50 protein-coding genes and 1 pseudogene (1 of these 51 running past the window's edge) are annotated in these 57671 nt (G+C 40.9%); 45 read left to right on the top strand and 6 right to left on the bottom strand.

The genetic code is table 11. The features are described 5' to 3' along the window. Together BMZ99_RS04420 and BMZ99_RS04415 are read right to left on the bottom strand one after the other, a co-directional pair. Positions 1–696, bottom strand: the start of a protein-coding gene (locus tag BMZ99_RS04420) for a sensor histidine kinase (protein WP_090933335.1). 834 nt of this gene lie to the left of the window's left edge; the window shows 696 of its 1530 coding nt (coding positions 1–696); it begins with the start codon at positions 694–696; its stop codon lies off the left edge, out of view. Next, the gene (locus BMZ99_RS04415) at positions 693–1358 is read right to left on the bottom strand and encodes a response regulator transcription factor (protein WP_090933333.1); all 666 of its coding nucleotides are present in this window, start codon (positions 1356–1358) and stop codon (positions 693–695) included. Before BMZ99_RS04415 ends, BMZ99_RS04420 begins: the two co-directional genes overlap by 4 nt. An 879-nt stretch (positions 1359–2237) precedes the next feature. On the opposite strand from BMZ99_RS04415, the gene BMZ99_RS04410 reads away from it, so the two are divergent. Genes BMZ99_RS04410 through BMZ99_RS04395 form a run of 4 tightly spaced genes read left to right on the top strand, consistent with a single transcriptional unit; the run spans position 2238 to position 6576 of the window. Beyond that, positions 2238–3500 carry a TolC family protein gene (locus BMZ99_RS04410; RefSeq protein ID WP_090933331.1) on the top strand — a complete coding sequence of 421 codons (1263 nt, stop codon included), beginning with the start codon at positions 2238–2240 and terminating at the stop codon, positions 3498–3500. A gap of 11 nt (positions 3501–3511) precedes the next feature. Continuing rightward, positions 3512–4654, top strand: a complete 1143-nt coding sequence (locus tag BMZ99_RS04405) for an efflux RND transporter periplasmic adaptor subunit (protein WP_090933329.1) — start codon at positions 3512–3514, stop codon at positions 4652–4654. Positions 4655–4676: 22 nt separating this feature from the next. Beyond that, positions 4677–5369: an ABC transporter ATP-binding protein gene (locus BMZ99_RS04400; RefSeq protein ID WP_090933327.1), complete on the top strand. Its 693-nt coding sequence runs from the start codon at positions 4677–4679 to the stop codon at positions 5367–5369. After that, entirely contained in the window at positions 5362–6576 is a 1215-nt protein-coding gene (locus tag BMZ99_RS04395; protein WP_090933325.1) for an ABC transporter permease, read from the top strand. Before BMZ99_RS04400 ends, BMZ99_RS04395 begins: the two co-directional genes overlap by 8 nt. A 215-nt stretch (positions 6577–6791) precedes the next feature. Here BMZ99_RS04395 and BMZ99_RS04390 read toward each other — a convergent pair whose 3' ends face one another. Together BMZ99_RS04390 and BMZ99_RS04385 are read right to left on the bottom strand one after the other, a co-directional pair. Further along, positions 6792–7235 (bottom strand): hypothetical protein, encoded by a 444-nt coding sequence (locus BMZ99_RS04390; protein ID WP_090933323.1) that lies wholly within the window; start codon positions 7233–7235, stop codon positions 6792–6794. Between the two features lie 177 nt (positions 7236–7412). Beyond that, a complete protein-coding gene (locus tag BMZ99_RS04385) occupies positions 7413–8360 on the bottom strand; it encodes a sugar-binding transcriptional regulator (protein WP_090933321.1) in 948 nt (315 codons plus the stop codon). Between the two features lie 514 nt (positions 8361–8874). Here BMZ99_RS04385 and BMZ99_RS04380 point away from each other — a divergent pair. The 13 genes from BMZ99_RS04380 (at position 8875) to BMZ99_RS04320 (ending at position 25882) form a co-directional block, all read left to right on the top strand. Beyond that, the gene (locus BMZ99_RS04380) at positions 8875–9834 is read left to right on the top strand and encodes a thiamine pyrophosphate-dependent dehydrogenase E1 component subunit alpha (RefSeq protein WP_090933319.1); all 960 of its coding nucleotides are present in this window, start codon (positions 8875–8877) and stop codon (positions 9832–9834) included. A gap of 19 nt (positions 9835–9853) precedes the next feature. After that, positions 9854–10834, top strand: a complete 981-nt coding sequence (locus BMZ99_RS04375; RefSeq protein ID WP_090933316.1) for an alpha-ketoacid dehydrogenase subunit beta — start codon at positions 9854–9856, stop codon at positions 10832–10834. Between the two features lie 16 nt (positions 10835–10850). Beyond that, the gene (locus tag BMZ99_RS04370) at positions 10851–12140 is read left to right on the top strand and encodes a dihydrolipoamide acetyltransferase family protein (RefSeq protein WP_090933315.1); all 1290 of its coding nucleotides are present in this window, start codon (positions 10851–10853) and stop codon (positions 12138–12140) included. 34 nt (positions 12141–12174) lie between these two features. Then, positions 12175–13557 carry a dihydrolipoyl dehydrogenase gene (lpdA, locus tag BMZ99_RS04365; protein WP_090933314.1) on the top strand — a complete coding sequence of 461 codons (1383 nt, stop codon included), beginning with the start codon at positions 12175–12177 and terminating at the stop codon, positions 13555–13557. A 169-nt stretch (positions 13558–13726) separates the two neighbouring features. Further along, positions 13727–15256: a lipoyl synthase gene (gene lipA / locus BMZ99_RS04360; protein ID WP_090933312.1), complete on the top strand. Its 1530-nt coding sequence runs from the start codon at positions 13727–13729 to the stop codon at positions 15254–15256. 448 nt (positions 15257–15704) lie between these two features. Beyond that, positions 15705–16178, top strand: a complete 474-nt coding sequence (locus BMZ99_RS04355; RefSeq protein ID WP_090933310.1) for a PTS sugar transporter subunit IIA — start codon at positions 15705–15707, stop codon at positions 16176–16178. A 101-nt stretch (positions 16179–16279) separates the two neighbouring features. Beyond that, the gene (locus tag BMZ99_RS04350; protein ID WP_090933309.1) at positions 16280–16573 is read left to right on the top strand and encodes a PTS sugar transporter subunit IIB; all 294 of its coding nucleotides are present in this window, start codon (positions 16280–16282) and stop codon (positions 16571–16573) included. A gap of 17 nt (positions 16574–16590) precedes the next feature. After that, entirely contained in the window at positions 16591–17940 is a 1350-nt protein-coding gene (locus BMZ99_RS04345; RefSeq protein WP_090933307.1) for a PTS galactitol transporter subunit IIC, read from the top strand. A gap of 75 nt (positions 17941–18015) precedes the next feature. After that, positions 18016–18666: a class II aldolase/adducin family protein gene (locus BMZ99_RS04340; RefSeq protein WP_245754813.1), complete on the top strand. Its 651-nt coding sequence runs from the start codon at positions 18016–18018 to the stop codon at positions 18664–18666. 101 nt (positions 18667–18767) lie between these two features. After that, positions 18768–21686, top strand: a complete 2919-nt coding sequence (locus tag BMZ99_RS04335) for a sigma 54-interacting transcriptional regulator (RefSeq protein ID WP_245754812.1) — start codon at positions 18768–18770, stop codon at positions 21684–21686. 269 nt (positions 21687–21955) lie between these two features. After that, positions 21956–23140, top strand: coding sequence for an acyl-CoA dehydrogenase family protein (locus BMZ99_RS04330; protein WP_090933304.1), 1185 nt, complete (start codon positions 21956–21958; stop codon positions 23138–23140). A gap of 139 nt (positions 23141–23279) precedes the next feature. Next, positions 23280–23816 carry a hypothetical protein gene (locus BMZ99_RS04325; RefSeq protein WP_090933302.1) on the top strand — a complete coding sequence of 179 codons (537 nt, stop codon included), beginning with the start codon at positions 23280–23282 and terminating at the stop codon, positions 23814–23816. Positions 23817–23866: 50 nt separating this feature from the next. Then, complete coding sequence (locus BMZ99_RS04320; RefSeq protein ID WP_090933300.1) at positions 23867–25882, top strand: (Fe-S)-binding protein; 2016 nt, start codon at positions 23867–23869, stop codon at positions 25880–25882. Positions 25883–25951: 69 nt separating this feature from the next. On the opposite strand, the gene BMZ99_RS04315 is transcribed toward BMZ99_RS04320, so the two are convergent. Beyond that, complete coding sequence (locus tag BMZ99_RS04315) at positions 25952–26965, bottom strand: LysR family transcriptional regulator (protein ID WP_175490476.1); 1014 nt, start codon at positions 26963–26965, stop codon at positions 25952–25954. A 141-nt stretch (positions 26966–27106) separates the two neighbouring features. Here BMZ99_RS04315 and BMZ99_RS04310 point away from each other — a divergent pair, with 141 nt between their 5' ends. The 12 genes from BMZ99_RS04310 to BMZ99_RS04250 all read left to right on the top strand — a co-directional run bounded on the left by BMZ99_RS04310 (position 27107) and on the right by BMZ99_RS04250 (position 41906). Then, positions 27107–27961 carry a sulfide/dihydroorotate dehydrogenase-like FAD/NAD-binding protein gene (locus BMZ99_RS04310; protein ID WP_090933296.1) on the top strand — a complete coding sequence of 285 codons (855 nt, stop codon included), beginning with the start codon at positions 27107–27109 and terminating at the stop codon, positions 27959–27961. Next, positions 27946–29358 (top strand): NADPH-dependent glutamate synthase, encoded by a 1413-nt coding sequence (gene gltA / locus BMZ99_RS04305; protein WP_090933294.1) that lies wholly within the window; start codon positions 27946–27948, stop codon positions 29356–29358. Before BMZ99_RS04310 ends, gltA begins: the two co-directional genes overlap by 16 nt. 121 nt (positions 29359–29479) lie before the next feature. After that, positions 29480–30781 (top strand): MFS transporter, encoded by a 1302-nt coding sequence (locus BMZ99_RS04300; protein WP_090933292.1) that lies wholly within the window; start codon positions 29480–29482, stop codon positions 30779–30781. 55 nt (positions 30782–30836) lie between these two features. After that, on the top strand, positions 30837–32216 hold the full coding sequence (locus tag BMZ99_RS04295; protein ID WP_217645047.1) for an MFS transporter: 1380 nt from the start codon (positions 30837–30839) through the stop codon (positions 32214–32216). Positions 32217–32664: 448 nt separating this feature from the next. Then, complete coding sequence (locus tag BMZ99_RS04285; protein ID WP_217645046.1) at positions 32665–33453, top strand: SDR family NAD(P)-dependent oxidoreductase; 789 nt, start codon at positions 32665–32667, stop codon at positions 33451–33453. A 28-nt stretch (positions 33454–33481) separates the two neighbouring features. Further along, positions 33482–34531: a zinc-dependent alcohol dehydrogenase gene (locus tag BMZ99_RS04280; protein ID WP_090933286.1), complete on the top strand. Its 1050-nt coding sequence runs from the start codon at positions 33482–33484 to the stop codon at positions 34529–34531. Between the two features lie 109 nt (positions 34532–34640). Beyond that, entirely contained in the window at positions 34641–35813 is a 1173-nt protein-coding gene (locus BMZ99_RS04275; RefSeq protein WP_090933284.1) for a CaiB/BaiF CoA transferase family protein, read from the top strand. A 152-nt stretch (positions 35814–35965) separates the two neighbouring features. Then, entirely contained in the window at positions 35966–37099 is a 1134-nt protein-coding gene (locus BMZ99_RS04270) for an acyl-CoA dehydrogenase family protein (protein WP_090933283.1), read from the top strand. 38 nt (positions 37100–37137) lie between these two features. After that, positions 37138–37938 carry an electron transfer flavoprotein subunit beta/FixA family protein gene (locus BMZ99_RS04265; RefSeq protein WP_090933281.1) on the top strand — a complete coding sequence of 267 codons (801 nt, stop codon included), beginning with the start codon at positions 37138–37140 and terminating at the stop codon, positions 37936–37938. A 2-nt stretch (positions 37939–37940) separates the two neighbouring features. Further along, positions 37941–38951, top strand: a complete 1011-nt coding sequence (locus BMZ99_RS04260) for an electron transfer flavoprotein subunit alpha/FixB family protein (protein WP_090933279.1) — start codon at positions 37941–37943, stop codon at positions 38949–38951. Between the two features lie 52 nt (positions 38952–39003). Continuing rightward, on the top strand, positions 39004–40653 hold the full coding sequence (fadK, locus tag BMZ99_RS04255; RefSeq protein WP_090933277.1) for a medium-chain fatty-acid--CoA ligase: 1650 nt from the start codon (positions 39004–39006) through the stop codon (positions 40651–40653). Between the two features lie 29 nt (positions 40654–40682). Continuing rightward, positions 40683–41906: a CaiB/BaiF CoA transferase family protein gene (locus BMZ99_RS04250; protein ID WP_090933275.1), complete on the top strand. Its 1224-nt coding sequence runs from the start codon at positions 40683–40685 to the stop codon at positions 41904–41906. A gap of 50 nt (positions 41907–41956) precedes the next feature. On the opposite strand, the gene BMZ99_RS04245 is transcribed toward BMZ99_RS04250, so the two are convergent. Beyond that, complete coding sequence (locus tag BMZ99_RS04245) at positions 41957–43018, bottom strand: NAD(P)H-dependent glycerol-3-phosphate dehydrogenase (RefSeq protein WP_090933273.1); 1062 nt, start codon at positions 43016–43018, stop codon at positions 41957–41959. A 149-nt stretch (positions 43019–43167) separates the two neighbouring features. Here BMZ99_RS04245 and BMZ99_RS27325 point away from each other — a divergent pair, with 149 nt between their 5' ends. From BMZ99_RS27325 to BMZ99_RS26695, 16 genes and pseudogenes are all read left to right on the top strand, one after another. Continuing rightward, entirely contained in the window at positions 43168–43299 is a 132-nt protein-coding gene (locus tag BMZ99_RS27325; RefSeq protein WP_281246744.1) for a hypothetical protein, read from the top strand. 33 nt (positions 43300–43332) lie between these two features. Further along, complete coding sequence (locus tag BMZ99_RS04240; protein ID WP_090933271.1) at positions 43333–46296, top strand: sigma 54-interacting transcriptional regulator; 2964 nt, start codon at positions 43333–43335, stop codon at positions 46294–46296. Continuing rightward, complete coding sequence (locus tag BMZ99_RS04235) at positions 46280–46747, top strand: PTS sugar transporter subunit IIA (RefSeq protein WP_090933269.1); 468 nt, start codon at positions 46280–46282, stop codon at positions 46745–46747. The genes BMZ99_RS04240 and BMZ99_RS04235 overlap by 17 nt, the downstream gene beginning before the upstream one ends. Positions 46748–46786: 39 nt before the next feature. Continuing rightward, positions 46787–47089, top strand: a complete 303-nt coding sequence (locus BMZ99_RS04230) for a PTS sugar transporter subunit IIB (protein ID WP_090933267.1) — start codon at positions 46787–46789, stop codon at positions 47087–47089. A gap of 83 nt (positions 47090–47172) precedes the next feature. Beyond that, the gene (locus tag BMZ99_RS04225; protein WP_090933265.1) at positions 47173–48423 is read left to right on the top strand and encodes a PTS galactitol transporter subunit IIC; all 1251 of its coding nucleotides are present in this window, start codon (positions 47173–47175) and stop codon (positions 48421–48423) included. An 81-nt stretch (positions 48424–48504) separates the two neighbouring features. Further along, on the top strand, positions 48505–48699 hold the full coding sequence (locus BMZ99_RS04220) for a hypothetical protein (RefSeq protein WP_090933263.1): 195 nt from the start codon (positions 48505–48507) through the stop codon (positions 48697–48699). A 293-nt stretch (positions 48700–48992) separates the two neighbouring features. After that, positions 48993–50285: an NAD(P)H-dependent oxidoreductase gene (locus tag BMZ99_RS04215; RefSeq protein WP_090933261.1), complete on the top strand. Its 1293-nt coding sequence runs from the start codon at positions 48993–48995 to the stop codon at positions 50283–50285. Positions 50286–50472: 187 nt separating this feature from the next. After that, on the top strand, positions 50473–51435 hold the full coding sequence (locus BMZ99_RS04210) for a sugar-binding transcriptional regulator (protein WP_090933259.1): 963 nt from the start codon (positions 50473–50475) through the stop codon (positions 51433–51435). A gap of 168 nt (positions 51436–51603) precedes the next feature. Then, positions 51604–51978, top strand: a complete 375-nt coding sequence (locus BMZ99_RS04205; protein ID WP_090933257.1) for a transcriptional regulator GutM — start codon at positions 51604–51606, stop codon at positions 51976–51978. 103 nt (positions 51979–52081) lie between these two features. Then, the gene (gene srlA, locus BMZ99_RS04200) at positions 52082–52618 is read left to right on the top strand and encodes a PTS glucitol/sorbitol transporter subunit IIC (RefSeq protein WP_090933255.1); all 537 of its coding nucleotides are present in this window, start codon (positions 52082–52084) and stop codon (positions 52616–52618) included. Positions 52619–52654: 36 nt separating this feature from the next. Next, complete coding sequence (gene srlE / locus BMZ99_RS04195) at positions 52655–53629, top strand: PTS glucitol/sorbitol transporter subunit IIB (protein WP_090933253.1); 975 nt, start codon at positions 52655–52657, stop codon at positions 53627–53629. A 70-nt stretch (positions 53630–53699) separates the two neighbouring features. Continuing rightward, on the top strand, positions 53700–54065 hold the full coding sequence (locus BMZ99_RS04190; protein ID WP_090933251.1) for a PTS glucitol/sorbitol transporter subunit IIA: 366 nt from the start codon (positions 53700–53702) through the stop codon (positions 54063–54065). Between the two features lie 178 nt (positions 54066–54243). After that, positions 54244–55608: a sn-glycerol-1-phosphate dehydrogenase gene (locus tag BMZ99_RS04185; RefSeq protein WP_090933248.1), complete on the top strand. Its 1365-nt coding sequence runs from the start codon at positions 54244–54246 to the stop codon at positions 55606–55608. Positions 55609–55629: 21 nt separating this feature from the next. Further along, the gene (locus BMZ99_RS04180; RefSeq protein ID WP_090933246.1) at positions 55630–56451 is read left to right on the top strand and encodes an HAD-IIA family hydrolase; all 822 of its coding nucleotides are present in this window, start codon (positions 55630–55632) and stop codon (positions 56449–56451) included. Positions 56452–56597: 146 nt separating this feature from the next. Next, on the top strand, positions 56598–57275 hold the full coding sequence (locus tag BMZ99_RS04175; RefSeq protein ID WP_090933482.1) for an HAD family hydrolase: 678 nt from the start codon (positions 56598–56600) through the stop codon (positions 57273–57275). Positions 57276–57453: 178 nt separating this feature from the next. Further along, positions 57454–57671 (top strand): annotated as a pseudogene (locus BMZ99_RS26695) (hypothetical protein); the annotation flags it as partial.

Raw genomic sequence — 57671 nt, 5'->3', positions numbered from 1 at the left:
AGAAAAATCAAGTTGTGACATGCTTTGGGCAACACGATTCAGTTCCATGATGGGAAGGGTAAATCGCTTTGCGAAGAAAAAAGCCCAAGTACAGCCTGCTATAACAGAAAGTACGCCTGTAAAAATAATAAATTGAGCTGCGACACTCACACTCTCTGATATTAATGCCAAAGGCTGTTTTATAACCATAATGTCATTATTTTTCATTTGATGACGAATAATCATAAAATCAATTTTTAAAACTTGATCATGCTCCATTTCTAAAATGGTACGGTTATCAATGATTTCTCTACTTTTGATGACTGGCGGAGGACCGGGAGGAAAGCGGGGAGGCGTGGTGCGGGAAAGGGCAGGATTATCAAAAATATTGGGAAAAAGAGGATGGGGGGTCGGACCAGAAGGTTCTTGATCGACAAGAGGACCAAAAGAACTATATTTGAGTTGCCCCTCTTTGGTAAAAATGATAATGGCTGCTCCTAACGTATTGTTGATCCGCTCTAACTCCAAAGATAGTTCTTTAGGATCGCCTTGATATAAAAGATCAAAGTTAGTGCTGCTAGTAATGAGAGCTTCTTTTTTTTGTGAAATATAAAATTTTTCCAGACCAACACGGGTGAGACCTAAAAACATAAGTACAAAAAATAAGACTAGTCCGCTTAAGATAATAAAGAGCTTTGTACGAAGTGAAACTGTCATTTTTCGGCCTCAAATCGATAACCATATCCTCTAATGGTTTGGACAAGTGCGCTTTTATCTCCTAGTTTGGTCCTCAGTCGATTAATATGAGTATCTACAGTTCGCAGATCACCAAAATAGTCATAACTCCAAACTTGATTTAAGATTTGCTGGCGACTCAATGCCTTGCCGCTATTTTCAGTCAAATAGGTAAGGAGATCATATTCTTTTGGACTTAGATCGAGAGAGTGATCATTTATAGATACTTGTCTTGCCGCAGCATTAATTTCTAGACCATCATATACGATGGCTTTTTCTCTTTCGATGCGGCGAAATAGTGCGTTTACACGGGCTGTTAGAACCTTAGGGCTAAAGGGCTTGGTGACATACTCATCTGCACCTATTTCAAAAGCAAAAAGCTGATCAACTTCTTCCCCTTTGGCCGTAAGCATAATGACAGGAATATTGCTTTTCTTTCTAAGCTCTCTGCATACAGTCCAGCCATCATGCTCTGGCATCATAACATCTAGAATGATCAGGTCTACTTGTTCTGCTGCCAGGCACTCCAAGGCGGCTCGTCCATTGTCAGCTTCTAGGGTGCTGTAACCTTCACGGACTAGAAAATCAGCAATCAGTTTCCTGATGCGCAGTTCATCGTCAACAATTAAGATTGTTTTATTCATGAATTTTGCCTCCTTATGACTCGACGGCATTTTTAGTGTTATTTTTAGCATAAAGAATATGACGGAAGATGTCAATGAAATGCTATATTTGTATAAATTTCTGTAACAAAACTGTAACATAAATCCTTCATAATTAGAAGTAAAAGTACTTTATTGTTATATTAGGGTAACTCTTCCTGAAATGGGTGAGGTCTAGCAACTGATTAAATTGTGTTAATTAAGATTATCATAAAAATATTTTAAAATAAAACTGTAAAGTGAGGAGAAGGTTATTATGCATATTTCGCCAGGAAGTCTGTGGTCTTATTCTTGGAAAAATATCGTAATTATATTGATGACTCTTGTATCCTTGCTAGGGTACTATGTTTTTCACATCTCTCAGTGCATTGTGCAAATTCTGCTTTGAAATTAGTGAAATGCATTCCAAAGAAGTAAAATACTCATGCGGCTTGTCAACTGCATGAGTATTTTACTTTGCATGTCATATGAAAATACGTTGTTGGTAAATCGCAGTTACTAAAAAGATGATCCAAAAGAGATGGAAAAAAGTAATTCAATCACAGTAACTGTTGGTAAAATGCATCGAAATTTACGTTTTTACGAGAAAATACCGAAATTTTACAGGTAGAATGAATTTATTTTGATATTACTGTAACAATTAAGTAACATTCATATGTTACTATTAAAGAAAAGTTTTAGGATAAAAACAAAGACTAATACAGAAAAATCATGCTTGACCTATCAAATTTTCCGAAATAATTCAAGTTATTACAATCGAACCAACACTACCATCTATTAGGTATAAAAGCCCAATGTAATTTCTTGGTATTGAGCCAAAAACAACAAAAGATAGATGGTCCATGATAAGGAGGAGTTAAATTGAGTTTATTGACACAATATGTAAAGCCGGGAAGTGCCGGTATTTTGGGATTATATTTATTGGTCAGGACCACGATAGGGTTTGCTGCGCCTCTCACAGTGGAACAAGCAGTAAATATGGCATTGGAAAATCATCTGGATATTAAGATCGCCATGAATAGTGAAAAACAAGCTGAATATGCGTTACAAAGCACACAAGGCAGTCGTGGAATATCAATTGATACTTCGAATACTTTTTATCTGAAGCAGATTCATCGTTCGGCAGCTACTAGCTCCAGCGATATTACTCTTTCTCTGCCCCTATACAGTGGTGGAAAAAATGAAGGAAACATAGCGATTGCCAAAACTGATGTGACGATAGCTGGTCTAAGTCTGCTGAAAACTAGGCAGGATGTGAAATTTAAAACCATTTCCGCCTATTATGATGTAGTAGAAGCTGGTAAAACGCAGGCTGTCGATCAGGAAACAGTTAATAATTATTTGTTGCATCTCGATGATGTTAAAGCGCAGTATAGCGCTGGTAATGTTGCAAAATCAGATGTATTACGGTCAGAAGTTGAACTGACAGATGCCCAGCAGACGTTGATAAAGGCTAAAAATTCCTATGAAGTAGCAGTTAATACTTTCAAAAATCTGATTCGCTGGAAAAGCTCTGAACCCATTGAATTTGTTGATGATTTTCAATATATTCCCGTTAATAAGACGATGGATGAATGTGTAGCTTTTGCAGTGGAACATCGTCCGGATGTGAAAAAGTATCGACTTGCTATTGATGAAGCGGAGCAAAATATCAATGTTGCTAAAGCTGACAAGAAGCCATCGGTTTCGCTTACTGCTGCAACCGGGTGGGGAAGTAATATTTTGCCTAAGGATGACAATGATGTTTATGTGGGAGTAACAAGCAGTTGGAATGTATTTGACAGTCAAGTTACTAGTAACAAAGTTAAAAAAGCACGAAGTGCTGCAGATACAGCACGTTTGGAGTTGACAGCACAGGAAGAAACGGTAGAACTTGCTGTAAAAGAATACTTTCTGGGAGTGAGGGAAGCTGAAAAGCGGATTGAGACAACGCAATTTGCTGTCCATAAAGCAGAAGAAGATTATTTCATTGCTGAGGCTAAATATCGAGTAGGAGAAGGAGTTATTCTTGACGTTATCGATGCACAATTAGCATTAACGACAGCAAAGAATAACTATATAGCAGCGCAATATGATTATGTTACATATAAGGCAAAATTAGAAAATGCTATGGGAATGGACTAGGAGGGGATGACATGTGGGAAAAAATAAATAAGAAAATAGTAGCTGTAGGTATTGTTGTTTTGCTAGGGATTATCAGTGGAGTCTGGTACTACAATTATGCACAACAAGCTAAAGCGTCTGTTAATCAGGAAACGGTGACGGCGACCAGAGGGAAAATTACCTCCAGTGTATCTGCAACTGGAACAGTAAAACCCGTCGATGCGGTAGATATTTCGTCGCAGGTTACAGCCTTGATCAAGGAAATTAAAGTCAAAGAAAATGATTATGTAAAAGTCGGTCAGATTCTGGCAATTTTAGATGATAAGGCCCTTGAACTCACAATGGATAAGGCCCAATATTCAATGAATAACACGGGTGCAATATATAAGCGGCTGCAGTATTTACATTCTATCGGTGCAAAATCCGACGCAGATCTTGATGAGGCACAGTTAAACTATCAGACTGCTGTAGCTAATTATAATGAGGCAAAGTCAAATGTAGAAAAAACGGTACTGGTATCTCCTATGGAGGGGGTTGTTTTAGGAGAACCAATATCGGTAGGTACTTTGGTAACAGCAGGTGTGAGTGATCAGACGGTTATTATGATGATTGGAGATGTTTCACGAAAGAAAGTAAAGGTAAAGGTAGATGAGACAGATATTGGTAAGATAAAAGTTGGCCAATCAGCGACATTTACCGTAGATGCTTATCAAAATCATACTTTTACAGGCAGTGTTAGTAAAATTGGACAGATATCAACAAGTACTACGAGTACGTCTTCGTCCTCCTCCTCTTCGTCCTCGTCGTCGTCGTCATCCTCTTCTTCTACTAGCAGTGTTATCTATTACTATGTAACGTTACTAGTAGAAGATCCAGATAATTTGTTAAAAACAGAAATGACGGCACGAGTCAATATCAAGGTTGATGAGAAGGATAATGCATTGCTGATTCCATTATCCGCTTTAAAAACAAGTACCAGTGGTCAATATGTAATGGTATTGCGCAATAATGGAACGAGCGAGAATGTTCCAGTTACGGTTGGTTTGACAAGTAATGATAAAGTTGAAATTATCAGTGGTTTACAAGATGATGACAAATTAATCATTTCTTATACTAAATCGCAAAGCCAAAGCTCTTCTAAGCAAAAAGACAGCGGTCCACCACCGCCCATGTAGGGAAGAAGGGAGTTGAACGATCATGGGGATTATACTGAAGGATATTACAAAATGCTATAGAATTGGTGAAGAAACAGTGGCTGCACTTGCTGGGGTTTCCCTGGAAATAAAAAATGGAGAATTTGTTGCCATTATGGGACCATCAGGTTCAGGCAAGTCGACAATGATGAATATCCTTGGCTGCCTTGATCGGCCCACCAGTGGATCTTATTTGCTGGAGGAGCAGGAAGTTGCTACTTTGACAGATGATGAGCTAGCAAAAACCAGAAATAAACGCATTGGCTTCGTGTTTCAAAATTTTAATTTATTATCACGAGTGTCAGCATGGGAAAATGTGGCATTGCCTTTAGTCTATGCTGGAATAGCAGAAAAGGAACGTTTGAATCGAGCGGCTGCGATTCTGGAGTCTGTTGGACTAGCTTCTCGTAAACAGCATATGCCCAATGAACTGTCAGGTGGTCAGAGGCAGCGAGTAGCGATTGCCAGAGCACTAATCAATGAACCCAGCATCATTATGGCCGATGAACCGACGGGAAATCTCGATAGTCGCTCTAGTGTTGACATTATGCGGATATTTGGCGATTTAAATGAACAAGGAAAAACGATTATTTTGGTAACGCACGAACCAGACATTGCCCAATCTGCGAAACGCGTCATCACGGTACGTGACGGATTAATCATAAGTGATGAGGTAAAGGAGCAGTACTATGTTTAAAGAAAGCATTGCGATTGCATTGCGGGCTTTATTGGCCAATAAGCTTCGCTCTATTTTGACTATGCTAGGGATTATTATTGGGGTCGGTGCGGTCATTTCCATGGTATCTATTGGGATGGGCGTTAAGGAAAAGGTGCAAAATTCAATTGCTAGCTTAGGCAGCAATATGCTGATTGTGACTCCGGGAGCAGCCTCTTCCCAGGGGGTACGCTCCGCTTCTGGCAGCAGTGTAACCTTATCCTTGGAAGATGCTGAATATATAAAGAAAACGGTACAAGGCATCGATTATGTAGCACCATCTGTCAGTAAGCAATACCAGATTATAGCGGGAAATCAGAACTGGACAACAACTGTATACGGCATTACGCCCGAGTATATGGCCATTAAAAGTTTAACGGTAGGCAGTGGTAGTTTCGTTTCTCAGCAGGACATAAATTCTCGTAATCGGGTGGCGGTTCTTGGGGCTACTGTTGCAGAAAGCTTATTTGGCGAGATGAATCCGACTGGACAAAATGTACGCATCAATAATACCCCTTATCTGGTTGTCGGTGTTTTGGATAGTAAAGGGCAATCAAGCATGGGGCAAGATCAGGATGATATAGTTCTAGTGCCGCTAACAACGGCGCAAGAGCGATTACTGGGTATCACCTACCTCAATTCTATTAGTATTCAAGTTACGAAAATGGAAGGAATGGATCAAGCGCAGGAACAAATCACCAGTTTGTTACGGCAGCGGCATAAGATCAGTGGAACAAAAGAAGATGATTTTACAGTACGCAATTTAACCAGTATCATGGCGATGATGACAGAAACGACAGGAACTATTACGCTGCTCTTAGGTAGTATTGGGGCCATATCGCTATTAGTTGGCGGTATTGGTATCATGAATATTATGATGGTGTCGGTGACAGAGCGAACTAGAGAAATCGGTATTAGGAAAGCATTAGGCGCGACATATCGTGATATCATGTTGCAGTTTTTGATTGAATCGGTGGTCATTGGTGTATTAGGTGGTATTTTTGGAATTTTTCTGGGAATATTGGCCGCATTTGCCATTTCAACTTTTGGAGGTCTGAATACGGTAATATCGGCTGTATCGATTCTGGTTCCTTTCGGATTCTCTATTGCGGTCGGCTTATTTTTTGGCATTTATCCAGCCAGAAAAGCAGCACTGCTGGATCCTATCGAAGCATTACGTTATGAATAAACGATTGATGAGAATTTCTCACTCAATTGTTCATTAAAAATAGAGATATCTGTTTCCTTCTGTGGTGTGAATAAGTTCTCATATTATTCAACCAAGAAAGTAACAGATATCTCTATTTCAGCACGCCCGACATGAGCGAAATCTAATGGCAATTCTGAAGAGCCAGGTGTTAAAAATTTGTACGCTTAGCTCTGTGGGGTTGACCTACTCGATTATTATCTATGCAAAGTATCCTTTAGCGTGCGGTATTCTTTAGCAATACGCGCAGGTTTTGTCATAAAACGGACGGGGATAGAACAAAGGAATGTCGTCAAGTCTTTATGGATTTCTTGGTTTAAACGGGAGGGCTTTGTTATAATACGCGACAATAGCAATTCACCATAGCTCTGGTAAGGCGAGCATTTCGATGATTTCTCAAATCTGATATTTTCATTTGCTAACGCAGTATTACCCGTTGAAGCGGTAGAGGTGATAGTGGTTTTATGAGTCAAGTTGCTTGGCAGAGGAGTTGCGGTAATCTGCTTATAAGGACCGATCGTTTTTCCGCACTCTTCACAAGAAATTTGTACAATTAGTTTATTATTGTATTCAATATCATGAACAGTCTCTTGATTACAGCGCATGCAGACTAAAACCGCTTTAAAAGACTCTTTGCACATAGTAGGACCCTCCTTATTTTTACGAGGAATTTTACTATTGAATATGTAACGAAAAATCTTTATATACAATATGGTTTCCAAGGTAACAAGCATATGAATCTAGTAAACAATGGTTCTATATCGTAAACAATTGTTTACGATATAGTAATAAAAAAGAAATATCAATGCAAAGATATTCTACGTTATTTTCAGTATTTCCTGTGCAGTTTCTTCATCGGTGATCAGCACATTGATAAAGCCGCCGTGGAGTGCTCCTAAAATGGCCTTCACTTTATATTGACCGCCGCTGCCTACACCAATGCGAATTGGAATGGACTGCAGTGTATTTAATGGAGCAGCGATGAGGCGATCCTCTAGAAAAGAATGAATAAGCTTACCGCTGCTATCAAAAAACTGACCCAAGATGTTGCCAACGGCACCCAATTCATGGAGCTGCTCCATTTCTGCATTAGTAATACCATTACTAACGATTAAAGAGGAATCAAGGCTGACTTCTCCTAAGCCAAAGAGACTTTTGGTACAACTTTGAGCTTTCTCCAAAACACTGCTGACACCTGGGTCGCTGAGGAGCGCTTTCTTGATTTTAGCAGAGCTGACAATCGCTGGTGTATTAAGCCATATTCCTGAAGCACGCAGCTGCGTTGCAATCAGTTTGACAATTTCTTCTGGGTTTATTTTTTCACTGCTGTTTAGTCCACCCATTAGTTGAATTACTGTTAGGTCTAAGTCTTTTTTCAGTTGTAGAGCCTTACCCACTTCATAAATCGAAGATCCCCAGGCGATGCCTAAAATATCCTGATCCTGCAGTGTTCGTTGCAAGTAATCAGCACAAGCTTTTCCAACACCTTTTAGATTTTCACTTAATGTATTGCCAGATGGAATTACAATGACCTCTTCTAGCCCAAAACGAGCTTTTAAAGCGTATTCCGTATCAAAGCAGGTACGAAAATGGTCTGCTATTTTTATTTCAACAATTCCAAGCTCTTTGGCTTTGGCTAAATGACGTGTGATGGTAGGTCGTGAGCAGCCTAATTTACTGGCAATATTGTCTTGGGTTAGACCTTGGACATAATATAGCCATGCAATTTTGGCTATAAATGTGGTTTCGTTATCGTAAATAGACATTATTCACCTCAAAAAAATTGACAAAAAGTGAATTCACTTTTTTCATATAGATGGTACAAGGAAATCGTTACGTTAAGACGATTCGAATAACCAACCGCCTTATAGTGTCTAAATTATACTATGTTCCATTTCTGCTGTAAAGTAGGCTGGAAGGGATTATAGATGCAGTAAAGGAGTAAGGCAGACTGATGTTAATACTGCAAATATAGCTATTTTTATTATTGACAGAATGGAAAAATTGAATTACTATAAAATTAAGAAAAATTACAAAAGTTAAAACGCTGAACAGATGTTTAGAACATTTTTATAGTTGCAATTTTTAGGTCAGCAATCGGTGGTGAATAATTCTTTATAAGTTATATTCATCTATTTTTTTAGTCATGCGTGAACATTCGTTCTTTAAAATGAACAAATGTTCAAAAGTATAATAATTCAGAATAATAGCAAAGGAGTGAGTGTATAGAAGAATTTTTTCAATCTATCGGAATGACTAAATATATAGGAGGAATTGACAATGACATTAAATAAAGAAACGTTACTAAACTGGTATAAGAAAATGCTGCATACTCGGTTTTTTGAATCTCAGGTTGATGCATTTTTTGCAAAAGGTATGATTCATGGTACGACTCACCTGTCAATTGGTCAAGAAGCTTTTGCTATTGGCTCTACTGCTGCGCTCCATGCGGATGATTTAATTACCAGTACCCATCGAGGACATGGAGAATGCATTGGTAAAGATGCAGACTTAAATCGGATGATGGCTGAATTGATGGGAAAATCCAACGGTTATTGCAAAGGGAAGGGAGGCTCTATGCATATTGCCGATTTAGAAAAAGGTAATTTAGGTGCCAATGGCGTAGTTGGCGGTGGTTTTGCCATTGCTGTAGGCGCTGCTCTTACACAGCAGATGAAAAAAACGGGAAAAGTAGTTCTATGCTTTTTTGGTGATGGAGCCAGCAATGAAGGTTCTTTTCATGAAGCCTTGAATTTAGCGTCCATTTGGAAGCTGCCAGTGGTATTTATGTGTACTAACAATCATTATGGTATGTCTATGTCGGTTTCAAGAAGTACTGCAGTTGCTAATATAGCGGATCGTGCTGCTTCTTACGAGATGCCGGGGATTACTGTTGACGGCAATGACCCTATAAAAGTATACGAGGCAACTTTGGCAGCAGTAGAACGTGCCAGAAGTGGTGAAGGTCCCTCTATTGTAGAAGGAATCACATACCGTTGGCTGGGACATTCCAAAAGTGATGCCAATCGGTATAGGACAAAAGAAGAAATTGAAGCCTGGAAAGATCGATGTCCCATTAAAGCCTTTGAACAATATCTGATTAAAAACAATATAATCTCGCAGCAAGAATCAGATGAAATTACAGCTGGAGCAAAGGACGATATTGTTCGCGCGGTGGAATTTGCTCAACAGGGATCGTATCCTGGTATTGAAACGTTAGAAGAAGATGTATACGCATAATGTTGTAAAGGAGTAGTGAATGACGATGGCATTGATAACCTATAAAGAGGCTGTAAGACAAGCCATGCAAGAAGAAATGCGCCGAGATGAAAATGTATTTTTACTAGGTGAAGATGTAGGGGTATATGGTGGTGCTTTTGGTGTATCTTTGGGTATGCTTGAGGAATTCGGTGAAGAAAGAGTACGGGATACACCCATTTCTGAAGGTGTTATTGCAGGTGCTGCGGCAGGTGCAGCAGTGACTGGTTTACGTCCCATCGCGGAAATTATGTTTAGTGACTTTATTACAATCGCGATGGATTCCTTAGTCAATCAGGCTGCTAAAATGCGCTATATGTTTGGCGGCAAAGCAAAGGTTCCGATGGTGCTTAGAATGCCGGGTGGTTCAGGAACAGGTGCAGCAGCTCAGCATTCTCAGAGCTTAGAGGCTTGGCTAGTTCATGTACCGGGCTTAAAGGTAGTTATGCCTTCCACTCCTTATGATGTGAAGGGTTTATTAAAAACAGCGATTCGTGATGACAATCCTGTTGTATTCATTGAGACAAAAACCGTTTATAACAAAAAGGGAGAAGTACCAGAAGAGGACTATGCCATTCCATTTGGAGTAGCAGATATAAAACGAGTTGGCAAGGATGTTACTGTATTTGCTACAGGCGTAATGGTCCACCGATCCTTAGAAGCTGCAGAAATCTTAGCAAAGGAAGGCATCGATGTTGAAGTAATCGATCCTCGTACCTTGGTGCCATTTGACAAAGAAACACTGGTAAAATCCGTAATTAAGACCGGTAAGCTGATCATTGTGCATGAAGCCTGCAAGCGAGGCGGTTTCGGCGGTGAGGTGGCAGCTGAAGTGATGGAAAGTGAAGCCTTTGACTATTTAGATGCACCGATAAAACGTGTTGCAGGAAAAAACATTCCGATCCCTTATTGTATGGAACTGGAGAAGAGTGCTGTGCCTCAGGTAGATGACATCGTGAACGCAGTTAGGGAAATTGTATAAGCAGGAGGAATATAGGATGGCAACAGAACTGTTAATGCCGAAGCTCGGGATGACCATGGAAGAAGGTACCATTGTTACTTGGTTTAAGAAGGTTGGAGATTCGGTTGCGGAAGGCGAAATATTACTGGAGATATTGACTGATAAAGTAAATATGGAGGTCGAGGCTCCTGCAGCAGGGCAAGTGCTGGCTATAATGGCGGCAGAGGGGGATATCGTTGAGGTTAATAAACCCATTGCTTACATTGGTCAGCCGGGAGAAAAAGTAGAAAGTCATGCTGTCCAAGATCTAAAGATTGAAAAACAGCATACAACTCAAGAGGCAATAATCACTGCTGCTCCTATACAAAGTGCAGAGGGCATTGGCGGTAAAGTTAAGGCCAGTCCAGCAGCAAAGCGTATAGCCCGTGAAGAAGAGATTGATTTACGTGCTGTTCCCCCAAGTGGTCCTGGCGGGAGAATTATTGCAGTAGATGTTACAAATTATAAAGCCAGTCCTCTGGCACAAAAAATTGCCCAAGATAAAGGCGTGGAACTTGCGGAAATTACAGGTACTGGTATTGGCGGAAAAATCATGAAAAGTGATGTTGAAAATGTATTGGTAAAAGCGGGATCTAAAGCCAAAGGAATTCGAAAACCATTAGCAGGGATGCGTAAAGTCATCGCCGATCATATGACAGATGCATGGAGAGCGCCTCATGTTACTCATAACATGGAAGTAGATATGTCGGGCATGGTAGAGCTGCGTAAAAAGCTTATACCAGGTTTTGAAAAACGCATCGGTCTAAAACCTTCTTATAATGATCTTATTATTAAAGTCGTTGCCAAAGCATTACGGGAGTACCAGCAAGTAATTAATGCCAGGCTGCATTCGGACGGATTGGAAATTTGTGATGAAGTGAATGTAGGTATGGCAGTGGCCTTGCCAAATGGTTTAGTTGTGCCAGTTATAAAGAATGCAGATACTCTTAGTATTGAAGAAATTACAAAGCGGGCAAAAGAATTGGCGATGCAGGCAAAAGAGGGAAAATTGCTGCCGGACGAAATGTCGGGAGGGACTTTTACCGTAACCAACCTAGGCATGTATGGCATTGACACATTTACACCTGTGGTAAATGCTCCGGAAGTTTGTATTCTTGGGGTTGGACAATTGCAGGATAAAGTAGTTGTCAAGGATGGAGAAATGATTATTCAGCCGCGCATGTCCCTGTCTCTTTCCTTTGATCATCGGGCAGTAGATGGAGCGCAAGCGGCGGAATTTTTAAGAAGAATAAAAGAATTATTAGAGGATTACTTGCAGCTTATCTAAGCTAGGTAAGAGTTTCTTTTAAGGAGGAAAACAGATGAACTATCAGGTTGTAGTACTAGGAGGAGGTCCAGGAGGTTATGTAGCGGCTATTAAAGCTGCTCAATGCGGACTAAAAGTGGCATTGGTGGAAAAAGATTCTCTAGGGGGTACATGCCTGAATCGGGGATGTATTCCTACCAAGGCATTGCTTAGAAGTGCAGAAGTCTATGAAACGATCAATACGGCAAAAGGGTTTGGTATAGAAGCTTCCTCTGTCAGTGTGGATGCAAAGAGAGTTTTTGCCCGTAAGGATGGCATTGTAAAACAGCTGGTTAATGGTGTAAAGGGCTTAATTCAAGCGAATAAAATTGATTTATATAGTGGAAGCGGTAAAGTGATTACCCCGCACAAAGTGGAAGTTCATGAAAAATTAGGAACAACAACGATTACAACCGAGAAATTAATCTTGGCTACAGGATCAAAGCCTTTTGTTCCAGCGATTCCCGGATTTGATCTTCCGGGGGTTATAACCAGCGATGAAGCCTTAGATTTGGGAGTTATTCCAAAATCCATGGTGATTATTGGCGGCGGCGTTATTGGCTTGGAATTTGCTTATTTAATGCAGACCTTTGGCTGCAAGGTAACCATCATTGAGATGATGCCTGTTCTTTTACCGATGGCAGACCAAGAAACGGTAAAAGTGCTGGTAAATTCTTTGGAGAAGTTAGGCGTGACTTTCTTTACCAATGCTAAAGTAAGCAAGATAGCAGAAGCAGAAGCTAATTTAGTAGTTGAGTATCAGATCGATACTATAGGTTATAGAGTAGAAGGGGAAAAAGTGCTGATTTCAACTGGGCGGGCAGCGAGCGTTGCAGGAATTGAAGATCTGCATTTACACGGGAAAAAGGGGATTTCAGTAAACGCACAAATGGAAACCAGTATTTCAGGAGTCTATGCGATCGGAGATGTAGTAGGCGGTATTCAACTGGCACATGTGGCTTCTGCCCAAGGAATCGTTGCAGCCCAAAACGCAGCAGGAATCAATTCTTCCTACGATGGTGATGCCATTCCTTCTTGCATTTATACAAATCCGGAAGTTGCTTGGGTTGGGATGAATGAACAAGCAGCCAAAGAAAAATACGGCAATATAAAAGTAGGGAAATTTCCATTTCAAGCGAGCGGCAAGGCCATGGCTTATGGAGAAACAACTGGCTTTGTAAAAATAATTTGTGAGGAACAGTATGGTGAAATTGTGGGAATTCATATTGTTGGACCTCATGCAACGGATCTGATTTCAGAAGGCATATTAGCAAAATCCATGGAAGCTACTCTGGAAGAGCTGGCCCATGTGATTCATCCTCATCCTACCTTGTCAGAAGCCATTATGGAGGCCGCTCACGTGGCAATGGGCCAAGGCATACACTTTATAGGAAAGTAGCTGTAATCTGACGAATTTCAAGCAAATGGTTGTAAGAAAGGCTTAGCCTATGTGGTGTTAAACTCTTTGTGTACTTTGCGTCTTTGTGGTTCGATTTGTTTTATATGTTTTAAGGATACATCAATTTCTCTTACATGCTAGAATTTGATGTGGTCTAGGAGGTGGAGTTGTGATTGTATTAAATTGGGGGCTTACCCCCTATCAGCATAGCTGGGGATTTCAGCACTCTTTCGTCAAAGGGAGGCGACAGGGGCAGATCAACGAAGATGCATTAATATTGCTGGAGCATTCTCCTGTAATCACGCTAGGACGCAAAGGAGAAAGGGCCAATATTCTTGCAAGTGATGCTGTGCTTAAAGCCAAGGATTGTGAAGTCTGCCAGGTGGATCGGGGCGGAGATGTTACTTTCCATGGACCAGGACAGTTAGTAGGATATCCCCTGCTGGATCTGCGCCATTATGGTCAAGATGTTCATGCTTACGTGGAAAAACTGGAAGAAGTCATAATTCTCACCTTGAGGGATTATGGAATTAACGCAGTTAGAGATGAGGAATATACAGGAGTATGGGTAGGAAAGGAAAAAATCTGCGCCATTGGCATTGGTATGAAAAGCTGGCTGAGCTATCATGGCTTTGCTCTCAATATTGACACTGACTTATCCTATTTTCAATTGATTACACCTTGTGGAATTACGGAGCGAGGCGTGACCAGTATGGCGAAGATCTTGGGAAAAGCACCCCAAATGCAGGCAGTACGAGAAACAATAATCACTCACTTTATGGCTGTATTCGGTATTGATCATTGGGAGATAGCAGAAGGACGCTGGTTAGGAGAAAAAATAAAACCATCGTGGCTCAAGGGGCATGTTTCAGGAAATAGCAATGTCAAAGAGATGTATGGGATGTTGGATGAATTCTCTTTGACCACAGTTTGTTCTGGGGCTCATTGCCCTAATATTGGTGAGTGTTATGCGTCGAGGACAGCTACATTTATGGTATTAGGGAGCCAATGTACAAGGCGCTGTCGGTTTTGCGCTGTTCCTAAAGGTGTTGTACAGCCTGTAGATCAAGATGAGCCCCAGCGTGTTGCTCAAATGGTGAGGAAGTTAGGGCTGAACTATGTAGTGATTACCTCCGTTACACGTGATGATCTTGTTGATGGGGGGGCTGTCCATTTCTCACAAACCATACAAAAAATCCGTGAGCTTTCTCCAGAAACCTTAATTGAGGTCTTGATTCCTGATTTGCAAGGGGAAGAAAGTGCCTTAGACGTCATTATTGCTGCTCAGCCGGAAGTAATCAATCATAATGTGGAAACCGTCTCCGCCCTATACTCTCATGTGCGTCCTCAAGCTGATTATCAGCGGTCTTTAGATGTGCTGCAATACGTAAAGAAAAATGCTCCTCAAATCGTAACCAAGTCTGGGATTATGGTTGGACTGGGAGAATCACCAGCTCAGGTTTCTGCTACGCTGGCTGATTTACGCAGTGTAGGTTGTGACAGCTTGACAGTAGGACAATATCTGGCTCCTTCCCCAGAGCATATTCCAGTTGCAGAATATATAGTACAGGAGCAGTTTCAATATTACCAGCAAATAGCCAAGCAACTTGGTTTTTCTCATGCCGCCTGTGGTCCATTGGTACGCTCTTCTTACCATGCTGCAGAAGGATTTTCTTCGAAAATAAGACTTTCTTCTTAATACAAATAGTGGATCATCTGCTAAAGATACAGTTTCAAAGCTCATATGTAATGTCGCTATCAAAAATCCTATTGCCGGAAAACACTGTAAAGTTGTTATTCCGGCATTTTTGTATATCGTACAATAGAATTGATTCGTTTCAAAATACTTATGCTGGTTTGTATTTTGTAGTATAACTAAAAAAGCCATTTAGCGAGAACATCGGCAGATAATGTTATTGACACGATGTATCGGTATAAATTGTAAAAAAAACAATCCGAAATGCAAGTTTGTAAGATCGAACAATAGAGAAATTCAGACTATTTATCGCGTGTATATGTGATTGCAATGGTATATTTTGTTTGGCACGCCATTTGCAATATATAATATCAGAATCGCTTATAGACAATGGGATTCTATTGTAATGATGCATGAACAAGAAAATAAGATTGAGTCAAAGGAGGGTTTGATGATAGTGGATTTTACGTTGCTGCTAAAGGAAGAGCTAATGATGGTGCCTCTTGTAGCAAGAAACCGGGAGGATGCATTTGAGAAGCTGGCACTTAGTTTGGAACAATACGGTTTTGTAAAGGATACCTATTTAGAGGCAGTCAAAAAAAGGGAGAGAACTTTTCCCACGGGATTATGCACGGGCGAAATAAATGTGGCTATCCCCCATACGGATGTAGAACATGTCATCCAATGTGCTATGGCAGTAGGCGTGTTAGAAAAGCCGGTTCGCTTTGCCAATATGGAGAATCCTAAAGTGGAGATTGAGGTTTCAATTATATTTATGCTGGCATTAAAAAATGCTCATGAACAGCCTGCATTCCTGCAAAAATTAGCAGGTTTATTTCAGGATAAAGATCTTCTGCATGATTTGGCATCTAAAACAAGTACAAGTGCTACGTATCAGTTATTGCTTTCTGCCCTTGCTGATTAAGAAGAAACAAAAGAGAGGAGGAAAGGAGAATTCTATAGTAAACAGAGACTATGATTGGAAATAAGGTAAAAGTATAGTTCAAACTTGAGGAGGAAAAAGATATGGCTGGAGAAAAAAGAATTTTGGTTGCGTGTGGAACTGGGGTATGCACCTCTACAATGGCAGTTAATAAATTAAAGGATGCTCTCGAAAAAAGAGGCAAATTGAAACAAGTAAGGATTAATCAATGTAAAATTGCGGAAATAGCATCTATGGCATCAGACAATGACTTAGTGGTGGCGACAACTCAGGTATCTGCAAAAATTAATATTCCGGTAGTAACTGGAACAGCTTTTTTAACTGGAATTGGGGTGGATAAAGTAGTAGAGGAAATTATTGATCATCTCAAAATTTAATTGAGGGGGAATCATACATGGAAATTATAAGTTACATTGTCAGCCTAGGGGCTAGTGTTATGATGCCAATTATTATTACTATATTAGGACTATGCTTAGGTGCTAAGTTAAGCAAGGCGATTCGATCAGGTTTAATGGTTGGTGTAGGTTTCATTGGGTTAAACTTAGTTATCGGTTTATTAACCAGTACGCTAGGCCCGGCTTCGCATGCTATGGTAGAAAAGCTAGGACTGCAATTAACCGTGATTGATGTAGGATGGCCAGCTGCTGCAGCTATTGCCTTTGCGTCGACTGTAGGAGCAATCATTATCCCCATTGGATTGATCGTCAATATTATACTTTTGATTACAAAGCAGACAAGAACAGTGGATGTAGATATTTGGGATTATTGGCACTTTGCTTTTACGGGCGCCTTGGTTACGGCAGCTACCGACAGCATATTGTGGGGTGGTTTTGCAGCGGTTGTTAATATGATCATTGTGTTTTATCTGGCAGATTGGACAGCCCCTGGAGTAGAAGAATACAACAAATTGCCTGGTGTTTCTCTGCCTCATGGTTTTTCAGCAGCCTATGTTCCTATTGCTATTGTAATTAATAAGGTCATTGATATGATTCCTGGCATCCGGGATGTCAAAGCTGATCCAGAATCATTACAAGAAAAATTCGGAATATTTGGTGAACCTCTCATTATTGGCAGTATATTAGGTTTGATTATTGGTGCTCTTGCAGGATATGACGTAAAAACCATTCTAACGGTAGGTATTACAATGGGAGGATGTTTAGTGCTGATTCCCAAAATGGCTTCTATGCTTATGGAGGGGCTTTTACCGATCTCTGATTCAGCACAAGAATTTATTCAGAAGCGGTTTAAGAATGCTGGGAAAATCTATATTGGATTGGACTCAGCTGTGGCTATTGGACATCCTGCTTGCATGGCAGCTGCTTTAGTGCTTGTACCGATTACCATCATTTTGGCCGCTGTTCTTCCTGGAAATCGAGTACTCCCCTTTGCCGATTTAGCAGTACTTCCCTTCATGCTGGCTATGGTGGTTCCTGTAACCAAAGGCAATGTCTTTAGAACCTTTATTGTAGGGTTGGTCATGGTTACGATCGGATTATTAATTGCTACGGATATGGCGCCATTACATACTCAGCTTGCCATAAATGCTAATTTCAAAATGCCGAGTGGTGCTACACAGATCGCTTCTATTTGTGATGGAGCTAATCCTCTTACTTGGATTATTTTGCAGCTGACTGGTTTAAAGGTTGTTGGCGTGGCTGTCTTGGTAGCTGTTATTGGAGCGATGGCCGTTATCAATAGCAAAATTACGAAGCGTAGAGATGCACATGAGGATATACAAGCATAGTATTGCTAGATTGCTTGCCGGTTCTTTTTATATCCGGCAAGCAATCTAGCAAGTAAATCGTAAGGAGGAAAAGATATGATGCTGGAGGAGCTTAGAAAAGAAGTATTGGAGGCAGCGGTGCAATTAGTTCGCTATGGATTAGTAACACTAACAGGAGGTAATGTAAGCGGCAGAGACAAAAAAAGCGGATATATAGCGATTACTCCAAGTGGCATGGAGTATGAAAAACTAAGTACAGAGGATATTGTAATCGTAGACAGCAAAGGAAATATGATAGAGGGAAAATGGAAGGCCTCTGTGGATTTGAAAGACCATTTATATATATATATAAATAAACCCAATCTATATGGTATTATACATACTCATTCGCCTTATGCCTGCAGTTTTGCCATGCTGCATCAAGAAATTCCTTGCTGCAGTACTACTCTGGCAAACGAAGTCGGCGGCAGTGTTCCTATTTCAAAGTATAGTCCAGTTGGTGAGGGAGGAATTGGATCTGCTGTAATAGAAGCAATCGGCGATAAAAATGCCTGCTTACTAGCGAATCATGGAGTAATAGCTGTGGGCATATCGGTTAGACATGCATTAGTTGCCGCAGTAATGCTGGAAGATGGAGCAAAAGTATATCATTTAGCGAAATGCAAAGGAAATCCCATACCTCTTGATCCATCAGAAATCGAAAAGGCAAGGAATGTATTTTTATATGAATATGGGCAAAATGACTAGGCATATCTAACTTCTGCATGCTACATTTATATGACAGCATATAGAAGGGGAAGGATCTTCTGCTTTCAATAGAATGCTGCAAAGGGGAGATTATAATAGGGATGAAGAAAGAACGATTACAAATTTTAATTGATGCTGAGGATAGAAAAAATCCTTATACGGATGAAGCATTGGCAAAGAAGTTGTCTATTTCCCGTGGTGAAACTACCCTTTTGCGGCAAAAGCTGAAGATCCCTGACTCTAGAGAGCGGAGAAAAGCCATTTTATATGCAAGCATTCGGCAAATCCTAGAAAGCAATCCGGGCATATCAAAACGAGGAGTAACGGGACAATTACAGCAAATGGGATTTTCTGTATCCCGTTTTACAATAGAACAATTACTAAGCAATGCAGTGTATCGTATGGAAGAAATAAAAAGAGATGTCTTTTCTTCCAATGTAGGTATAGTTGTTGAAAATGGAGGCAAAGAATTTATCAGTACTGCATTTGATAACTTGATTGGTCAGAAGGGAAGTCTATTTCCGATTATCGAGCAGGCAAAAGCAGCTATTTTATATCCTCCTAAAGGACTTCATACATTGCTGTTAGGTGCAACTGGAGTTGGAAAAAGCGACCTGGCAGAAGCGATGTATCGTTTTGCCGTGGACTCAGAACGGTTAAATATAAAGGCCCCCTTTGTAGTTTTTAATTGTGCGGATTATGCCGATAATCCGCAGCTATTGCTCTCCCAGTTGTGTGGTCATATGAAAGGGGCCTTTACTGGTGCTGAGCGTTCTAAAGAAGGGCTTATTGAAAAAGCGGATGGTGGGATTCTATTCTTAGATGAGGTACACCGACTGCCGCCAGAAGGGCAGGAAATTTTATTTTATCTTATTGATAAAGGAAAGTTTCGACGGATGGGGGAAACGGAAAGTCTGCGCCATGTAGCGGTTATGTTAATTATGGCTACGACAGAGGTGCAGTCAGCCGCCTTACTGGCTACATTTCGTCGTAGGGTGCCTATGGTTATAGAGCTGCCCAGTCTTCAGGAGAGACCCTTACAGGAAAGATTAGCATTGATTCACTATTTTTTTAAACTTGAAGCACAGCGCACCGGGAATACCTTAAATATTGAGGCTGATGCGTTAAAGTCACTTTTACTTTATGATTGTTCCAGTAATATTGGACAGTTATCTGCAGATATACAGGTAGCGTGTGCCAGAGGATTCTTGAATCTCATTACCAGCGGCAGCAAGGCACTCTATATTACGGTATCCAATCTGCCTGCACATGTACGGCGTGGATTGCTTAAGCTTCAGCATCAGCGCGATAAAATTGAGAAACTACGAATTACTAGTTGCGAAATTTTGCCGGGAAAAGAAAATATGGTATATGTGGATGAGCTGTACTCAGTACCACGAGAAATTTACTCTTATATTGAGGAACAATATGGGAAGCTTTCTATGCAGGGTGTTTCTCAAGAAGAAATCAACCGGACCATTGGAGCGGAGTTGGAAGCGAAGCTCTGGAAGTGGATAAAAAGGGCCAATGATTCGCCGGAGCCTATTGTAAAAGCTGATTTATATAAAGTAGTTGATAAAGTGATGGTAGATGTCGTTGAAGCTATGATCGAGAAAGCTGCTAATATTTTAAACCGTCCAAGTGAACAAATCGTTGTAGGATTATCCATTCATTTAACGGAAACACTGAAACGAATCAAGCAAAATAAACGAATTATTAATCCGCATTTGGAAAAAACAAAATATGAATATGCCCGTGAATTTGCCGTAGCCCGGGAAATGGCAGAGTGTTTTCTAGGGCAAACAGGGGTGAGACTGCCAGAAGAAGAAATTGGTTTTATCACATTATATTTGACAATGTATTGCCGGCAAGATGCAGATGGGCGGGTAGGAATTTTAGTGTTATCCCACGGGCATGTGGCAGTAGGAATGGCGGAAGTTGCTAACAGACTGTTAGGAGTTAACCATGCTAAAGCAGTTGAAATGTCGTTGGATGAAAGTTCAGCAACAGCGTTGGAGCGTACCATTGAAATTGTTATGCAAATGAATGAAGGCAAGGGTGTACTCTTACTTGTTGATATGGGATCGCTAGCCAATTTTGGCAGCAAGATCACTGCCATAACTGGCATTCCCACTCGGTCGGTAGGACCTGTATATACGATGATGGTAATTGAAGCAGTTAGACGGGCGTTACTTCCCGATACAGAGCTAGATGAATTGGCGGAAATATTGGGGCAGCCTTCTTTAAGCGCTGAGTATTTAAGTACAGAATTGCCGCAAGATAACGTATCCTTAAATAAGAGTAAGTCCGCTATTCTGACGATCTGCATTACAGGAAAAGGAGCGGCTATGCAATTACAGAAGGAAATTGAACGGCAGCTTGGCAGGCAACAGGGACAAATCGAAATAATTTGCTTGGGATTAGCAGATCGGCAAACATTTGCAAATGAAGTTCAAAAGATTATGAAAACTCATTTGGTTAAAGCTGTAGTTGGGACGCTAGATCCTGGTTTGCCTGGGGTTCCTTTTATTACGGTTGATCAAATCGTAAAGGGAAATATAGCATCTATCCTGCAGTATTCATCAAGTCGACGGACAACGGTAGCTGAAGTTATCCAAGAAGATTTAATTTTTTATCCTAATCCGGAATGGAGTAAACCGCAAGTGATTGACTTACTTACACAAAGTTTGCTTTCTAAAGGTTTGGTTAAGCCTGAATTTGCAACAGATGTGGTTAAGAGGGAGTTAATTGGAGTACCGATTTTAAGTCTGAGAGTAGCCATTCCTCATGGTGAAGACCCAAGATATGTAAATCAAACATCAGTTGCACTGGCGATCTTTCCTGAAGCCATTCCATGGGGGGAGAATTACTGGGTAAATATTGTCTGTTTGTTTGCTGTCGCTACTGATGGCAGAGAACTTGTTCAAGAGCTTGGTGGAAAATTAATAAATGATGAAATTGTTGATTGTTTGCTTGAAGCTCGTACACCAGCTGAAGCAAAACGAATCCTGGCACACTAGTACAAGTCCATAGTTGAAAGACTACTTAGCCAATCTACTCCTTTAGGTGCTAAAGAAGCAGATTGGCTTTTTAGTGTCTTCGTGATTGATTAGCAGGGCTAAAGAAAGTATCTATTGTTTAATCAATATTCACAATATTTACAATCTTTATAAACACTAAATTGTTATACATTATAAAGTATAGTACATTTGAACAAGGGAAGTAAGAACACAGACTACAGAAGGATTAGTTTATATAGTCTGTACTTTGTAAACTGAAGGAGGAAAATATGAGTAAGCTAACGCAGGAAGAATTTAAAGCCTATTTGGTGCAGATTCGTGCACTGACCGAGGGGCGCTTCGATGAAATGCAGAAAGAAATTGAGGATACGAATGTGTTCCCCGAGGAATTCTATCAACTCGGTATCAAAAATAATTTGTATCGCTGTTCCCTTCCAACGCAGTATGGAGGATGGGGTCTCTCCGAACTGGAAATCCTTAAGGTTCAGGAAGAATTTAGTCGTGGACCAGGCGGAATGCGCATGCATCTCCACTATGCCATGGATTTAAACTGGCGACCCCTGTACGATTTTGGTACCGAAGAGTTAAAGGCTGAATTGATGCCTGGGTTCCAAGATCGATCTGTATTCACCTGCTGGGCCGTTACCGAAGAAAAAGGCGGAACTGGTGCCGATCTTCAAACATTGGCTGTAAAAGACGGCGACGATTACGTCATTAATGGAGAAAAATTTTTGATTTCCCATACGGATTGCTGCAATTATGCTTATATTACTTGTGTTACCGACCCGAAAGCGGATAAAGAGCACCGTCTCTCTACCTTTATGGTTCCTTGTAATACTCCGGGTTATGAAACGACTCCCATGCCCCATATGATGGGCTGCCGTGGTTCGGGACATACCGGTTTAAAGTTTACGAACATGAGAGTAAACAAAAAATACTTACTCGGTAAAATCGGTGACGGACTTCATATTTCGATTCATTCTCTATCGGTTTCCCGTGTCCATATTGCTGCCAGCAATTTAGGAATGGCTCAGCGTATGTTGGAAATAAGCCTTAAGCGTGCTCAGGATCGTGTTACTTTTGGCAAACCCATTATTGAGCGTCAGGCGATTAGAATGAAGATTGCTGACATGGCTACGTATATCCATGCTTTGAGAACTATGGTTTATGATTTTGCTAAGGACTATGAAAAGGATCCTAAAGGAGAATATATTGAAGAGAAGGCTGCTATGTGCAAACTGTTCAGTATCCAAGTCACTAAACTATGTGGTGATGAAATGCTGGAGATCTTTGGTGGTATTGGATATTTTGAAGATTGCGAGTATGGTCCGGTTGAACGTCTATATCGCGATTCCCGTGCAATGTGGTTGGAAGAGGGTACTCCAACTGTACAGCGCATTACCATTTCCCGCCAGACGATAGCACATGGTGGTATTTTAAAGTATGAGGAGTAATCCGGAAATGCCAGAGGGGCATCGGCATTAAGGCCGATGCCCCTTTTGAAAAATATAGTATTGGGAAAAAGCCAAAACCAGCAGATCACATTCTGTATAGATAAAAAACGATTTCAGAATGTACTGGGAGGGGTGAAAATTGGCAGAACTGCAATTTGGGCCGCTAAGAAGCAAGGCAGCCAGAAAGCCCTGGCCGGAATGTCCCGATATGGTAATCTATCGCTGTAGTTATTGCAGCAGGCTATACCAGGGAATGGGCTATGATATGCCAGCTAAAGAACCAGCTTGCTGCGGCACGTCCATGGAACAGTTGAAACCGCAGCAGTTAGAGGATGTACCGGCTGATTTTAATGTAGATTACAAGATTGTTGGAGGTTTCAATCAGAATGCGGTGCAAGTATTTTGGGAAACGAAACCGCCAGAAAACAATCCAGAGTGGATCTTGCTAAAGACCTTCGTCGGAGGTTACATGAAGTATGTGACTTCAAAGAAGCAGCCGCCCGTGGTATTCCCTTTATCCGATGAGGACGCTTATGTGTATTGCAACAGAAGCACCTGCCAGCAGTGTGTCTTTCGCTGTAAACGAGGTTTTATCATCTATTTATATAGCAAAACAATAGGATTACTAGAGGTTCCCTTAGATAGGGTATCGGACTATTTTAAGCTGCAGTCCTAGTCTGTATGCATAGGAAATGAATTGAAGATTGGAAGAGGGAGTGGTTGATTATGGTGAAGATCGTAGTCTTTTTAGCCTGGATGGGGGTTACTTTTGGCTCGATGGCGTATATGATTCTTCGCAGGTTCAAAAATACTCTTCATGGAAAACCAGAGAACAGGAATGATCGACCTAACGATCGACTGAAATACTTTCTGACAAATGTCGTAGGCCAGGATAAGGTGATACAGGATCCTATTTCTGGTTTCGCCCATGTTATGATCATGTGGGGGTTTATCGTGCTCGGTGTTGGTGCGATGAATCTGGCAGTGGAAGGGCTGTTTGGCGTTCCAGTGCCATTTATTGGTGACAATTGGCTGTTTATCGGGTTGAAAGAGAGCTTTCTGCTGCTTGTATATATGGGGGTTATTGTGGCGATACTTCGGCGTACGGTACTGAAACCGGATCGTATCAATAATTCTGTGGAAGCTTTTGCTATTCTTGGCTTCATTAGTCTTATCGTCACCGGAGATCTTTTATATAATGGTGCCAGTTTTGCACTTGGAGAAAATGCCGGTATTCGCGGCAGTGCCTTTTTTTCTAATTTTGTATCAGGATTGCTGGGACAGCATTCGCCTGCAACTCTTGAAATCATAGCAACGGGGGCATGGTGGACACATTTCCTGGCAATGGGTTTGATGGGAGTACTCATTCCTCACTCTAAGCATCTGCATCTGGCATTTGCGCCAGCCAACGCATTTTGGCATACTTTACGTCCCAAAGGCTCTCTAGAGAAAGTTGATTTTGAAGATGAAACAGCGGAAACCTTTGGAGTTAATAAAGTGGAAGAGTTTACCTGGAAACAGCTTTTTGATACCTACACCTGCGTGCAATGCGGCCGATGTACAGAACAGTGTCCGGCATTTCAGACTGGTAAACCTCTAGATCCTCGTGCGCTGCATGTTGAGCTGCGCGCCCATATGGAAAAGAAGGCACCTTTGTTGGATAAAATTAAAGCTGCGGGAGAGGAAAAGCCTCAATTTACGGAAGCTGAGCAGTCCATTCTCGATAAGATGATTGTGGAAGGGATTTTTTCCGACAAGTTCATCTGGTCCTGTACGACCTGCCGTGCCTGCGAACAAGCCTGTCCTGTTTCCAATGAGCATGTGCAGAAAATTGTTGATCTACGGCGTTATATGGTTATGACTGAAGCCCGAATGCCAGAAGATGTGCAGCGTGCTTTCAACTGCTACCAAAGCGGCAATCCGTGGAAACTTTCCAGCAGCAGCCGGGGTGATTGGATGAATGGATTGGAAGTTCCTGTATGGTCCGATGAGGCTGAGTATCTGCTGTATGTGGGATGTGCTGGAGCCTATGACAACCGGGCTAAGGCGGTGAGCAGATCGTTGGTAAAGGTTCTGAATGCAGCAGGAGTGAATTATGGTGTTCTAGGTAATGATGAGCCATGCTGCGGTGAGACGATCCGCCGGATGGGCAACGAATTTGAGTTCCAGCCATTGGCTGCAGGAAATGTGGAGTTATTTAAGGAAATGGGGGTTACAAAAATTATTACTCTCTGCCCTCACTGCTTCAATTCTCTCAAAAATGATTATCCCGATTTTAACGGTGAATTTGAAGTCATCCATCATTCGGAACTTCTTGCCGACCTTGTCAGGTGTGGCAAAATTAAAGTAGATGGTCCCTTTGATGCAAAGGTGACTTATCATGACGGCTGCTATCTTGGACGTCACAACAATGTGTTTGAGGCACCTCGCTCTGTCCTGCAGGCAGTACCGGGAGTAAGCGTGATTGAGATGGAGCGCAGCAGGAAAGAGGCATTTTGCTGCGGCGCTGGCGGGGGGCGCAACTGGATGGAGGAAGAAATCGGCAACGGACAGCAGCGTATCAATGAGGTTCGAGCAAAGGAGGCTCTATCAACAGGGGCTGAGGTTATTGCTACGGCTTGCCCGTATTGCCTGACAATGATGCTCGATGGTACTAAGGCACATAATGCTGAGGAACAGGTTCGTACACTGGATATAGCAGAAATTCTTGCCCAGTCCCTGCAAAAAAAAGAAATTCTTTAAACAATGTTTGGAAAAGGCTAAAGGCCATCGGGCATACCGACGACCTTTCATATCTGAACCGTATTAAAATTATACGTTACTTTTGCTATTAAAGGGGGTATTACGCAGTTCATTGGTTTTTATCCAATTAATAAAAAAATTTTTAAAGTTTAAAATAATTGGCAGTGGTTTCTGCTTTTTTTGAAAAACAACGGAAAGAGTTCTGATTTTGGTTGGTCTAAACCGAATGACGGCAATATTTTTCTGTAAATTCTTCGTAACTGTCCTCGAAGAAAGCATAGCAAGACCCATTCCTTCAGATACAAGTCCCAGAATTGTATCCGTATATTGAGTTTCATAAGAAAATCTTGGTTCGAATCCGGCTAGATGACAGGCATCAATCGTGTCCCAATAAAGACCGGAAGATTTGGAAAAAGAAAAAAAATTTTCTTGCGAAGCCTCATGTAAGTCAATTATCTCTCTGGACGCAAAGGGATGAGACGTATTGGCGATGATTACCAACTCATCGTCGACTAAAGGATAGGACTCTAAAGGTATTTTTCCAGGTTTACACTTATCAAAGGCTGTAAGAAATGCCACATCAATTTTGCCATTACACAGTAAAGGGTATAAATCAAAACATTCTGCCTCATAGAACTGCAGTGATATTTTCGGGTACGTTTTTTGAAAAGAAGCAATGAGGGAGGTAACGCCATAAGCCCCAAGTGCAGGACAGTTTCCAATGGAGATATTCCCGCTTTCACCAACAATATATTTTTGCATTACGACATTAATTTCAGAAATTTGCGATAATACTTTTTGAGCATTTTCAATAAATTCAACTCCAGCCGGGGTTAAGTGGACTGAGCGTGTAGTTCTTCCGAACAAAACGACCCCCAGTTCATCTTCCAGTTTTTTTATTTGCTGGGATAATGAAGAAGGGGTTACACAAACCTCATCGGCGGCGCGAGAGAAGTTTAGATGTTTCGCTAGCGTTAACATGTACTTGAGTTGGGATATTTCCATAGCGGATTCTCCTTCCAAATCAATTTCACTCTGGTGGCAGCTCAGCGTTGCTCTTTTAATTAAAAGAAAAGGATTCATAATATTCTTTGTATTTACAATTTGCAACTTCAACAAGATGAATCTAATTTCCTGCAAAAGAAGCTTATCATAAAACAAAAAGAATGTGCAAGAACAAACGGCAAATGCCGATGGATTATTCTTACTTGGAGGAGATCGCTTGTGTATAAAATTCTTCTGAAACAGCAATTAGCACCGAATGTTAAACTTCTTGAAATAGAAGCACCGCTTATTGCGCGAAAAGCCCAGCCAGGTCAATTTGTTATTCTGCGGATGAATGAAAATGGGGAACGAATTCCCTTGACTATTGCCGATTTTAATCGGGAGACAGGTACGATTACGCTCCTTTTTCAAGAAGTTGGTGCTTCTACAAGCGAATTGGGCCTTTTGAATACAGGCGAATTCTTACTGGACTTGGTTGGTCCTCTTGGCAAAGCAACACATATTGAAAAAATCGGCACAGTAGTCTGTGTAGGCGGCGGAATTGGTATCGCCCCTGTATATCCTATTGCTCGTGGTATGGAGGAAGCTGGCAATGAAGTCATCTCTATTATTGGTGCTCGCTCTAAAGATATTTTGATTTATGAGGAAAAAATGGCAGCAGTCAGTAATGAACTGATTATCACAACTGATGATGGTTCCAAAGGACGTAAAGCTCTGGTTACAGAGCCTCTTAAAGAACTCTTAGATTCTGATAAAAGGATTCGTCTTGTTGTTGCCATTGGACCTGTAATTATGATGAAATTTGTTGCTGAAACGACACGCCCTTACGGGATTCCAACAATTGTCAGCCTGAATCCCATTATGGTTGATGGCACGGGTATGTGTGGCGGGTGCCGAGTTTTGGTTGGCAATGAAAATAAGTTTGCCTGTGTCGATGGTCCAGAATTTGATGGTCATAAAGTGGATTTTAATGTACTTATGTCACGTCAGCGTATGTATAAGCTGTATGAAAATGAACATAGCAAATATAGCGCAGAAAAGCGGGAAGGAGTATGTAAATGTCACTCTTGCTAACAAAGCATCCAATGCCTGAACAAGAAGTAACGGCGCGAGTTGAAAATTTTGATGAGGTTACTCTTGGCTATACCCTAGAGCTTGCGAAAGCCGAAGCAGAGCGCTGTCTGCAATGTAAAACTGCTCCTTGTCGTAAGGGGTGTCCTGTGGAAGTTGATATTCCTGCATTTATTAAAAAAGTAAAAGCAGGGGATCTGGATAGTGCTATTGCAAAAATAAAAGAAGTGAATAGTTTGCCGGCAGTATGCGGCAGGGTATGCCCTCAGGAAGAACAATGCGAAAAATACTGCGTGCTGGCTAAAAAAGGTGAGGCTGTAGGGATTGGACGACTAGAACGGTATGCCGCCGATACTGCCCGAAATAAAGGCGAAGCCATAACGGCTATTGAGTGTTCTGCTGCTGCTCAAAAAGTAGCTATTATCGGCTCTGGCCCTGCTGGTCTGACCGTAGCAGGTGATTTGGCAAAAAAAGGCTATAAAGTTACTGTTTTTGAGGCATTGCATTTGCCGGGGGGGGTATTGATGTATGGTATTCCCGAATTTCGTTTGCCAAAAGACGAAGTGGTGCAGGCAGAGATTAATAATTTACGTAAATTGGGTGTAGAGATTATTGTAAACGCCGTAATTGGCAGTACTTTTACTGTAGATGAGCTGATGGAAAAAGAAGGCTTTGACGCTGTTTTTATTGGAACAGGTGCCGGATTGCCTCACTTTATGGAAATCCCCGGGGAAAATTTGAATGGTGTGTATTCGGCCAATGAGTTTCTAACTCGCTGCAACTTAATGAAAGCCTATCGTTTTCCGCAAAGTGCAACACCTATTCATGTTGGCAAAAGAGTGGCTGTAGTCGGTGGTGGTAATGTAGCCATGGATGGTGCCCGAACAGCTCTACGTCTTGGTGCGGAGCAGGTCTCGATTGTCTATCGCCGTTCGGAAAAGGAATTACCGGCAAGGCTGGAAGAAGTGCATCATGCAAAAGAAGAAGGTATTGAGTTTCAATTGCTGACTGCTCCAACTGCTGTACTTGGCAATGTGGATGGGTGGGTAATTGGTCTGCAATGCGTTCGCATGGAACTTGGTGAGCCAGATGCTTCTGGACGTCGCCGTCCTGTAGAAGCTCCAAACTCAGAATTTGTGCTTGATGTCGATACGGTCATTATTGCAATTGGCCAAGGGCCTAATCCATTAGTACAGTCAACGACCAAAGGACTAAAAACCAATAAAAAAGGCAATATTATTGCTGATATTGATAATGGTGCAACCAGTAAACCAGGTGTGTTCGCTGGTGGTGACATTGTTACAGGGGCTGCAACCGTTATTCTGGCCATGGGTGCAGGAAAGAAAGCTGCCGCGGCTATTGATACGTATTTGCAAGGGAAAAAAGAGTGCTCTTTATAAGACTAAGGCGTAATGAAAACTATGCTCTTTTTAGTCGGTCTGCTAAAAAAAGTATTGATTATTATTTCGCAACATTCAGTTAAGTAAACATTTACTGTTAATAAAATAAGGAGGAAAAATCATGAATTCAAAGATTGGCAAAAAACGGTGGGTAATTGTCACCCTGATGTTACTGAGTTATACTGCTATGTATCTTTCTAGGTCCAGTATGTCAATTGCCGGACCAATAATGATGCAGGAGTATGGTTGGTCAGCTACACAGTTTGGTTTGGTTTCAACAGCATTTTTTATCGGTTATGCCCTTACGATGTTACCAGCCGGTTATTTAGCCGATCGGTTCGGCAGCGGCAAAATTATGGTAGTCGGAATTTTCTTGTACTCTATCTTTCAATTTCTTACACCCTTCGGGGCAACCATTGGTTTAATGATCGTGCTGCGTGCAATTATGGGTGTGGGCCAAGGTGTTATTTTGCCTTGTAATGGTTCATTGCTGGCTCAATGGGTACCCAAAAAAGAGTCAGCAACAGCCCAAGGTATTGTTATGATTGGGACCCCCTTAGGGATTACTCTTACAATGCCCCTTGCAATCTATGTTATGCACAATTGGAATTGGCAGATGGTATTTTATACCTTCGCTTTTATTGGTCCAATTTGGATTCTGTTATGGTCACAGTTTGGTAAGAACAAACCGGAGCTGCACCCGACAATAACCAAGGAAGAAATAGCTTACATCAAAGCAGATAAAGGTCCGGTTCAGCTTTCAGGTGAGGCTGCAAGCGTGACTCCAAAAGATGTTTTTTCAACCCCATCTGTATGGACCTCTGCATTGGCCTATTTTACAAGCAACTATCTCTTTTTCTTATTTTTTGCGTGGCTGCCAACCTACTTTGTGAATGGCCGTGGTTTCACACTTGTTAAGAGCGGCTATATGACCATGATTCCCTATATGTTTGCAATGATTGCTTATCCTCTTGGTGGGATTATAGCTGACCGCGCGGCAAAAAGATTCGGACATAATGCAGGGCGTAAAATGTATCCAATCATTGGTTTAATTGGTGCTGGTTTCTTCCTGATACTTGGAACTCGCGTAGGTAGTCCGGAAGGTGCTATCGCACTTATAACCGCGTCAATATTTTGTTTATCCATAACCCAGGCTCCATTCTTTTCCATGCCAATGATCTTTTCACCGAAGAATGCTGGTAAGATTATTGGTTTATATGGATTTTGTGGCACATGTGCAGGATTATCCGCTCCGCTTTTGACCGGTATGATTATTGACTATACGAAGAGTTATGATTATGCTATGTATTTTGGTGCCGCTGTAGCCGTGATGGGCGCAATTATATTATTGACTATTTGTACAGTCAAAGCGGTGGAAAATAAGACTGCGTTGCCCCCTCGCTCCGTAGACCCTCATATTTAAATAAATTGTAGATACTGGCAAAGATGCTGGAGCAGGTAATCTTGTCCAGCATCTTATGTTACAAACTAAACATCCCGATGCAGCCAGGTTAAACAAAGTCATACGAGCTATTGTGTCTAAAGAGTATTGGGGAGGAAGAGTTATGAATGCAAAGGTTGGCAATAAACGCTGGGAGATCATTTTTTTGATTGTACTATGTTATGTTGTTTTGTATATGGACAGATCGTGCATGTCAATTGCCGGTCCAGTAATGATGAAGCATTTTAATTGGACGGCTACAGAGTTCGGCTTGGTCTCAACGGCATTTTTTATTGGCTATGGCTGTACTCAAATTCTGGGAGGCTGGCTGGCCGACCGGTTTGGTGGTGGTAAAATTGTAATCATTGGTGCTCTATGGTGGTCGGTCTTTGTATTTCTGACTCCCTTTGGTTCAACGCTAGGCTTAATGCTGGCAATACGCATAGCAATGGGCTTAGGAGAGGGAGTTTGTCTGCCCGCGAATTCTTCCATCGTGGCGCAATGGATACCAAAAAAGGAATCAGGGTTCGCACAGGGATTATGCCTCATGGGTGTGCCTATTGGAATTGTTCTCACCATGCCTCTTTCCGTCTGGATTATGCAGAATTGGAATTGGCAGAGTATATTCTATACATTTGCTTTTATTGCTCCCATTTGGGTCCTGCTTTGGCAGAAGTTTGGTAAGGATAAGCCAGAGCAACATCCTGCAATCAGCAAAGTAGAACTGGAATATATCAGAGCTGATCAGGGACCACAGGGAATTTGCAGTCAGGCTGCCTGCGTGACTGCACGAGATATTTTTTCAACCAGATCCGTGTGGAGCTGTGCAGTATCCTATTTTTGTGCGAATTATCTCTTATATTTATTTATGACATGGTTACCAACGTATTTCGCTCTCGGACGTCATCTTACCATGGATAGAACAGGCATGTATTCTATGTTTCCATATCTTGTTGCAACCTTCACATATCCTCTGGGAGGATATTTGGCTGATTGTGCGGCTAAAAAATTCGGAGATAATATTGGACGAAAATTATATCCTGTCATTGGCATGATCGCTGCTGGGATTTTATTAATAGTTGGGTCACAAGCTGCCAGCGTCGGCACTGCAGTCGCACTTATCTCAGCATCCAATGGTTTCTTATGCCTTACCATGGGTGGATTTTATTCTATGCCTATTGTCTTTTCTCATAGGAATGCAGGGAAGATCACTGGAGTGTTTGCTACTTTTGCTACAATTGGAGGAGTCACTGCTCCAACCATTACTGGGTGCATTATTGATTATTTCGGTAGTTATGAATATGCTCTATTCGTAGGTGCTGGTGTAGCTCTAGTAGGTGCAATGATCTTGTTAATCAGCTGTAACGTTAGACCAATTGAAGAGAAAATCTCGCAAGGGTCTATGCTTCATATATAATTAGATTCAAAAGCCCAATACGAAACAGCCTACTTGTATGTTGAGTGGGCTGTTTTTATTACGCGCCCATATATGCAATTTAAAGCTATAATCTATGACTTATTAGTATAACTAAAGTACGATTGACAATTTAAGATTACTTCATAATGGTTCAATACTTTATAAATCTTAAATTGTTGCAAATAATTAAGTATAGTATATTGAAAATGAAAAGTAAAGTTAAGATCGCGTCCAGTCTGATCATTTATCTAGTTTATTTATGCATGGTGATTTCTCCTGTTCGCGCTTTAATCCACATTAAAATTAATTTATTGTATAACCCAGAGATTTACAAGCCTTTATCGATTTGGAGGGAGATTCATAAAGCTAAAGTAGAATTCTGGGTCAAACATCGAAACCTTTTTTTGAACAGGAGTTACATAAATAACGATGTGAAAGGAAAGAGAAAATGGAGAATACAGTGAAAGGAAATTGGTTTGCCGGGTTGCCTCTAAAGGGACAGGTAGCGATTGTCACTGGCGGAGGAACCGGAATTGGACGTGGAATTGCAGAAACCTTCGCCTCTGCAGGTGCAAAAGTAGTAGTCGCCGGACGCAGAGAAGAGAAACTGGCAGAAGTTTGCACTGCAATCAAGGAAAACGGGGGGGAAGCTCTTGGTGTTCCAGCTGACGTTACTGTTCAGGCAGATATCGACAATCTAATGGAACAGGCATGTAAAGCATTTGGAGCTATTACGATTCTCGTAAATAATTCAGGGATGGCACTTCCACGATGCAGCACCCTTGATGTCACTAGAGAAGATTGGGAAAAACTTTTTGCACTGAATATGACTTCCGGATTTTTTGTTGCTCAGGCAGCGGCTAAGGTTATGGCTAAGAACGGTGGCGGAAGAATCGTAAGTATGACATCACAAAGGGGCATTAGTGCTATGCCGGGAATTGTTCCATATTGCACATCGAAAGGTGCTTTGATGTCGATGACTAAAGCGCTTGCAATTGATCTGGCTCCTTATAATATTAACGTGAATGCCGTAGCGCCTGGCTATGTTCAGACGGATATGGTTGCAGGATTATTGTCTGATCCCGAAAGGCTCAAAGGTGTTTTAGATCGTACTCCGCTGCACAAAATGGGAACAGTGGATGAAATGGCTGCTGCCGTTCTTTATTTCGTTCTTCCCCAATCGTCATATACAACAGGTCAAACCATGATCCTAGATGGCGGTTGGTCCTGCCAGTAATCATTAAAATAAAAAGGAGAGAGTTATTATGAAAGGTATGATGGATGCTGTTATAAAGACGAAAGCTGCCCCAAATAGCATGGAATTCGCTTCTGTGCCCATTCCTGAGATTGCTCCTGACCAGGTTTTGGTCCAAATTAAAGCAAGTGGTATTTGCGGAACAGATCACTCTTTATTTCACTGGAACGCAGCAATTGCAAACTCCTATAAGCTTTCGTACCCTTCCATCTTTGGTCATGAGTTTTCCGGGGTTATTACAGAAGTTGGCAGCCAAACGAAAGATATGGCAGTTGGGGATCGTGTTACTGTAAATCCGATACTGTATTGTGGACAATGCAGTTATTGTGCTGAGGGAATTATCAATATCTGTGATAACCGTCCATTCCTCGGAACGGATTATGATGGTGGTTTTGCGCAATATGTAGCTGTTAGAGCGCAAAATATTATCAAACTCCCAGATGCTGTAAGCTTTAAAGATGCAGCATTAATGGAACCTCTCTGCGTGGCAATTCATGCTGTTGAAAGAGTGAAGCCCGAATTCGGTCAGAGTGCTGTTGTTATTGGGCCAGGCGCTATTGGTTTACTGATGCTTGTTGTTCTTAAAAACATGGGCGTTGGCAATGTAATTGTAGTTGGTACTGACGCTGATAAGGACAGATTAGAAACAGCAAAGACCCTAGGTGCGAACTTTATTGTCAATGCTAGCGAAGAGGATTCTGTCGCTAAAATAAGAGAGCTTACTGGCGGCAAGGGCGCAGATGTGATTTTAGATGCTGCTGGACATCAAACCGTAGTTGAACAAGCTGTCCAAATGGCAGCTAAGGGGGGAAGAATCGGGGTAACTGGTTTGCCCGCAAAACCAAGCGAGCTTATGATGACACAGATCGCAATGCGAGAAATTTCAATTGTTGGAAATCGTGCTTATAATCTTAAAAATTGGTTCCAAGCTTGTAACATGATTGCTGGTGGTTTAGATGTGGGGCCAATTGCAACTCATGTACTGCCCTTAAAGGATTGGGAAAAAGGTATGGATTTACTTGACCAGAAACAAGGGCTGCGGATCATACTTGAGCCTTAATAATTTTCAGAAAAAATAGAATATTGAATTTGATCCCGGCTGGCTGGGATCAAATTCAATATGTAAGGATAAGAGGCTAAATGTATTAGAGAATTTGGGGGGATGCAGAATGAATGAAAAGTCATTTGCCGGATTAAAGGTTCTAGACTTAACAAGGTATTTACCAGGAGGATATGCAACACAGGTCTTTGCAGATCTTGGGGCAGAAGTGATTAAAGTAGAAGAAATGGCAAAAGGCGATTTTTGCAGGGGGGATGAGCCTAAAATTAACAATGTTAGTTATTATTTTGCAGCCTTATGCCGCAATAAAAAAAGCGTAACTCTTAACCTTAAAAGTGAAGATGGACTTAATATCTTTAAGAAGTTAGCTAGAGAATCAGATATAATCATTGAGAATTATCGTCCTGGAGTTACAAAAAGACTGGGTATTGACTATGCTCAAATTAAGAAAATAAATCCTCGAATCATTTACTGTTCTCTGTCCGCTTTTGGGCAAGATGATCCCATGAGTTTAAAAGCAATTCATGACGTCAACTTGCAGGCTTTAAGCGGTTATTTGTCATTAAACGGAGGTAAGCTTTCTCCGCTGCATTTAGCAGATGTTGCAACAGCTACGTCGGCTGCTCAGGGAATTGCCATAGCGTTATATCACCGTGAAAGAACAGGTGCAGGCCAGTCTGTTGATATACCAATGTTTGATTCACTAGTATGGTGGCTTAGTCTGTTAACAAGCAGATATCATTTCCAGGGAAATCAGATTTCTGCTGAGACCATTGAATATCCCGCGCTTTGCTACAATATTTATGAAACCCGTGACAAAGGGCTATTGTCATTTGGTATGGTTGAAGATAAATTTTGGAAGATTTTTTGCGATAGCACCGGTATGCAAGATCTTATACCAAAACAGTTTTTACGTCGTCACGAAGATCCGGAGGCTTGGGAGAGAATGGATCAGCTGGTTGCCAGTAAAACTCAGGCAGAATGGATGGATTGGCTGAAAGATAAAGATATTTGTATCACCCCTGTAAAAAAGATGGGAGACGCCATTAAGGATATTGTGGCATCCAATACGGGGATCATGGAATATGTAGAGTATCCTATCGTAGGAAAGATACTGCAAACTAAATTGCCCTACAGGTTATCGGAGATTCCTATTTCCCTTCAATCTGCTGCACATCCGCCAGCTTTGGGGCAGGATACAAGAGAAATTCTGGAGCAACTCGGGTTCGACAAGAAAGAAATTGATTTGTTTGTGAAACAGGGCGCTGTCGGAGTTTCTTAACTGGTATGGAGATAATTTAGTTTTTCTTCATAGTCATTTTATCTTTTACTAATGTTAAATTGTTGAATTTTATGAAATATAGTAGGCTTAACATATCAAATCTAAGCTGTGGTAGGGGTTATCAGGATCGAATTTGAGTGGAGGAATTAAAGATGGGAAACATATTAACCGCAGAGCAAAAAGAATTAGTCGAGATGGTAAGAAACTTTGCCATTAAAGAGGTAAAACCGCATGTTAAAGAGCTTGATGAATCGGGTGAATTTCCAATGGAACTTCTCAAACCAGCTTTTGAGATGGGATTGCATTGTTTGGAAATACCTGAAGAATATGGTGGAGCGGGCCTCGATTATCAGACAACAGCTGCTGTCTTTGAAGAATTAGCCAAGGTTGATGCTGGCTATGCAATTTCTCTTGTTACGACATTCGTGGCACTAAGGTCCGTTATCATGGCGGGAAATGAAGCACAGAAAAAGTTATTTGCTGACATGATCATTCCAGGAGCATTTGCATCTTTTTGTTTAACCGAACCTAACTCAGGGTCGGATGCAAGCTCAATGAGGGCGTCAGCTGTTAAAGATGGAGACGAATATATCATCAATGCTACCAAGTGCTTTGTTACAAATGGGGGAGTCGCCGATGTATTTGTAGTATTTGCTTCTACGGATAAGAGCAAAGGAGTTAAAGGCATCTCAGCGTTTATTGTAGAAAGAAGCCGCCCGGGTATTGTCGTTGGCAAACATGAAAATAAAATGGGACTTAGGTTATCGAATACGACAGATGTAGCTTTCGTAGACGTAAGAGTTCCTGCGGATCATTTGTTGGGAAAAGAGGGAACAGGTTTCACAACTGCTATGAATACCTTGAACGTTTCAAGAGCTTTTGTGGGTACGTTAGCAGTTGGTATTTGCCAGGCTGCGATTGATGAAGCTGTAAAATATGCGATAGAGAGAATTCAATTCAAAAAACCGATTGGACAATTCCAGGCAGTTCAAATGATCTTGGCCGATATGGAAATTCAAACGGAAGCTGCTCGTCAGTTAGTTCATCATGCAATGATTCTAATGGATGATAATAAGCCTGTAGTAAAAGAAGGTTCCATTACAAAAGCGTTCTGCGGCGATACTGTAGTAAAGGTAACTACAGATGCCGTTCAGATTTTCGGCGGATATGGTGTTAGTAAAGAATATCCTGTTGAGAAGCTTATGAGGGATTCAAAAGTTTTCCAGATTTTTGAAGGTACTAATCAAATTCAAAGAATCGTAATCGCAAAAGAAATGCTCAAATAATCGTATCGGATACGTTAAGCAAAGGGAGGATACAGAGAATGGATATTTTAGTTTGTGTTAAACAAGTACCAGATACTGCGGAAATAAAAATCGATCCAGTTACCAATACGCTGATTCGAGCTGGTGTGCCAAGTATTGTAAATCCATTTGATAAAAATGCTCTTGAAGCAGCGGTGCAGCTTAAAGAAGCACATGGCGGCAGTGTAACGGTAATCAGCATGGGACCTGATCAAGCGAAAGCTGCTTTAAAAGAATGCCTATCCGTTGGAGCAGATAAAGCGGTGTTAATTAGTGATCGATTGTTTGGGGGATCAGATACCCTGGCAACGAGCTATATATTAGCAACGGCAATTAAAAAGCTGGGAAAATTTGATCTGGTTTTATGCGGTAAGCAGGCCATCGACGGTGACACGGGACAAGTCGGACCCGAAATAGCAGAGCATCTTGGAATTGCACAGCTAACCTTTATTGCCAAGATCGAAGTTAGCGGAGAAAAAATTACTGTTCAGAGAGAGCATGATGAAGGCTATGAGGTAATTGAAGCTAAACTTCCCGTAGTATGCACAGTTATTAAATCAATTAATGAACCCAGATATGCAAATATAAAAAGTAAAATGGCAGCGAATAAAGCTGTGATAGAAGTGATAACGGCTGCGGATTTGCCAGAAATTGATCTAACAAAAATTGGTCTTAAGGGGTCGCCGACCAAGGTAAAGAAAACATTTACACCGCCTAGAAAAGAGTCAGGTATAAGAATTCAAGAAGGTACAGGCAGAGAGTCAGCTCTTAAGTTTATTGAAAAATTAGTTGTTGCTAAGTTATTGAATCGGGGGTGCTAACAATGGATAGTAAGGATTATAAAAATGTATGGGTCTTTATTGAAACGGCTCACGGTGAAGTTAGAAATGTAGGTTTAGAACTGTTAAATCAAGGGCGAGTCCTGGCAGATGCTAATTATGAGAAACTGATTGCCATTGTGATTGGCAAACAGCTGGATGCTGCTGCTAAAACTGTGACTGCCTATGGCGCGGATGAGGTTATTGTAGTAGAGGGCGAAGAATATACGGACTATAATACTGACGGCTATACTAATGTCATGGTGAGGTTAGTAGAAAAGTATAAGCCATCGGTGATCTTAATTGGAGCTACGAATAATGGCAGAGATTTAGGACCAAGGGTATCCTGCAGGTTGGCGACCGGTTTGACAGCAGATTGTACAGGACTCGAAATTAATGAGGAAACGGGAGATGTGGCCTGGACAAGACCTGCATTTGGCGGAAATCTTATGGCTACGATATTATGCTCTGCTTCAAGACCGCAGATTGGAACGGTACGGACGGGAGTGTTTAAAAAGACACAGCCTGACTTTAGCAGAACAGCAGCTATTATACGTGAGGAAATTAGGACACCGTCAGAAGAGATTCGAACAAAAATTATAGGCTTTATAAAAGCTGCAGGGGAAACGGCAGTGAATCTAGAGGAAGCAGAAATTATTGTTTCCGGAGGAAGAGGCTTAGGGAAACCTGAAAATTTTGCCTGCATTAAAGAGCTGGCTGAAGTGTTGGAAGCCACTGTAGGAGCGTCTAGGGCTGCTGTTGATGCCGGCTGGATATCCCCTCTTCATCAAGTGGGGCAGACAGGGAAAACGGTTGGACCTAAAATATATATTGCCTGCGGTATCTCAGGAGCGATTCAGCATTTAGCAGGAATGTCCTCATCAGACATCATTGTGGCCATCAATAAAGATTCAGATGCACCTATTTTTGGTGTTGCTGATTATGGAATCGTAGGAGATTTGTTTGAGGTAGTCCCTGTTTTGATTGAAGAAATAAGGAAGATCAAAGCAAATTAAATGAAGTAAGAAACCTTATTCAGCTTGAGACGCTGATCAGGGGGGGAGTGGAATGTCTTCAAGGCTAACGTCTACAGAATGGCGGAAACGGGAATATCGCCAAAAGGGCTACTGGGGTGACGCCACACTGGCAGATTACTGGAAGATGGCGGTTTTAAGCTCTCCGGAAAAGATAGCGGTGGTGGACCTGGAAAGAACTTGCTATACGTATGCTGAACTTGATGATGCTTCTGATAGAGTAGCAGCCTTTTTAAAAGACGCAGGGGTGATACCAGGTGACTTTGTATCTGTACAATTACCTAACTGGGCTGAATTTACGGTAATTTACGTGGCGTGCTTAAAGGTGGGGGCAGTTATAAACCCTATCCTGCCATGTTATCGTGCCGAAGAATTATTGCATATTCTTACTACATGTGAATCGAAAGTATTCTTTTATGCGGCTGAGTTTAGACAATTTAACTATCTAAAAATGGTAGATTTGCTGGTTCAGACAATTCCTAGTCTACGGGAAACAGTTATGGTAGAAAAGGAGAAGACAGTTAATGAGGGCCATACATTTACCAAGGTCATACAAGAATACCGCCCATTAGCGAGTGACACCATTTGTAAAGCAGATGATCTTGCTGCCGTTCTCTTTACATCTGGAACAAGTGGCTCTCCTAAAGGTGTTATGTTTACCCATAATAATATTATTGCCAGTGAAAAAGCGTTTGCGGCGGCGTTTCATTTCAGTAATCTCGATGTGATGCTGATGCCAGCGCCAGTGGCGCACGCTACTGGTTTTCATCACGGTGTGACTGCAACCTTTATGTTTGCTGCTAAAAGTGTATTGCAGGATATATTTAAGCCAGATACTTGTCTTGCATTAATTGAGCGTGAGAAATGCACCTGCAGCATGGGTGCCATACCATTTGTCCATGATATCCTTTGCTCCTTAAATAAACAAAGATACGATATCTCTTCACTACGTTTCTTTTTGTGCGGCGGAGCCCCGATACCCAGGCACATCGTTAAAGAAGCACTGGACGTGGGACTGAAAGTACTGAGTGTATACGGTTCTACTGAGAGTGTACCCCATACTGCCGTAGGTTTGCACGATCCTGTTGAAAAAGTATTCAATACTGATGGGGTGCCTGTACCAGGTGTAGAGATACGCGTCGTTGACAAGGCACGGCATCCGCTGCCGGCAGGAATTGAGGGAGAGCAGGCATCCCGCGGACCCAATGTCTTTATAGGTTATTTAAAAGAACCTGAATTGACTGCTCAAGTCTTAGATGATGAGGGATGGTATTACAGCGGTGATTTATGCATTATGGATGATGATGGCTACATCAGGATTACAGGGAGAATAAAAGATGTTATCATTCGCGGTGGAGAAAATATAAGCAGTGTTGAAATTGAAAATATTCTTCTCCAATTCCCAAACATTCGGGAAGCAGGTGTGGTAGCGATGCCTGATCAAAGGCTGGGGGAACGGATTTGTGCTTATGTGGTGCTAAATGATGCTGATTTGGGGCTAACATTGGAAGAGGTAAAATCTTTTTTTGCATTAAAGAATGTGGCTAAGTGTAAATATCCTGAACGAATCGAAATAGTAGAGTTTCTCCCCCAGACTCCGTCGGGAAAAATTCAAAAGTTTGTGCTGCGCCAAGACATTATAAAAAAAATAAACCTGGAGAGGCTGAATAGAGCGAGTATTTAATGAACAAAGCAAAAGGGAGGGGGGCGCAAATGAAAGGTTTAGAGGGAATCAAAGTAATAGAGTTAACATCTTATGTAGCAGGACCGGCATGCCCGCGAATTATTGGCGAGATGGGCGCAGAAATTATTAAGATTGAGCCATTTACTGGCGATGAGCAGCGTACCCAGGGGCCAGGTTTTGGTATGAAACGAAATGATCTTGAGGATCCTGCATTCGATATGAGCAGTATGAACAAAAATTGGATTAGCGTTAACCTTAAGAATCCGGAGGGGCTTGCATTCATCTATAAGATGATTGAGAGTGCTGACATTGTTGTTACAAGCTTCAGAGATAAGGCCTTATTAAAATTAGGTCTGGACTACGAAACCATCAGCGCCAAATTTCCGCATATCGTCTACGGTCACATGAGAGGCTATGGTGAAAGAGGGCCGGAAAAGGATTCGAAGGGGTTTGATGCTACTGCTTATTCTGCTCGGGGCGGTTTGATTACCAGCTTTCCCCAGAAAGGGGAAAGCCCTGTTAATGTAGTAGTTGCATTCGGCGATTTTAACGCTGCCATTGCTCTGACTGCGGGTGTTTTGGCTGCCTTGGTTAACAAGCAAAGAACCGGCAAGGGGGATAAGGTTGTTGTCAACCTCTACCACACGGCTGTCTGGGGGATGCAGCTTGCCATGGTTTCACGTCAGGTTGGTGCAGAATATCCTAGATCAAGAAAAGAAGTTCCCTGTCCTACAAACAATTGCTACAAATCCAAAGATGATATTTGGTTCCTGATCTGTAATGGCAATTACAATAAGTATTTTGATATAATGTTTACCGCATTTGGTCTTGGGCATTTAGTGGGGAATAAAGAGTATGATACCCTTGAGGTAATCGGCGAACATAAGAGAACCGGCGAAGTAATTAAAATGCTTGATGAAGCATTTGCCGCAAAAACATTTGATGAATGGGAAGTTATCTTTAAGCAAAATGAGATTCCATATCAGAAATGTCACACTGTTGACGATGTTCTTGCCGATGAAGAAGCGTATGCTAACGATATCTTAAGGCCATTGCATTACAAAGAGTTCGGCAAGAGGATGATTCCTACAAGTCCAATTAGAATAAAGAGCATCGGTGATCCTGAGCTTAGAACTTCAAAGCCTATTGGCTACCATACCCGTGAGTATCTGTTGAAATATGGATACTCTGAGGCTGATGTTGTCAGATTGGAAGCTGCTGGTGCTGTTAAATGCTTTCACGGTGAGCTGTAATTGTACATAAATAAATAGTAGATCCGGCGGATTTCCGCCGGATCTACTATTTATTTATAAGCACCGGTGCATTGCTGCAGGAGTGTTGTGATTGTTTCATAGCCCGGTGCATCTTCATAGAGAATCTTATACAAGCCGGTCAGTAATGGCAGATCGCTGACCGCCAGCTTGGCTTCCCTTTCCAGCTGTTTTGCCAGCAAGTAGCCAAAACGAATAGCGGGATAGCCTTCGACAGTGATTCCTTCTTCTTTCATCTTTGTGACAGCCTGACTGGCGGTCAGTCCTTCGCCAATCACTTCGCCCAGTGTTCGGTTGCGTCCGGCTTCTCCGGTTACCTCCAGGTCACCTACCCCGGGAAGTCCATATACGGAAAGAAGAGTACCCCCTAAAGCCTGAGATAGAATGCCCATCTCTGCTATGGCAAAAGTGAACAAAGCAGATTTCGTGTTGTTATGCAAAAAGCCTTTGCGTTTTTTAAAGCCTTCCGCCATGCCTAATCCAACGGCATAGGCGTTTTTCATAGCGGCACAAATTTCGGTTCCGGTTACATCGGTATTGACTTCAACGCGATAGACATCAGTCATTAGGTTTTTTTGAAGCTGTTTGGCGGAGGCTAAGCTTGCACTGGAATACGTAACTGAAGTAGGCGATTCCCAGACGACTTCGACAGCCTTGCAAGGACCGCCGATAAAGACAAAAGAAAGGGTATCTGCAAGGTGATTTGGCAGCCGTTCCTTCAGAATTTCCGGCAGCAGGACAACGTTGCCGTTCCCATCGTATTCAAATCCTTTGGAGACGCAGCCGATTATCATGCCGGGATGCAAATAAGGCACGACCCGTTCAAATATCATTCCCAAAGCGTCCGACGTAATCGCCATAATGACAATGTCAGTATCCTGCATAGCCGCAGCCAGCGATTCTTCTTTGAAAGGTCTAATTGCTGAGGGCAACGAACATTTATGCTTGGGATGAGGTTCTCCGGCCAGCAGGGCATTGATGATCTCATGATCCAGCTCGGTTCCCCATAAACGAACCTCATGATTGTTTTTTATAAGAGGTACAGTCAGAGCACTGCCCATAGCACCTGCACCTATAATTGTTATTTTCGACATAGCTGTCACGCTCCTTAACTTTTTACTAGGTGGAGTAAAAAGCGACAGCTTGACAGGATCTGATCCGTCGGATTTATTATAGCAGATCTTATGAAAAAATCAATTGTATAAACGCTTTCATTGGCAGTAGAGCCTGGTACAATGTGTGCATGATTGAACCAGGCATTGGGGAAATTGGTTGGATTTGTTCTGCTGGAAAATATTTTCGATCGATAGAAGTGGAGAAGAATCAAGTCTTGACAAGGACCAGAGCACAAAACGTGGCAATCATTGGTACATAACTTGCATCTTATAGGCGAAGGTGGGGTAAATAAATGCGACAGTTATTAAAAATTATTAATCAGGAAAATAAAAAGAATCCTCTGACAGATGAAGAAATTGCTGCCCAATTAGGGATGGGAAGGAGTGATGTAGTCAAGCTCAGGCGATCACTGGGCATTGGAAATTCAAGACAGAGAATGAGAGAATTACTGGAAAAAGAGATTCATGTTTTAGTAAACAAGTATCCTAATTTGTCAGAAAGGGCATTGACCCAAAAGTTAAATGAAAATGGTTTTGGTGTCTCCAGGCATATGGTTAGTGACTTATATCAGCAGATGAAAATGCAAGGTGCCTTTTCCGCAGCAAAACCAGAATCGCCTAACAGTAGTGAGGTCAATAATCTGCCAGTGAAACAAACACAAACCGCTTTTGATGCTTTAATCGGCGCGCAAGGCAGTTTGCGGACGCAAGTAGAGCTGGCTAAGGCGGCCGTTTTTTACCCGCATAAGGGGCTGCATACCTTAATTGCTGGGGCAACTGGTGTTGGAAAAAGTGAATTAGCTTATTGTATGCACCGTTTTGCTTTGGAATCTGGCACAAAACCAAGTGATACTCCTTTTGTGGTTTTTAACTGCGCCGATTATGCAGAGACACCACAGTTATTACTGGCGCAATTGTTTGGTTATGTGAAAGGCGCTTTCACCGGCGCGGAAGTGGATAAAGAAGGTTTAGTGGAAAAAGCCAATCAAGGGATTTTATTTTTAGACGAAATTCACAGGCTGCCGCCGGAAGGACAAGAAATTCTTTATTATCTAATTGATAAAGGAAAGTTCCGGCGGCTGGGGGAAAGTGATACCTTCCGTAATGTAAGTTTGATGCTGATTGCGGCGACGACAGAAAATATCGAGTCATTTCTGCTGCTGCCTTTTCGCCGACGTATTCCAATGGTAATTGAGCTGCCAGCCATCGCCCAGCGTCCTTTGGAAGAACGATTTCAAATCATTGTAAGTTTTATTCGTGAGGAAGTCAGCCGTATCAAATTGACAATGAGGATTTCGTATAACGCAGTAGTTGCCTTACTGATGTATGAATGTCATGGCAATATTGGTCAATTGCGATCAGATATACAGGTTGCCTGTGCCCGGGCTTTTCTGAAGAATATGGCACAAAAAGAAAAAATATTAAAGATAGAAATTAATGATTTAACCCATCAAGTTGTTAAAGGGTTGCTGCTTTTAAATGAGCAGCGTCCTATCATAGAAAAAATTCTCCAGGGGGATCTGGAGATCTCCCCGACTGACGAACAAAGGGCACCATTAGTGGAACCTACGTATTTATTGCCGAATGAAGTATATCAGGAAATTGAAGACAATTATATTAAAATGGAAAATCAGGGAATCGATCTTGCGATTATCAATCGTGTCATCAGTGATGAACTTGAGGCTAAGGTACGGCAGCTCATTAAGCAGGCGCAAGGCAATAAGCAAAACCTGATTCGGCAGGATTTAGAAAAAATTGTGGGCGGAAAAATCGTCAATGCCGTTGATCGAATGATAAAGCTGGCTAGAACCCGGCTGCCAGATATTGATGATAGTTTGTTATATTGTTTGGCTACCCATTTAGCTGCCTCTTATGAACGCATCCGGATGAATCATAAGCTGATTGTCAATCCTCAACTTCAGAAGATGCAGGCTGAATATCCGGCAGAGTATGAATTGGCAGAGAGAATGGCACAAATCGCTTCTTATTATCTTGGAATGGACCTGCCGGAAGATGAGACAGCTTTTATTGCGATGTACTTAAAATCGTATGCTAAAAAAGATCATCTACATGAAGTTCATGTGGGGGTTGTGGTACTCACCCACGGACGGGTAGCCGAGGGAATGGTGCAGGTCGCGAATCGACTGCTCGGTGTTGATTATGCTAAAGCTTTGGAAATGCCATTAGAGGAGAGTTCTCAAGATACATTGCAGCGGGCTATGCATATCGTACGGCAGGCGGATAATGGCAAAGGGGTTCTGATGTTAGTGGATATGGGGTCTTTGGTGGGGTTCGGCAAGCTGATTACCGATAGTACAGGTATAGTAACGCGTATGGTAACTAGGGTTAATACACCGATGGTGATTGAAGCGGTACGCAAGGCATTGGCTCCGGATGCGGATATTGAGGAAATTGCTAATGCGCTGCACTGGGACAATTCAAACTATGAAATGGATTTGTGCCATATAAGCACAATTCATCATTTGACAGATGCAATTGTAACTATTTGCCTTACCGGTCAGGGAACGGCAGAGTGGATGGCAAAAATGATTGCCGATTATATGCCGCAATGTCTGAAACAGATAGAGATCATTACCATGGGAGCTTTAGTAGAAGAAGATCTGCAGACCCGTTTAAGGCAAATCGGGCAGAATTATAATCTTCTGGCTGTGATAGGAACCTTGGGTACAGTGGTACCCGGCATTCCGTTTATTACCGCGAAGGAGATTGTAAAAGGAAATGGCTTGGAAAAATTAAAGAGGATTATACAATTGCGCGGCAGCTCCTCAAATAAAGCAGGAATGATTTACTCTGAGGCTGGACAGTACTCGCAAAATGGATTAATTCGACCGGAACTTGTATTGCTGAACTGCTCCCCTAAAAACAAAAATGAAGTCTTGAATACGTTGGCTCAGACATTAATGAGTCAGGGACATGTACGAGAACAATACATCGTATCCATTTATGAGCGTGAGGCATTAGCGCAAACCTTATTTCAGGATGTGGCATTGCCACACGGCAGTCCGGAATATATCCTGAAGCCAGCTATTGCAGTGATGACGCTTCAAGAGCCGATCGAGTGGGTTGATGGGTATCGGGTAGAGATTGTATTTATGCTGGCTCTCAACAATTATCAAAAAAATGAATTTAAAAAATTATATTTCTTGTTAAATGACCGCGACCAGCTGATGAAAATGAAGCAATCCAAAAATATAGAACAATTTATGAGGGTGATTACAGATGGGCAAATGTTTTGAATTTGACGAAAAAGTGATAGCCGTTGGTTTGGAAGTCCGTGATAGAGAGGATGCATTGCGGCAGATGTCACAAATGCTGTATAAGGCGGGATATGTCCGCGATACCTACAGTGAGGCTATTATCCGGCGTGAGCGCTCTTTTCCTACTGGATTGCCAACAGGAGAAAATGGAGTGGCAATTCCACACACTGACATATGCCATGTCATAGCGCCGATGATTGCCGTTGGGATTTTTAAAACACCTGTCGAGTTTCAAAACATGGGTGACATTGAGGAGGCAATACATGTAAAAATTATATTTATGCTAGCTATGAATCATTGTGACAATCAAGTGAAATTATTATCCGAATTGATGCAGATCATTCAGGATCAGTCCTTGTTGAATCAACTGTGCATAACACAATCAGTAACAGATATTAGCCGGCTGCTAAAGGATAAAATTCACTTTTAAACAGTGAAAAGAAAAGATGAAGAAAAGAGGTAAAACAAGATGAAAACATTTCGTGTACTTACCATTTGCGGCACAGGAATTGCTACTTCAACCGTTGCTGCAGAAAAATGTAAGCAATATTTGACGAAACGGGGGTTGAAAGTAGAAGTGGTTGAATGTAAAGCAGTAGAAGCGTCTGGGAAAATTCCCGTATATTCTCCCCATGTGGTAGTTGCAACGACTCCGGTTAATGATAGTGCATTACATGGCACCAAGAAATTTAGCGGATTACCGTTTTTGACGGGCATGGGTATGGATAAGTTAGCTGATGAAATTGCTGCTTATTTGCAGAGTTTAGAGTAGGATCTTACTACTCTAAACTTTTAGAATACAATCTTTGCAGAACCCTAGAGAAGATATAACCCAAATATGGAGGAGGAAAGTTTGTGCAAATAATAAATTTTATTCTTGATTTAGGACCTACGGTCATGATGCCGATCATTATTATGCTTTTAGGATTGCTTTTTCGGCAGGGGTTTCCTAGGGCTTTTCGTTCTGGTTTAACGATCGGTATGGGGTTTGCCGGAATATTCCTGGTTATAAGTATGCTTACCAGCAATTTGTCGCCAGCAACCCAGGCTATGGTTACAAACTGGGGACTGCATCTTGATGTAATGGATGTTGGCTGGCCGATCGCTGCGGCGATCAGCTTTGGTACACCGATTGTTCCAGCCGTTTTTATTATGGGTCTGTTCATTAACGTTTTGATGCTGTCTATGAACTGGACCAAAACGATGGATATTGATTTATGGAATTACTGGCATTTTATCTTTTCTGGTGCATTGATTATGTATCTGACAAACAGTGCTATTCTGGGCATTATTGCCTCCGGCATTACCATTGTAATTATTCTTAAGCTGGCTGATTGGACGCAGCCGTATGTGGCAAAAGTTTTTGATATGCCGGGCATATCATTACCGCATACGGAGTCCATATCCTGGGCTCCTCTTGGAATATTGTTAAATAAAGTAATTGACAATATTCCTGGCATCAATAAGATTGATATTAATCCGGAAAAGATTCAAGAACGGTTTGGTGTTTTTGGAGAGCCTATGTTAATTGGTCTGGTTCTTGGTGCATTTATTGGAATATTGGCAGGATATACTGTAGAAAGTGTTGTCAAGTTAAGCGTGAATATGGCAGCTGTACTTTTCCTGATGCCGCGAATGGTTCGTATTTTAATGGAAGGTCTATTACCATTGTCTGAAAGCGGACGTGAATATCTTAGCAATCGATTTCCTGGCAAAGAAGTATTTATCGGTTTGGATGCTGCTGTTGTTATTGGTCACCCTTCAGTAATGGCTGTTTGCATTTTAATGATTCCGATTACCCTGCTCTTGGCTGCTGTTCTTCCGGGTAATAGAATTCTGCCCTTCACTGATCTAGCTGGTTTGCCCTTCTGCTTACTTTGGGCTGTAGCTCCCTCGAAAGGAAATGTCTTTAGGGGACTTATTATCAGCACGATTTTTATGGTTGGTATATTATATATTGCAACCGATTTGGCACCAGTTACTACTTTGATGGCAAAACAAGTAAACTTCCCATTCCCTGAAGGTACTGCTGCCATTTCTTCTCTTGATGGGGGGGCTCATCTAATTCCTTATATCATATTTAAAATGGTTGGAATTTTCCATTAATTTAGAGTTGACTATATATCGTAAGGCTAAACTCGTCGGTACTACAATCCGATCATTAGCATTGAATAAAGGAGGTAACTTATGGTTTATGAAATGATGAGAGCCATGGCTGGACCTTATCTGAGCAGCATGGTAGATTCATATATTTCTCATCAGGATGTCCTTAATGGTGCTGTTGTTGCCGGAGGACTTGCTTGGCGGGTGTATAAGCAGAAAAAATGGAAACAGATCAGGCCTAAAGAGAAGCAAAAAGAGATATTCTTCAATCGAATTTAAATCCTAAAAGACTGCCGAATTACGCTATTGTTATTCAAATGAAAATTGTAGACCAATCAAATTCTTTATATATAAAGAATTTGATTTTTTTTAACTTTGCAATGGTAATATTATTGTCGTTTTAACGAAAAAAATAATAAAAAAATAGTAAAAAATAAATAAAAAAAAGCAATAAAAAATAATTGACTATTCTAAAAAATGAAAGTATACTAAGTGTAAACATAGGTAAAGGCGCTGAACAAATGTAAAAATAAGCGAGATATTGTGAATAAATAAAGTAGGAGGACGAGTAAATGCTGGGATTAAATTATAAATTAGAAGAATTAGAAAAGAACGGAAAGAACATATTGACAGGTATCATTGGAGCGGGGCAGATGGGAAAAGGTATGATCAGTCAGATGACCCTGATGAAAGGCATGACACCGGCAGTCGTTGTAGATATTAATATAGAAAATGCCAAAAAAGCATTTTTGCATGCAGGAATTGATGAAAGTAATATTAAATATGCTAAGACTGCTGCCGAAGCAGATGCGTTTATTAAAGAAGGCAAGTCTGTTATTGGGGATCATAGTGATGTTGCTACTAAATCGGAAGTCATCCAAGTTGTTATTGATGCAACAGGAGTGACAGAAGTAGGAGCAAAAATTGCTTTAGATACGATACTTGGCAAGAAACATATTGTAATGTTGAATGCAGAAGCGGATGTTGTAATTGGACCCATCCTAAAGAAATTTGCTGACGCGGCAGGTGTTATTTATACTGGGGCTGCAGGCGATGAGCCAGGGGCAGTGAAGGAACTATATGATTTTGCAGTAGCGTCAGGGTTCGAGGTTAGGGTAATCGGAAAAGGTAAAAATAACGTACTGGATTTTGATTGTAACCCAGATACTGTTTTGGAAGAAGCTACTAGAAGGGGCGTTAGTCCGCACATGCTGGCATCATTTAAAGAAGGAACGAAAACAATGGTTGAGATGGCATGTATGTCTAATGCTACTGGTTACATCTGCGATGTAAGAGGAGGGCATGGCATCAGTGGTGAGGTCAAGGATCTGCCGCAGTTACTTAGCTTAAAAGAAGAAAATGGAGTATTAAATCAGTATGGTGTTGTAGATTTCGTGAATGGTATTGCTCCTGGAGTATTTGTAATCGTGACAAGTAAACTGCCTGAAGTAAGAGCTGAGATGGAATACGTAAGTATGGGGAAAGGGCCTAATTATATATTGTATCGTCCCTATCATTTATGCAGCTTAGAAACTCCTTTGTCGGCAGCTAAGGCTGTATTGGATCATCAAGCCACAATTGCACCAATGGGAGGTCTAGTATCAGAAGTGATAACCGTTGCTAAAAAGGATCTAAAAGCAGGTGATCATTTAGATGGAATTGGTGGATATACTGTCTATGGAACAATTGAAAGATATGAAATAGCGAAACAAATGAATGCCCTGCCTGTTGGCTTAGTCAACAAAGATACAATATTAAAACAAGATGTTAAGAAGGGTGATCTTATTACCTATGATATGGTGCAGCTGCGCGAGGATTCTTTCATTCTCCAAATGAGAAGGCTTCAAGATAAATTATTTGCATAAGAAATTCATAGAAGTTGCATTCTTTGCAATAGGGTAATGTTCTCCTAAAAATGAATAAACGTTAGTATAGGATAATTCTTAGTTTCCTGAAGGATTGAAGAAATTATTATTGTCAATTTGTGGTTAATACTATATTATTTTGGTGAACTGGATAAATATACTAACAACATAATTGGGGGGAGCAGATATGCAAAAGATAGTTGATGATAGTCGTCTAATTGTGAAATGCTGTAAATTATATTATGAAGAGTATTATACGCAAAATGAAATTAGTAATATCCTGGGAGTTTCAAGGCCTACGATTTCAAGACTGTTAAAAGAGGGGCGAGATTTAGGCATTGTAAAGATTGAAATTATTAACCCTTTTGAGCGTGATTTTGAGGAATTGGAGAGGCGAACTGAACAGCGGTTTAAGATTAGAGAAGTGCTCATTGTTGAAGATGAGGCTGACGAAGTGATGCAAAAAAGACAGCTGGCAAAAGCGGCTGCCAAATATTTGCGAAGGATTGTAAAAGATGGTGATACTCTTGGAATTTCAATGGGAACTACTCTTAAGGCAATTGCAGAACATATCAATAGTAACGAAAAAAGAAAATTAACCTTCATTCCTTTGATTGGAGGGGTAGGGCAATCTAAAATTGATATTCATCCGAATGATATTGTTATGGGATTTGCACAAGCTTTTGGTGGAAATTTTAAATTGCTGCATGCCCCTGCTGTAGTCAGTAACGAAAATGTAAAAAAAGCACTGCTAAAAGAACAGAGTATTAAAGAAGTGATTGATCATTCCAAGTTGTGTAATATTGGCATTGTGGGAATTGGTTCACCGACAGATATGGGGTCAACGATGATGACTTCAGGATATTTTAATGAAGATGATACGAATGAATTTGCTCAAATAGGTGTAGTAGGAGATATCTGCCTGCAATTTTACGATATAAATGGTAATGCGGATCGATTTGATTTTAATAAGAGAGTGGTAGGAATTAATTTAACGGATTTAAAAGAAATTGAAACGGTGATTGGCGTAGCTTGTGGTGAGAAAAAAGTAAAGGCAATAATTGGTGCTTTGCATAGCAAAGTCATTGATGTACTCATCACAAACTATAGTAATGCAGTAGCAATTAATGATTATAAAAATGATAAGTAGAAAGAGATAAAATGATTTATGTGGCGGTCTAGTTCGTTTCAAGGGAAAGTATTCATCATTTTCAAGTTGAATCTTTCTATTTTCCCTTAAAATATTATTAGAAAATTTGGAATTATCGGTCAAGACATCTTAAACTACTATTGTTTACAGAAAAAAAGGAGGAAAAGTATGGAAAAATTACTGCTGATTGCCTTCTTGTTTTATGTCCTGCAAATGATTTTAACGTATTTTCAAGTAAAAGACTTTCGAAGTAATGTTGATGAACTAAGAAAAAAAGGAGTTATTGGCATCGGTTCAAAAAAAAGAAAGCTGTCTGCTGGTACGATTGTTATTCTGGTCAGCAATGAAGTCGGAGATATTATAGAAGGTCGAATGATGAAAGGGTTTAGCATCTTAGCTAGATTCAAGAATTTTAAAGAAGTTAATGGGTGCAGCATCAGTCAACTAAAAGAAAAAATACACAGAGAAGACAGTAAGAATACAGCAATGCTGGATGCGTTAAATCAGATTGAAAGTCAATTATTAAAGCTGCAGGCTATGTAATTGATTTGTCTATATGGATTCGTACGTTTGGAAAGGAGGCGTTAGGGAAGTCGTTTAAATGGGGAAAATGGTACAAGGAAAAAGTAAAGGGAGGTAAAATTTCATGCTGGTATTAGCGCACTTAGCTCAAAGTTTCATTGCACTATTTCAAAAAGGTGGAGAAGTTTTTGTAGGCTTAGTTACGGGGATTCTTCCGACACTGATTGTTCTTATTACGGCGGTAAACTCATTGATTGGTTTAATTGGAGAAGAACGAGTGAATCGGATTGCCAAGGCTGCCACGAAAAATATTATTTTACGCTATACGATATTTCCTATTATGGCTGTATTTTTTCTAACGAATCCAATTTGCTATAGTTTTGGCAGGTTTTTGCCGGAAAAGTATAAACCTGCATTTATGGATGCGTCCATATCTTTTGTTCATCCGATTACTGGTTTGTTTCCGCATGCCAATGCTGCTGAATTATTTGTATGGGTAGGGATTTCCAGCGGTATCACAGCTTTGGGTCTTCCGTTAGGTGAATTAGCAGTCCGCTATTTTATTACTGGTGTGATTGTAATCTTAATTAGAGGCATTTTAACGGAAAGAATGACCATCTATATGATGAATCGCAAAAATAATCAAACCGTAAAGGCATAATTGGGCGAAAAGTAATGATAGGGAGGCGGGAGTGTTATGAGTAATGCAGTTCGAATTGAAAAAGGTCCAGGTGGATTTGGTGGTCCTTTGATTATAAGAACCACAGAAACAAGGAATAAAGTAGTGTGTATCACTGGTGGTGATCTTCATCCTGTAGCAGTTAAAATTGCAGAAATGCTTGGTGCAGAGCTGGTAAATGGATTTAAAACAGGTGTTCCCGATGATCAGATTGCTGTTGCCGTTGTTGATTGCGGCGGTACTGCACGCTGCGGTGTATATCCGAAAAAAAGAATTTTCACTGTGAATGTATTGCCTGTAGGAAAGTCCGGACCGTTAGCTCAGTTTATTACAGAAGACATTTATGTTTCAGGTGTTAAGGAATCCTGCCTTACCTTATTTGAAGGGGAATATACTCCTCCTGAACCTTCAACTGCGCCAGCAGCAGCTACGCAGCAAGCAGCGCAGGAAGCTCCGGCAGAAAAGGGAAATATCCTGGCTCGATTTGGTAAAGCCGTAGGTGGCGTAGTCGGGGTTTTCTTTCAATCCGGTCGTCATACAATTAATACGGTTATGACCAGCATTCTACCCTTTATGGCTTTCGTAAGTATGATTATTGGTATCATTTTGCAGTCAGGTCTAGGAAATATTGTGGCAAATGTAGTTTCTCCTTATGCAGGAAGCCTTCCTGGATTATTGATTATATCTGTTATATGCTCTCTGCCAGTATTATCGCCGATGCTAGGACCAGGTGCAGTTATTGCTCAGGTAGTAGGCGTTTTGATTGGTGTTGAAATTGGTGCAGGCCATATTCCTCCACAGTTTGCTCTGCCGGCCTTATTTGCGATCAATCCTCAAGTTGGCTGCGACTTCTTGCCTGTGGGCTTGAGCTTAGGTGAGGCGGAACCAGAAACGATTGAACTTGGGGTACCTGTTATCCTCATGTCAAGATTGGTGACAGGTCCTTTATCGGTAGTAATTGCTTATTTCATGGGCATAGGATTATTTGGTTAAATGTAGAGAAATATTGCTTCTCTTATGGTTGATTCCTGAAGACACACATTATGAAATGAGAGGGAAGTGAATGATGAAATATGAAGTTGTAGTGACGAGCATAGGAGATATGGCTAGCGAATTAATGGAATCTACTGGGGATCTTATTATCTTTGATACATGCCCTTTAGATGGCTTAGAAGAAATTTCGATTATGCACACAACAGGAGAAATTAAAAGACCAATTCAAGTTGGCGATAGAGTAACCTTAGGAAAAACACAATATACGATTACGGCTATTGGAGATGAGGCACTTAAAACGTTGGAGGAATTGGGACACTGCACATTTAAATTCACTGGCAGCGATACAGTCGAATTGCCAGGGCAGATTGAATTAAGGGGCGAAGGTCATCCGGAGATCTCTCTGCATGATATTATTCGAATCGAAGGCAATTAAAAAAGTAAGAAAATTGCTATTTGTCTCCTTAAAGAACAAATAGCAATTTTTTTAAAAACGATGTGCTGATGGGATGCCGCATCAAGATTTGCAAAATACGGTTTATAACCTTGAGAAATAAATAAGAGTCAGAAAAGATGAGTATTCTTTCTAAAAATATGAATAGGATGTGATGGCAATGAAATTGACATTGGATACGATCGGTAGATTAGAAAGTAATGATTTTTTAAATGCCAAATTGGAATGCCAATGTGGAAAACCACATAGTATCAATATTGAAAAAGTAATTATTGAAAAGGATGCTCTGAATCAAGTGCCAGATGTAGTCAAAACATTAGGTGCGAAAAAAGTGTTGCTTGTTGCTGATACAAATACGTATGAAGTAGCTGGGAAGAGAGTCGCTTCGCTGCTTGCAGAACAACATTTATCTTATAAGTCTTACGTATATAAAGTGACTCGAGATTTAGTGCCAGATGAAGAGGCAGTTGGAAAATTGCTGTTGCAGGTCGAAAAAAATACAGATCTCATAGTTACAGTAGGATCAGGAACTTTAAATGATATTGTAAAATTCATCAGCCGTAGAACCAATATCCCGTCTATTGTAGTGGCGACTGCACCTTCTATGGATGGATATGCTTCTGACAGCTCCGCATTAATTATTGATAATCTAAAAACCAGTGTGGAATCTTCCTATCCGAAAGTTATTATTGGTGACACTGAGATTTTAAAGAAAGCACCTATGCGGATGATTTTAGCAGGTCTTGGGGATATGATCGGAAAATATTCTGCATTAAGTGACTGGCAGATAAGCCGCATCGTAAATAATGAGTATTATTGTGATGTCACTGCTAAAATTTCAAGCGATGCGATTAAGAAATGTGTTGATAATATTGATGGGGTAAAAAATCGAGAAGACATTGCAATTGAAAATGTTATGGATGGTTTAGTTCGTACAGGGATTGCAATGAGTTTTGTAGGAAATTCTCGTCCGGCATCAGGGGCGGAACATCATATTTCTCACTTTTGGGAGATGAAGTTCTTATTTGAAGGTAAAGAAGCTTTGCTGCATGGTACAAAGGTAGGATTGACTAGTATTATTGTAGCCAGACTCTATGAAATGTTAGTAGAAAAACAAGTTGATTTTGAGGAAGCGGTAGGCAAGGCTCGTATTTTTGATGAAAAGGCGTGGCGAGAATCAATCAGTGAACTTTATGGAAAGGCTGCACCTGGTATTTTGTCTATGAGCGAAAAGGATGGCAGAAATTCCATAGAAGCAAGAATTTCTAGAATTCAAGTCATCAAGGAAAATTTCCCCCAAATTATTAACATTGCCAAGGAGGCAGAAAAAGCAGACCGAGTTGAAAGTTTAATGAAGGGAGCTGGAGCACCCATTAAGCCAGAGGAAGTTGGTGTTGATCAACAAACCGTGTTGGATAGCCTCTTGGTAGCAAAAGAAGTGCGTCCCCGTTATACCATTCTTAACTTATTATCTGACTTGGGACTATTAGAAGAGTTCACCCACGATATTAAAAAATATATATAATTATAGAAAGGAGTCATGTTGATGGAGCCAGTAATAAATACGACACAGCAGCAAGAGATATTGAGAAAGATCAAATGCTTCGTTATGGATTTAGATGGTACTGTATATTTGGGGAAACGGATTTTAGACGGTGCGATAGACTTTTTGCATACGCTGGAAAAGAACAAAATTAAATTTAAATTTTTTACGAACAACTCTTCCAAAAATACCAAGGTATATGTGGACCGTATTCGTAATATGGGGTATTACGTAGAAGAAGATATGATGCTTATTTCTAATCATGTTATTATCAATTATCTGAAAAAGCATGCGGCAGATCAAACTGTCTTTGTTCTGGGCAATGAATATCTGCAAAATGATTTTAAGGAAGCTGGGATTTTATTAGTAGATGAAAATCCCGACATTGTGGTTGTCGGCTTTGATACTTCTCTGGCTTATGATAATTTGACGAAAGCATGTACTTTCATTCGAAATGGAGCAAGGTTTTTAGCAGTGAATCCTGATTTTAATTGTCCCATAGAAGGCGGATATATTCCCGATTGTGGAGCCATATGCGCATTAATTACGGCATCAACTGGTGCTAAGCCTGAGTATTTTGGTAAGCCGACAGCTCATACGCTGCAGTATATATTAGAAAATACTGGCTGCCAAGAAGATGAAATTGCGATTGTTGGAGATCGACTATATACAGATATTGCTCTTGGAAAAGGAAATAATGTAACAACGATTCTAGTGTTGTCTGGTGAAAGTCAATTAGTGGACATTCCTGAAAGTGAAGTAAAGCCTACACTGGTATTCCCTTCATTAAAGCAAGTTAAGGAAGCATTGGAAGAAACTTGCTAGGGCAATCATACGTCTCTTCCAGGAAACGTTAAAATGCAGAGTACGCAAAGACACAAAGATATGTTAAAATAGACTCTTTTGTGTGCTTTGCGTCTTTGCTTTTTATATTAAACGCCATGGCAGAATCCATGGGAAAGGTATTGCCGATGAATAGATATAAAGGAGTTATCTTTGATTTAGATGGTACTTTATTGGATACATTGAGTGATATTTCTAATAGTGTGAACGAGGTTCTTGCCAGCTATGGGTATCCTATACATGCAAAAGAAGAGTATCGAGCAATAATTGATAAAGATTTTCATGACTTAATTGAGCAAAGTATGCCGGAAGATATAGAACTGGCATATATTGAAGAAGGGGTAGAGAAATTTATCAAAGCGTATCATAAAAACTACAAGAAAGAAACAAAACCATATGGAGGAATTGTTTCTTTGCTGAAAGCTTTCAATCATGAGGGGATGCCAATAGCCGTAAATTCTAACAAGCGTAATGATTATACTAATAAACTACTGCGATATTTGTTTCCTGATGTTGTCTTTAGCGCTATTTATGGTGAGCGTGCTGGTTTTGCTAAAAAGCCCGATCCTCTAGCTGCCTTAGAAATTGCCAAGCAAATGCAGCTTGATTCCAAAGAAGTATTATATGTTGGTGATTCTAAAACAGATATGCTTACAGCGAAAAACGCTGGCATGGATAGTATTGGCGTGTTGTGGGGATTTCGTGATGAGGTAGAATTAAGTGATCACAATGTCACTTATGTCGTAAAACAGCCACAAGACATTTATAATATTGTGTTTCTAGAATCAGCCACGAATTCTTTGTAATTGGAGTTTTCTCATGGGATCAAGTAATTTAATTATAGAAATACGTATTGATTGTGATTTTGCTTCTTTAAATAGAAGGGGCTGTCTCAATAAGAAATTGAGATAGTCCCTTATATGTATTAAAAATACAAGAGGCAGGTTCCGAAGAACCTGCCTCTTGGTGTAGAATTAAACTGCTATGAAAAACTTTACACATATAAATCCTACAACAAAAACAAATTCATATCAACTAGTTTTACCGCTTCCTATCGAAATCCTCATACCAGAAAACGATTCGGTCAGGCTGTTAAGTAAGATAATGGATCAACTTGATTATTCGCTGTTATACAAAGCGTATTCTCGTAAAGGCAGAAAATCAGTAGTCTCACCTAAAATGCTTTTCAAAATTATCGTTTA

This window comes from Pelosinus propionicus DSM 13327 (assembly GCF_900114615.1).
GTDB classification, from domain to species: domain Bacteria; phylum Bacillota; class Negativicutes; order DSM-13327; family DSM-13327; genus Pelosinus; species Pelosinus propionicus.
This window is presented reverse-complemented; position numbering and strand designations above follow the sequence as displayed.

Excerpts from the sequence above, each read along its gene's own strand:
- BMZ99_RS04415 (WP_090933333.1), bottom strand. The coding sequence starts at position 1,358 with ATGAATAAAACAATCTTAATTGTTGACGATGAACTGCGCATCAGGAAA.
- BMZ99_RS04405 (WP_090933329.1), top strand. The coding sequence starts at position 3,512 with ATGTGGGAAAAAATAAATAAGAAAATAGTAGCTGTAGGTATTGTTGTT.
- BMZ99_RS04400 (WP_090933327.1), top strand. The coding sequence starts at position 4,677 with ATGGGGATTATACTGAAGGATATTACAAAATGCTATAGAATTGGTGAA.
- BMZ99_RS04395 (WP_090933325.1), top strand. The coding sequence starts at position 5,362 with ATGTTTAAAGAAAGCATTGCGATTGCATTGCGGGCTTTATTGGCCAAT.
- BMZ99_RS04390 (WP_090933323.1), bottom strand. The coding sequence starts at position 7,235 with ATGTGCAAAGAGTCTTTTAAAGCGGTTTTAGTCTGCATGCGCTGTAAT.
- BMZ99_RS04385 (WP_090933321.1), bottom strand. The coding sequence starts at position 8,360 with ATGTCTATTTACGATAACGAAACCACATTTATAGCCAAAATTGCATGG.
- BMZ99_RS04380 (WP_090933319.1), top strand. The coding sequence starts at position 8,875 with ATGACATTAAATAAAGAAACGTTACTAAACTGGTATAAGAAAATGCTG.
- BMZ99_RS04375 (WP_090933316.1), top strand. The coding sequence starts at position 9,854 with ATGACGATGGCATTGATAACCTATAAAGAGGCTGTAAGACAAGCCATG.
- BMZ99_RS04370 (WP_090933315.1), top strand. The coding sequence starts at position 10,851 with ATGGCAACAGAACTGTTAATGCCGAAGCTCGGGATGACCATGGAAGAA.
- lpdA (WP_090933314.1), top strand. The coding sequence starts at position 12,175 with ATGAACTATCAGGTTGTAGTACTAGGAGGAGGTCCAGGAGGTTATGTA.
- BMZ99_RS04355 (WP_090933310.1), top strand. The coding sequence starts at position 15,705 with ATGATAGTGGATTTTACGTTGCTGCTAAAGGAAGAGCTAATGATGGTG.
- BMZ99_RS04350 (WP_090933309.1), top strand. The coding sequence starts at position 16,280 with ATGGCTGGAGAAAAAAGAATTTTGGTTGCGTGTGGAACTGGGGTATGC.
- BMZ99_RS04345 (WP_090933307.1), top strand. The coding sequence starts at position 16,591 with ATGGAAATTATAAGTTACATTGTCAGCCTAGGGGCTAGTGTTATGATG.
- BMZ99_RS04340 (WP_245754813.1), top strand. The coding sequence starts at position 18,016 with ATGATGCTGGAGGAGCTTAGAAAAGAAGTATTGGAGGCAGCGGTGCAA.
- BMZ99_RS04335 (WP_245754812.1), top strand. The coding sequence starts at position 18,768 with ATGAAGAAAGAACGATTACAAATTTTAATTGATGCTGAGGATAGAAAA.
- BMZ99_RS04330 (WP_090933304.1), top strand. The coding sequence starts at position 21,956 with ATGAGTAAGCTAACGCAGGAAGAATTTAAAGCCTATTTGGTGCAGATT.
- BMZ99_RS04320 (WP_090933300.1), top strand. The coding sequence starts at position 23,867 with ATGGTGAAGATCGTAGTCTTTTTAGCCTGGATGGGGGTTACTTTTGGC.
- BMZ99_RS04315 (WP_175490476.1), bottom strand. The coding sequence starts at position 26,965 with ATGAATCCTTTTCTTTTAATTAAAAGAGCAACGCTGAGCTGCCACCAG.
- gltA (WP_090933294.1), top strand. The coding sequence starts at position 27,946 with ATGTCACTCTTGCTAACAAAGCATCCAATGCCTGAACAAGAAGTAACG.
- BMZ99_RS04300 (WP_090933292.1), top strand. The coding sequence starts at position 29,480 with ATGAATTCAAAGATTGGCAAAAAACGGTGGGTAATTGTCACCCTGATG.
- BMZ99_RS04295 (WP_217645047.1), top strand. The coding sequence starts at position 30,837 with ATGTTACAAACTAAACATCCCGATGCAGCCAGGTTAAACAAAGTCATA.
- BMZ99_RS04285 (WP_217645046.1), top strand. The coding sequence starts at position 32,665 with ATGGAGAATACAGTGAAAGGAAATTGGTTTGCCGGGTTGCCTCTAAAG.
- BMZ99_RS04280 (WP_090933286.1), top strand. The coding sequence starts at position 33,482 with ATGAAAGGTATGATGGATGCTGTTATAAAGACGAAAGCTGCCCCAAAT.
- BMZ99_RS04275 (WP_090933284.1), top strand. The coding sequence starts at position 34,641 with ATGAATGAAAAGTCATTTGCCGGATTAAAGGTTCTAGACTTAACAAGG.
- BMZ99_RS04270 (WP_090933283.1), top strand. The coding sequence starts at position 35,966 with ATGGGAAACATATTAACCGCAGAGCAAAAAGAATTAGTCGAGATGGTA.
- BMZ99_RS04265 (WP_090933281.1), top strand. The coding sequence starts at position 37,138 with ATGGATATTTTAGTTTGTGTTAAACAAGTACCAGATACTGCGGAAATA.
- BMZ99_RS04260 (WP_090933279.1), top strand. The coding sequence starts at position 37,941 with ATGGATAGTAAGGATTATAAAAATGTATGGGTCTTTATTGAAACGGCT.
- fadK (WP_090933277.1), top strand. The coding sequence starts at position 39,004 with ATGTCTTCAAGGCTAACGTCTACAGAATGGCGGAAACGGGAATATCGC.
- BMZ99_RS04250 (WP_090933275.1), top strand. The coding sequence starts at position 40,683 with ATGAAAGGTTTAGAGGGAATCAAAGTAATAGAGTTAACATCTTATGTA.
- BMZ99_RS04245 (WP_090933273.1), bottom strand. The coding sequence starts at position 43,018 with ATGTCGAAAATAACAATTATAGGTGCAGGTGCTATGGGCAGTGCTCTG.
- BMZ99_RS27325 (WP_281246744.1), top strand. The coding sequence starts at position 43,168 with ATGATTGAACCAGGCATTGGGGAAATTGGTTGGATTTGTTCTGCTGGA.
- BMZ99_RS04240 (WP_090933271.1), top strand. The coding sequence starts at position 43,333 with ATGCGACAGTTATTAAAAATTATTAATCAGGAAAATAAAAAGAATCCT.
- BMZ99_RS04235 (WP_090933269.1), top strand. The coding sequence starts at position 46,280 with ATGGGCAAATGTTTTGAATTTGACGAAAAAGTGATAGCCGTTGGTTTG.
- BMZ99_RS04230 (WP_090933267.1), top strand. The coding sequence starts at position 46,787 with ATGAAAACATTTCGTGTACTTACCATTTGCGGCACAGGAATTGCTACT.
- BMZ99_RS04220 (WP_090933263.1), top strand. The coding sequence starts at position 48,505 with ATGGTTTATGAAATGATGAGAGCCATGGCTGGACCTTATCTGAGCAGC.
- BMZ99_RS04215 (WP_090933261.1), top strand. The coding sequence starts at position 48,993 with ATGCTGGGATTAAATTATAAATTAGAAGAATTAGAAAAGAACGGAAAG.
- BMZ99_RS04210 (WP_090933259.1), top strand. The coding sequence starts at position 50,473 with ATGCAAAAGATAGTTGATGATAGTCGTCTAATTGTGAAATGCTGTAAA.
- BMZ99_RS04205 (WP_090933257.1), top strand. The coding sequence starts at position 51,604 with ATGGAAAAATTACTGCTGATTGCCTTCTTGTTTTATGTCCTGCAAATG.
- srlA (WP_090933255.1), top strand. The coding sequence starts at position 52,082 with ATGCTGGTATTAGCGCACTTAGCTCAAAGTTTCATTGCACTATTTCAA.
- srlE (WP_090933253.1), top strand. The coding sequence starts at position 52,655 with ATGAGTAATGCAGTTCGAATTGAAAAAGGTCCAGGTGGATTTGGTGGT.
- BMZ99_RS04190 (WP_090933251.1), top strand. The coding sequence starts at position 53,700 with ATGATGAAATATGAAGTTGTAGTGACGAGCATAGGAGATATGGCTAGC.
- BMZ99_RS04185 (WP_090933248.1), top strand. The coding sequence starts at position 54,244 with ATGAAATTGACATTGGATACGATCGGTAGATTAGAAAGTAATGATTTT.
- BMZ99_RS04180 (WP_090933246.1), top strand. The coding sequence starts at position 55,630 with ATGGAGCCAGTAATAAATACGACACAGCAGCAAGAGATATTGAGAAAG.
- BMZ99_RS04175 (WP_090933482.1), top strand. The coding sequence starts at position 56,598 with ATGAATAGATATAAAGGAGTTATCTTTGATTTAGATGGTACTTTATTG.